This is a genomic window from Paracoccus nototheniae, from assembly GCF_004335005.1.
Taxonomy (GTDB): domain Bacteria; phylum Pseudomonadota; class Alphaproteobacteria; order Rhodobacterales; family Rhodobacteraceae; genus Paracoccus; species Paracoccus nototheniae.
The window spans coordinates 113,365-169,307 of record NZ_RQRT01000002.1; the positions used below are offsets into that span (position 1 = coordinate 113,365).

55 protein-coding genes (2 of these 55 only partly in view) are annotated in these 55,943 nt (G+C 67.2%); 31 read left to right on the top strand and 24 right to left on the bottom strand.

The window, feature by feature from the left end; genetic code table 11:
- The 9 genes from EG885_RS01515 to EG885_RS01555 all read left to right on the top strand — a co-directional run.
- Window positions 1-210, top strand: partial view of a LysR family transcriptional regulator gene (locus EG885_RS01515; protein ID WP_131572699.1) — the final stretch only. 639 nt of this gene lie to the left of the window's left edge; only the last 210 of its 849 coding nucleotides appear in the window; its start codon lies beyond the left edge, outside the window; its stop codon occupies window positions 208-210.
- Between the two features lie 195 nt (window positions 211-405).
- Complete coding sequence (locus tag EG885_RS01520) at window positions 406-1,254, top strand: transporter substrate-binding domain-containing protein (protein WP_131572700.1); 849 nt, start codon at window positions 406-408, stop codon at window positions 1,252-1,254.
- Window positions 1,255-1,296: 42 nt separating this feature from the next.
- Complete coding sequence (locus EG885_RS01525; RefSeq protein ID WP_131572787.1) at window positions 1,297-2,025, top strand: amino acid ABC transporter ATP-binding protein; 729 nt, start codon at window positions 1,297-1,299, stop codon at window positions 2,023-2,025.
- 1 nt (window position 2,026) lies between these two features.
- Entirely contained in the window at window positions 2,027-2,698 is a 672-nt protein-coding gene (locus EG885_RS01530; protein WP_131572701.1) for an amino acid ABC transporter permease, read from the top strand.
- A 3-nt stretch (window positions 2,699-2,701) separates the two neighbouring features.
- Window positions 2,702-3,367: an amino acid ABC transporter permease gene (locus tag EG885_RS01535; protein ID WP_131572702.1), complete on the top strand. Its 666-nt coding sequence runs from the start codon at window positions 2,702-2,704 to the stop codon at window positions 3,365-3,367.
- 17 nt (window positions 3,368-3,384) lie between these two features.
- On the top strand, window positions 3,385-4,311 hold the full coding sequence (locus EG885_RS01540) for an N-carbamoyl-D-amino-acid hydrolase (protein WP_131572703.1): 927 nt from the start codon (window positions 3,385-3,387) through the stop codon (window positions 4,309-4,311).
- A 4-nt stretch (window positions 4,312-4,315) separates the two neighbouring features.
- Window positions 4,316-5,770 carry a dihydropyrimidinase gene (hydA, locus tag EG885_RS01545; protein WP_131572704.1) on the top strand — a complete coding sequence of 485 codons (1,455 nt, stop codon included), beginning with the start codon at window positions 4,316-4,318 and terminating at the stop codon, window positions 5,768-5,770.
- Window positions 5,767-6,420: an aspartate/glutamate racemase family protein gene (locus EG885_RS01550; protein WP_131572705.1), complete on the top strand. Its 654-nt coding sequence runs from the start codon at window positions 5,767-5,769 to the stop codon at window positions 6,418-6,420. Before hydA ends, EG885_RS01550 begins: the two co-directional genes overlap by 4 nt.
- A gap of 5 nt (window positions 6,421-6,425) precedes the next feature.
- Entirely contained in the window at window positions 6,426-7,373 is a 948-nt protein-coding gene (locus tag EG885_RS01555) for a LysR substrate-binding domain-containing protein (RefSeq protein ID WP_131572706.1), read from the top strand.
- 24 nt (window positions 7,374-7,397) lie between these two features.
- On the opposite strand, the gene EG885_RS01560 is transcribed toward EG885_RS01555, so the two are convergent.
- Together EG885_RS01560 and EG885_RS01565 are read right to left on the bottom strand one after the other, a co-directional pair.
- The gene (locus tag EG885_RS01560; protein WP_131572707.1) at window positions 7,398-8,507 is read right to left on the bottom strand and encodes a zinc-binding dehydrogenase; all 1,110 of its coding nucleotides are present in this window, start codon (window positions 8,505-8,507) and stop codon (window positions 7,398-7,400) included.
- 118 nt (window positions 8,508-8,625) lie between these two features.
- Window positions 8,626-9,315 carry a calcium-binding protein gene (locus EG885_RS01565; protein WP_131572708.1) on the bottom strand — a complete coding sequence of 230 codons (690 nt, stop codon included), beginning with the start codon at window positions 9,313-9,315 and terminating at the stop codon, window positions 8,626-8,628.
- Between the two features lie 135 nt (window positions 9,316-9,450).
- Between EG885_RS01565 and EG885_RS01570 the strand changes: the two genes are divergently transcribed.
- The 3 genes from EG885_RS01570 to EG885_RS01580 are packed head-to-tail and all read left to right on the top strand — an operon-like array spanning window position 9,451 to window position 11,791.
- Window positions 9,451-9,762, top strand: coding sequence for a PepSY domain-containing protein (locus EG885_RS01570; protein ID WP_131572709.1), 312 nt, complete (start codon window positions 9,451-9,453; stop codon window positions 9,760-9,762).
- A complete protein-coding gene (locus tag EG885_RS01575) occupies window positions 9,762-10,424 on the top strand; it encodes a response regulator transcription factor (RefSeq protein WP_131572710.1) in 663 nt (220 codons plus the stop codon). Before EG885_RS01570 ends, EG885_RS01575 begins: the two co-directional genes overlap by 1 nt.
- Entirely contained in the window at window positions 10,421-11,791 is a 1,371-nt protein-coding gene (locus EG885_RS01580; RefSeq protein ID WP_131572711.1) for a sensor histidine kinase, read from the top strand. Before EG885_RS01575 ends, EG885_RS01580 begins: the two co-directional genes overlap by 4 nt.
- Here the strand turns inward: EG885_RS01580 and EG885_RS01585 are convergent.
- The 3 genes from EG885_RS01585 to EG885_RS01595 form a co-directional block, all read right to left on the bottom strand.
- Window positions 11,774-13,045: a PqqD family peptide modification chaperone gene (locus EG885_RS01585; protein ID WP_131572712.1), complete on the bottom strand. Its 1,272-nt coding sequence runs from the start codon at window positions 13,043-13,045 to the stop codon at window positions 11,774-11,776. The genes EG885_RS01580 and EG885_RS01585 overlap by 18 nt on opposite strands.
- Before the next feature lie 5 nt (window positions 13,046-13,050).
- Window positions 13,051-13,476, bottom strand: coding sequence for a hypothetical protein (locus EG885_RS01590; protein ID WP_207392172.1), 426 nt, complete (start codon window positions 13,474-13,476; stop codon window positions 13,051-13,053).
- Between the two features lie 70 nt (window positions 13,477-13,546).
- Window positions 13,547-14,866, bottom strand: a complete 1,320-nt coding sequence (locus tag EG885_RS01595) for a S8 family serine peptidase (protein WP_131572713.1) — start codon at window positions 14,864-14,866, stop codon at window positions 13,547-13,549.
- 195 nt (window positions 14,867-15,061) lie between these two features.
- Here EG885_RS01595 and EG885_RS01600 point away from each other — a divergent pair, with 195 nt between their 5' ends.
- Together EG885_RS01600 and EG885_RS01605 are read left to right on the top strand one after the other, a co-directional pair.
- Window positions 15,062-15,583 carry an RNA polymerase sigma factor gene (locus EG885_RS01600; protein ID WP_131572714.1) on the top strand — a complete coding sequence of 174 codons (522 nt, stop codon included), beginning with the start codon at window positions 15,062-15,064 and terminating at the stop codon, window positions 15,581-15,583.
- 23 nt (window positions 15,584-15,606) lie between these two features.
- On the top strand, window positions 15,607-16,293 hold the full coding sequence (locus tag EG885_RS01605) for an anti-sigma factor family protein (protein WP_131572715.1): 687 nt from the start codon (window positions 15,607-15,609) through the stop codon (window positions 16,291-16,293).
- 21 nt (window positions 16,294-16,314) lie between these two features.
- Here EG885_RS01605 and EG885_RS01610 read toward each other — a convergent pair whose 3' ends face one another.
- Window positions 16,315-17,691: a M20 family metallopeptidase gene (locus tag EG885_RS01610; RefSeq protein WP_131572716.1), complete on the bottom strand. Its 1,377-nt coding sequence runs from the start codon at window positions 17,689-17,691 to the stop codon at window positions 16,315-16,317.
- The gene (locus EG885_RS01615; protein WP_131572717.1) at window positions 17,688-18,107 is read right to left on the bottom strand and encodes a winged helix-turn-helix transcriptional regulator; all 420 of its coding nucleotides are present in this window, start codon (window positions 18,105-18,107) and stop codon (window positions 17,688-17,690) included. Before EG885_RS01615 ends, EG885_RS01610 begins: the two co-directional genes overlap by 4 nt.
- Window positions 18,108-18,219: 112 nt before the next feature.
- On the opposite strand from EG885_RS01615, the gene EG885_RS01620 reads away from it, so the two are divergent.
- On the top strand, window positions 18,220-19,281 hold the full coding sequence (locus tag EG885_RS01620) for an SDR family oxidoreductase (RefSeq protein ID WP_131572718.1): 1,062 nt from the start codon (window positions 18,220-18,222) through the stop codon (window positions 19,279-19,281).
- A gap of 29 nt (window positions 19,282-19,310) precedes the next feature.
- Here the strand turns inward: EG885_RS01620 and EG885_RS01625 are convergent, their stop codons facing one another.
- Together EG885_RS01625 and EG885_RS01630 are read right to left on the bottom strand one after the other, a co-directional pair.
- Window positions 19,311-21,140 (bottom strand): methyl-accepting chemotaxis protein, encoded by a 1,830-nt coding sequence (locus EG885_RS01625; protein WP_131572719.1) that lies wholly within the window; start codon window positions 21,138-21,140, stop codon window positions 19,311-19,313.
- A gap of 102 nt (window positions 21,141-21,242) precedes the next feature.
- Window positions 21,243-21,572: an ArsR/SmtB family transcription factor gene (locus EG885_RS01630; RefSeq protein ID WP_131572720.1), complete on the bottom strand. Its 330-nt coding sequence runs from the start codon at window positions 21,570-21,572 to the stop codon at window positions 21,243-21,245.
- Window positions 21,573-21,727: 155 nt separating this feature from the next.
- Here EG885_RS01630 and EG885_RS01635 point away from each other — a divergent pair, with 155 nt between their 5' ends.
- From EG885_RS01635 to EG885_RS01655, 5 genes are all read left to right on the top strand, one after another.
- Window positions 21,728-23,326 (top strand): ABC transporter substrate-binding protein, encoded by a 1,599-nt coding sequence (locus EG885_RS01635; RefSeq protein ID WP_131572721.1) that lies wholly within the window; start codon window positions 21,728-21,730, stop codon window positions 23,324-23,326.
- Window positions 23,327-23,437: 111 nt separating this feature from the next.
- Window positions 23,438-24,430, top strand: a complete 993-nt coding sequence (locus EG885_RS01640) for an ABC transporter permease (RefSeq protein WP_131572788.1) — start codon at window positions 23,438-23,440, stop codon at window positions 24,428-24,430.
- Window positions 24,427-25,353 (top strand): ABC transporter permease, encoded by a 927-nt coding sequence (locus EG885_RS01645; RefSeq protein ID WP_131572722.1) that lies wholly within the window; start codon window positions 24,427-24,429, stop codon window positions 25,351-25,353. Before EG885_RS01640 ends, EG885_RS01645 begins: the two co-directional genes overlap by 4 nt.
- Complete coding sequence (locus EG885_RS01650; protein ID WP_131572723.1) at window positions 25,350-26,267, top strand: ABC transporter ATP-binding protein; 918 nt, start codon at window positions 25,350-25,352, stop codon at window positions 26,265-26,267. The genes EG885_RS01645 and EG885_RS01650 overlap by 4 nt, the downstream gene beginning before the upstream one ends.
- 75 nt (window positions 26,268-26,342) lie before the next feature.
- Window positions 26,343-27,131: an ABC transporter ATP-binding protein gene (locus EG885_RS01655; protein ID WP_131572724.1), complete on the top strand. Its 789-nt coding sequence runs from the start codon at window positions 26,343-26,345 to the stop codon at window positions 27,129-27,131.
- A gap of 8 nt (window positions 27,132-27,139) precedes the next feature.
- Here EG885_RS01655 and EG885_RS01660 read toward each other — a convergent pair whose 3' ends face one another.
- The 8 genes from EG885_RS01660 to EG885_RS01695 form a co-directional block, all read right to left on the bottom strand.
- Window positions 27,140-28,264, bottom strand: coding sequence for a glycosyltransferase (locus EG885_RS01660; RefSeq protein ID WP_242679458.1), 1,125 nt, complete (start codon window positions 28,262-28,264; stop codon window positions 27,140-27,142).
- A gap of 51 nt (window positions 28,265-28,315) precedes the next feature.
- Window positions 28,316-29,308 (bottom strand): glycosyltransferase family 2 protein, encoded by a 993-nt coding sequence (locus EG885_RS01665; RefSeq protein ID WP_131572725.1) that lies wholly within the window; start codon window positions 29,306-29,308, stop codon window positions 28,316-28,318.
- Window positions 29,305-30,459, bottom strand: a complete 1,155-nt coding sequence (locus EG885_RS01670; protein WP_131572726.1) for a glycosyltransferase — start codon at window positions 30,457-30,459, stop codon at window positions 29,305-29,307. The genes EG885_RS01665 and EG885_RS01670 overlap by 4 nt, the downstream gene beginning before the upstream one ends.
- Window positions 30,452-32,530 (bottom strand): HAD family hydrolase, encoded by a 2,079-nt coding sequence (locus EG885_RS01675; RefSeq protein WP_165570997.1) that lies wholly within the window; start codon window positions 32,528-32,530, stop codon window positions 30,452-30,454. Before EG885_RS01675 ends, EG885_RS01670 begins: the two co-directional genes overlap by 8 nt.
- A gap of 104 nt (window positions 32,531-32,634) precedes the next feature.
- Window positions 32,635-33,462, bottom strand: a complete 828-nt coding sequence (locus EG885_RS01680) for an ABC transporter ATP-binding protein (RefSeq protein WP_131572727.1) — start codon at window positions 33,460-33,462, stop codon at window positions 32,635-32,637.
- A complete protein-coding gene (locus tag EG885_RS01685; protein ID WP_207392178.1) occupies window positions 33,462-34,499 on the bottom strand; it encodes a FecCD family ABC transporter permease in 1,038 nt (345 codons plus the stop codon). The genes EG885_RS01680 and EG885_RS01685 overlap by 1 nt, the downstream gene beginning before the upstream one ends.
- Before the next feature lie 2 nt (window positions 34,500-34,501).
- Complete coding sequence (locus tag EG885_RS01690; protein WP_131572728.1) at window positions 34,502-35,530, bottom strand: FecCD family ABC transporter permease; 1,029 nt, start codon at window positions 35,528-35,530, stop codon at window positions 34,502-34,504.
- Window positions 35,527-36,501, bottom strand: a complete 975-nt coding sequence (locus EG885_RS01695) for an iron-siderophore ABC transporter substrate-binding protein (RefSeq protein WP_131572729.1) — start codon at window positions 36,499-36,501, stop codon at window positions 35,527-35,529. Before EG885_RS01695 ends, EG885_RS01690 begins: the two co-directional genes overlap by 4 nt.
- Before the next feature lie 252 nt (window positions 36,502-36,753).
- On the opposite strand from EG885_RS01695, the gene EG885_RS01700 reads away from it, so the two are divergent.
- Complete coding sequence (locus EG885_RS01700; protein ID WP_131572730.1) at window positions 36,754-38,871, top strand: TonB-dependent siderophore receptor; 2,118 nt, start codon at window positions 36,754-36,756, stop codon at window positions 38,869-38,871.
- A 28-nt stretch (window positions 38,872-38,899) separates the two neighbouring features.
- Here the strand turns inward: EG885_RS01700 and EG885_RS01705 are convergent, their stop codons facing one another.
- Together EG885_RS01705 and EG885_RS01710 are read right to left on the bottom strand one after the other, a co-directional pair.
- Window positions 38,900-39,814 (bottom strand): helix-turn-helix domain-containing protein, encoded by a 915-nt coding sequence (locus EG885_RS01705; RefSeq protein WP_131572731.1) that lies wholly within the window; start codon window positions 39,812-39,814, stop codon window positions 38,900-38,902.
- Between the two features lie 155 nt (window positions 39,815-39,969).
- Entirely contained in the window at window positions 39,970-40,665 is a 696-nt protein-coding gene (locus EG885_RS01710) for a GntR family transcriptional regulator (RefSeq protein ID WP_131572732.1), read from the bottom strand.
- A gap of 54 nt (window positions 40,666-40,719) precedes the next feature.
- On the opposite strand from EG885_RS01710, the gene uxaC reads away from it, so the two are divergent.
- From uxaC to EG885_RS01750, 8 genes are read left to right on the top strand one after another with little or no spacing between them, the layout of a single operon-like run.
- Entirely contained in the window at window positions 40,720-42,153 is a 1,434-nt protein-coding gene (gene uxaC, locus EG885_RS01715) for a glucuronate isomerase (RefSeq protein WP_379107286.1), read from the top strand.
- Window positions 42,154-42,176: 23 nt separating this feature from the next.
- Window positions 42,177-43,148 (top strand): TRAP transporter substrate-binding protein, encoded by a 972-nt coding sequence (locus tag EG885_RS01720; protein WP_131572734.1) that lies wholly within the window; start codon window positions 42,177-42,179, stop codon window positions 43,146-43,148.
- 56 nt (window positions 43,149-43,204) lie between these two features.
- Window positions 43,205-43,813: a TRAP transporter small permease gene (locus EG885_RS01725; RefSeq protein ID WP_131572735.1), complete on the top strand. Its 609-nt coding sequence runs from the start codon at window positions 43,205-43,207 to the stop codon at window positions 43,811-43,813.
- 4 nt (window positions 43,814-43,817) lie between these two features.
- Window positions 43,818-45,098, top strand: coding sequence for a TRAP transporter large permease (locus EG885_RS01730; RefSeq protein ID WP_131572736.1), 1,281 nt, complete (start codon window positions 43,818-43,820; stop codon window positions 45,096-45,098).
- Window positions 45,099-45,131: 33 nt separating this feature from the next.
- Window positions 45,132-45,413 carry a cupin domain-containing protein gene (locus tag EG885_RS01735; protein ID WP_131572737.1) on the top strand — a complete coding sequence of 94 codons (282 nt, stop codon included), beginning with the start codon at window positions 45,132-45,134 and terminating at the stop codon, window positions 45,411-45,413.
- Between the two features lie 13 nt (window positions 45,414-45,426).
- Window positions 45,427-46,251, top strand: coding sequence for a 5-dehydro-4-deoxy-D-glucuronate isomerase (gene kduI, locus EG885_RS01740; RefSeq protein ID WP_131572738.1), 825 nt, complete (start codon window positions 45,427-45,429; stop codon window positions 46,249-46,251).
- Window positions 46,248-46,988: a 2-dehydro-3-deoxy-D-gluconate 5-dehydrogenase KduD gene (kduD, locus tag EG885_RS01745; protein ID WP_131572739.1), complete on the top strand. Its 741-nt coding sequence runs from the start codon at window positions 46,248-46,250 to the stop codon at window positions 46,986-46,988. Before kduI ends, kduD begins: the two co-directional genes overlap by 4 nt.
- Complete coding sequence (locus tag EG885_RS01750; protein ID WP_207392179.1) at window positions 46,966-48,396, top strand: mannitol dehydrogenase family protein; 1,431 nt, start codon at window positions 46,966-46,968, stop codon at window positions 48,394-48,396. The genes kduD and EG885_RS01750 overlap by 23 nt, the downstream gene beginning before the upstream one ends.
- A gap of 81 nt (window positions 48,397-48,477) precedes the next feature.
- On the opposite strand, the gene EG885_RS01755 is transcribed toward EG885_RS01750, so the two are convergent.
- The 3 genes from EG885_RS01755 to EG885_RS23635 form a co-directional block, all read right to left on the bottom strand.
- A complete protein-coding gene (locus EG885_RS01755) occupies window positions 48,478-49,425 on the bottom strand; it encodes a sugar kinase (RefSeq protein ID WP_131572741.1) in 948 nt (315 codons plus the stop codon).
- A gap of 7 nt (window positions 49,426-49,432) precedes the next feature.
- Window positions 49,433-50,095, bottom strand: a complete 663-nt coding sequence (locus EG885_RS01760; protein WP_131572742.1) for a GntR family transcriptional regulator — start codon at window positions 50,093-50,095, stop codon at window positions 49,433-49,435.
- A 249-nt stretch (window positions 50,096-50,344) separates the two neighbouring features.
- The gene (locus EG885_RS23635) at window positions 50,345-50,458 is read right to left on the bottom strand and encodes a small membrane protein YohP (RefSeq protein WP_455430431.1); all 114 of its coding nucleotides are present in this window, start codon (window positions 50,456-50,458) and stop codon (window positions 50,345-50,347) included.
- Window positions 50,459-51,269: 811 nt separating this feature from the next.
- On the opposite strand from EG885_RS23635, the gene EG885_RS01770 reads away from it, so the two are divergent.
- Entirely contained in the window at window positions 51,270-52,334 is a 1,065-nt protein-coding gene (locus EG885_RS01770) for a Hint domain-containing protein (RefSeq protein WP_242679459.1), read from the top strand.
- Between the two features lie 70 nt (window positions 52,335-52,404).
- On the opposite strand, the gene EG885_RS01775 is transcribed toward EG885_RS01770, so the two are convergent.
- Together EG885_RS01775 and EG885_RS01780 are read right to left on the bottom strand one after the other, a co-directional pair.
- A complete protein-coding gene (locus tag EG885_RS01775) occupies window positions 52,405-53,532 on the bottom strand; it encodes a Hint domain-containing protein (protein WP_131572743.1) in 1,128 nt (375 codons plus the stop codon).
- An 85-nt stretch (window positions 53,533-53,617) separates the two neighbouring features.
- Window positions 53,618-54,601 carry a GlxA family transcriptional regulator gene (locus EG885_RS01780; RefSeq protein ID WP_131572744.1) on the bottom strand — a complete coding sequence of 328 codons (984 nt, stop codon included), beginning with the start codon at window positions 54,599-54,601 and terminating at the stop codon, window positions 53,618-53,620.
- Window positions 54,602-54,759: 158 nt separating this feature from the next.
- Here EG885_RS01780 and EG885_RS01785 point away from each other — a divergent pair, with 158 nt between their 5' ends.
- Window positions 54,760-55,943 carry the 5' portion of a class II 3-deoxy-7-phosphoheptulonate synthase gene (locus EG885_RS01785; protein WP_131572745.1) on the top strand. Its footprint extends 226 nt past the window's final position, so only the first 1,184 of its 1,410 coding nucleotides appear in the window; its start codon is at window positions 54,760-54,762; its stop codon lies off the right edge, out of view.

Sequence of the window (55,943 nt, forward strand, 5' to 3'; positions counted from 1 at the left end):
GAGTTGGACAGTCTGGAAACCATCGTCGATCTGGTGGCCAGCGGCATCGGCTGGTCGCTGGTCCCGCATTGGCCCGGCCTGACCGGGGGCCAGCCGCTGCACGACGGGCATCTGTATCAGCGCCGGATCGTACTGCTGACGCCTGCCGCGCCTACCCGCCCGGCGCTGCAACGCGCCCTTCTGGATGCGATGGGGCAGGTGGTGGGCTGAGTGCGACAAGGCGTGCCGCGCCCAAAGTCAGGGCAGCGGCAGCCATTGATGCGCAACGGGCGGGCAGGCGGGCTTCATATAATCTTTGGTTATAATACGACTATAGAAATAATCCTGTTTTATATTGCCAGCCCCCGTTCCGCTCCGCGCATGATGGGACAAGTCCCGCCCCCATCACCCCGACAGGAGATCACGATGCGCGCCCCATCCACCCTTTTGACCCTTGGAACCGCTGCCCTGCTGGCCACATCGGTGCAGGCCCAGACCCCCGACGCCTTTCGCGTCGCGCTGGACGGCACTTTTGCCCCCCATGCCATGCCGACGCTGGATGGCGGGGTCGAGGGGTTCAACGTCGATCTGGCCAATCTGATCGGCGAGACCCTGGGCGCCGAGATGACCGTGGATTCGGCGCAGTTTTCGGGCCTGATCCCGGCGCTGCAGGCGGGCACCTATGATTTTCTGGTGGCGCCCGTGACTGTGAACGAGGAACGCGCCGCGAACCTGCTGTTCACCGAAGGCTTCATGGACACCAATTTCGCCTTTGTCGTGCCCGCCGGGTCGCCCGAATACACGTCATTGGAGGATTTCCGCGGCAAGACCATCGCGGTCAACCGCGGCTCGGCCTATGACAGCTATCTGACCGAAAACGCTGCCGAATACGGGTGGGAGGTGGTCAGCTTTGGCACCAATACCGACGCGGTCGAGGCGGTGACGACGGGCCGCGCGGATGCCAACCTTGCGGGCAATACCGTCGCCGCATGGTCGGCCAAGCAGAACCCGCGCGTCGATCTGTCCTTCGAGATCGAGACCGGGCTGGTCTGGGCGCTGTCCTTTCGTCAGGACGACACCGAAACCCGCAATCTGGTCGACCGGGCACTGGAATGTCTGAAATCGGAAGGCGCGCTGGCAGACCTGTCCGAGAAATGGTTCGGCGTCACCCCGGCCGAGGGCAGCACCATTGTTACCCCCACGCCCGGCTATGGCGTGCCGGACATGCCCGGTTATGAGGACAGCGATCACGCGGTCTCCTGCGATTTCGGCTGACGCACTCCGCAACAAGGAAAACGCCCGATGACCCCCCGTCCGATGCTGGAAATCGCCGCGCTGGAGAAACGCTTTGGCGACACGCAGGTGCTGCGCAACATCAACCTGCGCGTCGCGCCGGGGGAACTGGTCTTTGTCATCGGGCCGTCGGGATCGGGCAAGTCCACCATGCTGCGTTGCTGCAACCGGCTGGAGGAACCGACCTCGGGCGCGATCATGCTGGACGGGCAGAACATCACCGGCTGCGGCGCGCAGGCCCTGAACCGGATGCGGCTGCAACTGGGCATGGTCTTTCAGGGCTTTCATCTTTACCCGCATATGAACGTCTTGAAAAACGTCATGCTGGCGCAGGAAAAGGCCCTGAAACGCCCCCGCCCCGAAGCGCAGGCCCGCGCGATGGCGATGCTGGAACAGGTCGGGCTGGCGCATAAGGCCGATGCCATGCCCTCGGATCTGTCGGGTGGTCAGCAACAGCGCGTGGCGATCGCCCGGGCGCTGGCGCTGGACCCCAAGGTGATGCTGTTCGACGAGCCGACCTCGGCGCTGGACCCCGAACTGGTCGGATCGGTCCTGAAGGTGATGAAGGATCTGCGCCAAGCCGGCATGACCATGCTGGTCGTCAGCCACGAGATGGGCTTTGCCCGCGAGGCCGCCGACCGGGTCATCTTCATGGACGCGGGCGTCGTGGTCGAAGAGGGCACCCCCGACCAGATCTTTGGCGCGCCGAAAATGGCGCGGACGCAGGAATTCCTGTCGCGCGTGTCGGGCTGAGATGGAGCGGTTTCTGCAAACCTTCTTCGACGGCGCGGTCATGGCGCGATACCTGCCGGATTTTCCGGCCGGGATCTGGGTCACGCTGTATCTGGGCGCGGCCATCGTGGTTGCGGGCATCGCCGTGGGTCTTGGGCTGGCCTGCCTGCGCGCGATGGGCCATCGCTGGCTGAACGCGCTGATCATCGTCTATGCCGATATCGGGCGGGCGCTGCCGCCGCTGGTCGTGATCCTGATCTTTTACTTCGGCCTGCCGGGTCTGGGCATCCGGCTGTCCGGGCCGATGGTGCTGTTTCTGGTGCTGGGCGGCGTACTGGCCGCCTTTGCCGAAGAGATTTTCTGGGCCGGGCTGACATCCGTCCCCAAGGGCCAATGGGAGGCCGGTCGCGCCACCGGCCTGACATTCGCCCAGACCTTGATCCAGATCGCCCTGCCACAGGCCATCCGCCTTGGCATTCCGCCGCTGGTCAACCGGGTGCTGGCGATCACCAAGATGACCGCGCTTGGGTCCGTGATCGGCGTGTCCGAGATTCTGTCGGTCGCCTCCGAGGCGCAAAGTTTCTCCGGCTCGGCCACGCCCTTGACGATGGGCGCGCTGGTCTATGTGGCGATCTTTCTGCCGCTGGTCATCGCGACGCGGCTGCTGGAACGCCGCTATGCGTGGAGGGCCTGAGGGATGGATAACTTCGTCGATCTGTTTCTGAACATCGAGGTGATGCGCCAGACCCTGCCGCTGCTGCTGCGCGGGCTGTGGATGACGCTGAAGCTGTGTGCAGCGGTGATCGGGCTGGGCTTGCTGGGCGGGCTGATCCTGTCGCTGGCCTCGCTGGCGCGGTCGCGTTGGATCCGCTGGCCCGCCATCGCGCTGATCGACCTGTTGCGGGCAATGCCGCCGCTGGTTCTGCTGATCTTCATCTATTCCGGCCTGCCTTTCGCGGGGCTGGAGATCGCGCCCTTTGCCGCCGTGGTGGTGGCGTTCTTTCTGAACAATTCATCCTATTACGCCGAGGTCTATCGCGCCGGCATCCAATCCGTGCCGCGCGGCCAGACCGAGGCGGCGCGGGCCAGCGGCCTTTCCGCCCCACAGACGCTGGCCTATGTCGTGCTGCCGCAGGCGGTGCGAAACGTGCTGCCCGACCTGTTGTCGAACACGGTCGAGGTGGTGAAACTGACCTCGCTCGCCTCGGTCGTGTCTCTGGGCGAGATGCTCTATTCGGCCAATATGGCCCGATCCCTGACCTATAATTCGTCGCCGCTGGTGCTGGCGGGGCTGATCTATCTGGCGCTTTTGTGGCCGCTGGTCCGCCTTGTCAGCCGCTATCAGCGCCGGCTTGCTGTCTGAACAAAGGAAATGACCCGATGACGACAATGATCCTTGGCGGCGCCCAGATGGGGCCGATCCAGCAGGCCGACAGCCGCGCCGCGGTGGTGGCGCGGATGGTCGACCTGCTGCGCGCGGCCCATGCAAAGGGCGTGACCATGCTGGTCTATCCCGAACTGGCGCTGACCACGTTCTTTCCGCGCTGGTATGCCGAGGACCGGGCCGAGATGGACCACTGGTTCGAAACCGAGATGCCCAACGGCGCCACCGCGCCCCTGTTCGATCTGGCCCGCGATCTGGGCGTGGCGATCACCTTCGGCTATGCGGAACTGACGCCCGAGGGGCGGCATTTCAACACCTCGATCCTGACCAATCGTCAGGGCGAGATCGTGGGAAAATACCGCAAGGTGCATCTGCCCGGCCATGTCGAACTGGACCCGGACCGCACCCATCAGCATCTGGAAAAACGCTATTTCGAACCCGGCGATCTGGGCTTCAATGTCTGGCGGAACGGAGGCGTGGTGATGGGCATGGCGATCTGCAACGACCGCCGCTGGCCCGAAACCTATCGCGAGCTGGGGCTGCAGGGGGTGGAACTGGTGACCATCGGCTATAACACCCCCTCCGTGAACAGCCAGCTGGGCGACGAAGGTTTGGCGCAGCGTCTGTTTCATTCCGATCTGGTGATGCAGGCGGGCGCCTATCAGAACGCCACCTTCGTCGCGGGCATCGCCAAGGCGGGGCTTGAGGATGGCCATCACCTGATGGGCGGGTCCATCATCGTCGATCCCAATGGCATGGTCATCGCCCGCGCCGACACCGAGGATGACGAGCTGATCGTGGCGGATTGCGACTTTGCGCTGTGTGCCTTCGGTAAGGCCACCGTCTTCGACTTTGCCCGCCACCGCCGGATCGAGCATTATACCCGCACCGGCACCCAGACCGCCGCCATCGTCCCGAGGTAACCCCATGTTCGACACAGTCATCCACGGCGGCACGCTGGTCACCGCCAGCGACACGTTCCGCGCCGATATCGGCATCACCGGCGGCCGCATCGCGGCGCTTGGCGCGGGGCTGGACGGTCACCGCCGGATTGACGCCACCGACCGGCTGGTGATGCCCGGCGGGATCGAGGGGCATTGCCACATCGCGCAGGAAAGCAGCGCCGGGCTGATGTCGGCGGATGATTATTATTCGGGCTCTGTCTCGGCGGCCTTCGGGGGCAATTCCTGCTTTATCCCCTTTGCGGCCCAGCAGCGCGGTCAGTCGGTCGATGATGTTCTGGCGACCTATGACGCCCGCGCCGCGCCGCATTCGGTGCTGGATTATTCCTATCACCTGATCATCTCGGACCCGCGCCCCGAGGTGCTGGCCGATCAGCTGCCGCGCGCTTTTGCCCGGGGGATCACCTCGTTCAAGGTCTTCATGACCTATGACTTGATGAATCTCGGTGATGCGGGGATGCTGGATATCCTGACCGTCGCCAAGGCGCATGGCGCGATCACCATGGTCCATGCCGAAAACAACGACATGGTGAAATGGATGAACCGCCGTCTGGCCGATGCCGGGCTGACCGCGCCGAAATACCACGCCATCAGCCGCCCCGAGCTGGCCGAGGAAGAGGCGATCAACCGCGCGATTTCCCTGGCGAAACTGGTCGGGGCGCCGCTGTTCATCGTCCATGTCTCGACCGCCGGGGGGGCTGCGATCGTCCAGCGCGAACGGTTGGCGGGGGGGCAGGTCTTTGCCGAGACATGCCCCCAATATCTGGCCCTGACCCGCGACGATCTGGACCGACCGGGGATGGAGGGGGCCAAATACATCTGCTCGCCCCCCCTGCGCGACGCCGCCACGCAGGAGGCGCTGTGGTCCCATATCCGGCAGGGCACGTTCGACAGCGTCTCATCGGATCACGCGCCCTATCGGTACGACGCGACCGGCAAGCTGCTGCACGGTGCGGATGCGCCCTATCCCAAAATCGCCAACGGGATGCCGGGGATCGCGATGCGGCTGCCCTATCTGTTCTCGGAAGGGGTGGGCAGGGGGCGCATCACCCTGCAGCAATTCGTGGCTTTGTCATCCACCAATGCCGCGCGCATGTTCGGGCTGACGCAAAAGGGCAGCCTGATGCCCGGCATGGATGCCGATATCGCCATCTGGAACCCGCACGAGGTCCGCACCGTGACCGCCGCCGATCAGCATGACAAGATGGATTACACCCCGTTCGAGGGGATGCAGATCACCGGCTGGCCCGAAACGGTCCTGTCGCGGGGCGCGGTCATCGTTCAGGACGGCACCCTGCATGCGCAGCCAGGGCAGGGCCGCTTTGTCGCCCGCGCGCCGGTCGATCTGACCGCGCGGCCCGGCATCGCTGTCAAGGAACTGACGCCCGCCCATAATTTCGGCGCAAGGATCGCACCATGACCCATGGCCCCATTCTGGTGATTAACCCCAATTCCTCGCGCCGGGTGACGGACGGGCTGGCGCAGGCGCTGCGGCCCTATGCGCTGCCGGGCGGGCCGGTTTTCGAATGTCTGGACATCCCCGAAAGCCCCGCCACCATCGCATCGGAAGATGACGTGGCGCGCTGCGGGTTGCGGCTGGCGGAACTGGCGCAGGGGCGGACCGATGCCTCTGCCGTGGTGATCGCCTGTTTCTCGGATCCGGGTCTGGATCTGGCGCGGGATCTTTTGTCCATCGCGGTGATCGGCATCCAGCAGGCGGGCATCCTGACCGCCATGGCCCGGGCCGACCGGTTCGGCATCATCGCCCTGTCGCCGGCTTCGGTCGCGCGGCATATGCGGCGGATGCGGGGCATGGGCGTGCTGGACCGGCTGGCGGGGGAAGAGGCCCTGCCCGGCGTCAGTGCCGAGGATGCGGGCCATTCCGATGCCGTCTATGCCCAGACCCTGACCGCCGGGCAGCGGCTGGTGGCGCAGGGCGCGGGGGCGATCGTTCTGGGTTGCGCGGGCTTTGCGCCCCGCCGGGCGGCGCTGGAGGCGGCGCTTGGCGTGCCGGTCATTGACCCGGTTCAGGCCGCCGCCGTCATCGCCCTTGGCGCCGTGCTGGCCTGACGGGCATGGTCGCGCCCGATATTTCCCTGCGCCTGCTGGAGATTTTTTCGGCGATGATGCGGGCCGAAACGACGGTCGAGGCCGCCGAGGCGCTTGGCGTGTCGCAGCCCGCCGTCTCGGCCGGGCTGCGCCAGCTGGAGGTTCAGCTGGGCATCACCCTGTTCGAACGCACCCATCGCCGCCTCGTCCCCACCGCCGAGGCGCGCCTGCTGTATGAGGAGATCAAGCCCGTCTTCGGCCTGATGCGCAGCTTTGCGGGCCGCGCGCGCGACATCCGGCAGGGGAAATCGGGGCGGCTGCGGGTCATCGCGACGCCGCCTTTGGGCCACACGCTGGCGCCCCGCGCGCTGCGCCATTTCCTGCAGGGTCGGCCCGATGTGTCGGTCGCCTATGATGTGCGGCGGCTGGAACATGTGCTGGAGGCCGTGCAGACAGGCGCCGCCGATCTGGGGCTGGCTTTGTCGATGGACCGCGACCCCTCGGTCAATACCGAGGTTCTGCATCAGGGCCATATGGTCGCGCTGGTCCCGGCTTGCGGCGATCTGGCGGGCCGGGCGGCGATCACGCCGCAGGATCTGGGGCCGGATCTGGGGCAGGAACCGGGCGGCAGCGGGTTCGGTCTGATCGGGCTGGCCGAGGAATCCATTCTGGGACTGCTGGTCAAGACCGCCTTCGATCAGGCGGGCGTGGCCTATGCCCCACGGGTCGAGGTCCGCTATGCCTCGACCGCCGCCGTGCTGGCAAATGAGACGGGCGGCGCGACGGTGATCGACCCCTATACGGCGGCCTTTCATGGCACGCCGCAGATGGCGATCCGGCCCTTTTCGCCGCCCTGCGGGGTGTCGGCCATCCTGATCACAAGGAAAGGCGTGCCGCGCCCGCATCTGGTCCACAGCTTCATCGCGGAACTGCGACCGCTGTTTTCGGACCTGATCAGCCCGGCCCGGTCGTGACCGGGCAAGGGCGGTGCCGCAGGGTCACGGCACGATCAGGTATTTCTGACCCGTGGCCTTTTTCGTGCAGGCGCGCGCTATGTCTGTCGTCAGCAGGTCGGGCAGGCTGACCGTCGCCGTGTAATGGCTGGCAAATGTCGTCGTCATGCCGTCCGCGACCCGCGCGCGCATTCGCTTTTGCGTGTCCGCATCGATGCTGCGCAGGAAATTGAACAGCAGCCAGCCGCCGATCGACCAGGTGAACCCGAAACCGCGCCGCAGGATCGACGGCCTCGTGTCCAGCGCGCCATAGATATAGGCCTGCTTCAGCGTGGCCGAGCCATAGCGGTCATAGCCCTCCATCTTGCGGGCGGCCACGGCCTCCATCGCGTTCAGGATCTGGCTGGTCATCTCGCCTCCGCCGATGGCATCGAAGGCCAGCGTCGCGCCGGTCGCCTCGATCGCCTGTTCCAGATCGGCGGTAAAGCTGTCGGCGCTGCTGTCGACGATATGAGTGGCGCCGATGCCGCGCAGCAGATCGGTCTGTGCGGTGCTGCGCACGATATTGACCAGCGGGATGCCGTCTTCCTGACAAATCCGGACCAGCATCTGCCCCAGATTCGAGGCGGCGGGCGCATGCACGATGGCGCTGTGACCCTCGGCTCGCATCGTTTCGACAAATCCAAGCGCGGTCAGCGGATTGACGAACAGCGAGGCGCCGTCAGCCGCCTTGGCGCCTTCGGGCAGCACGATGCAGGCATCGATCCCGATCAGGCGGAATTCGGCATACATCGCGCCCCCGATCATCGCGACGCGCCGCCCGATCAGATGCGCCTGATCCGGCCCCGCCGCAACGACGGTGCCCGCAGCCTCGTTGCCCACCGGCAAAGATTGCCCGATCCGGGCGCGCACGGCGGCAAGCCCTGCATCCGACACGCGGGCGCTCAGCCCGGACCCACCGTCGTCCAGGGTCAGCGTGTCCATGTCCGCAGGCCCGAACAGCAGCCCCAGATCGGATGGATTGACCGGCGCGGCCTCAATCCGCACCAGCAGCTGGCCCGGCCCGGGATCGGACAGTTCGACCTGTTCCAGATGCAGGCGCAGCATCCCGTCCGCGGTGATGGTCGATCGCAATTCCTGGCTGGTCTGTGTCATGCGGTCCTCGCAAAGATGTCCAATGGCGGAACAACGCGTCAGATCGCTCTCGCGCACCATCGGTGCAGCGATTTTTCAGCGAAAAGGGGGGCGCGATCCGGGCCGCGCCCCGCCGTCATCAGAAGGTGAAGTCGTTGATGTCCAGATTGGCGCGGGCGAAATCCTCCAGCACGATCACCGTGTTCTGGTTGATCTGCAGCACCGTGTCGCTGCCCTGCTGGGTGGCGCCGCTGATCGCGCGCTGGACCTGACCGCGATCCAGATCGTCGATCTCGATCCGGTCGAGACCGTTCTGAAAATCGGTGATGCGGTCGCGGCCATCGCCCAGATCGAATTCGAACCGGTCCGCGCCGATCCCGCCGGTCAGCACGTCATTGCCGCGCCCGCCATCCAGCGTGTCATTGCCATATCCGCCATGCAGCAGGTCGGCACCATCCTCGCCCTCCAGCTCGTCGCGACCCAGATTGCCGAACAGCCGGTCATTGCCGATGCCGCCTTCCAGATCGTCGTCGCCATTCCCGCCATGCAGCACGTCATTGCCGCGCTGCCCTTCCAGATCGTCATTGCCGTCGCCGCCGAACAGCGTGTCGGCGCCATAGCCACCCCACAGGTCGTCATCGCCCGCATCGCCCCACAGGACGTCATTGCCCAGATTGCCATAGATCGTATCGTTGCCGATGCCGCCCGCAGCCCGGTCGTCGCCGCCATTGCCAAGGATCGTATCCGCGCCGCCGCGCCCAAAGATCAGATCCGCGACCGCGCTGCCGTTGATGCGGTCCCCAGCCTGTGTGCCAAGATATGTTGCCATGACAATCGTCCTTTTTCCGATGGTGACCGCTTTCGGGGCGGCCCTTGTGCGAATCGGTTTAGCACGCTGCGTCTGACAGCCCGCTGACGCCGGTTGTCAGCCCGCTGTCAGGTCCGCTCTGCTAGACCCGGGTTCATGAACAGACATTTCAGCACCCTTCTTCTGACCCTGTCGCTGGCGCCCGCCTCGCTTGATGCACAATCCGCGACCCCCGATTACGAAACCGCCCGCCGCGCCGTGCTGCGCGGCGAGATGCTGCCGCTGGAACGCATCCTGACGCTGGTCGAGGCTGATCACCCCGGCCAGATCGTCGAGGTGGAGCTGGAAAACGAAGATGGGATATGGCTGTATGAGGTCGAAGTTCTGACCCCTGCCGGGCATCTGATCGAAATCGATCTGGACGCGCGCACCGGCGAAATTCTGGGCTATGAGGAAGAAGACGACTGATGCGTGCCCTTGTGGTCGAGGATGATGCCAGGATCGCCGCCGATCTGGGCCGGGCGCTGAGCGCCTCGGGGTTTCGGGTCGAGACGCTGTCCTCGGGGCGCGAGGCGTGGTTCCGGGGCGGGACCGAAAATTATGATCTGATCGTGCTGGATCTGGGCCTGCCCGATCTGGACGGGCTGACGGTGCTGAAACGCTGGCGGGCCGAGGGATGCGATACGCCCGTCCTGATCCTGACCGCGCGCGGCGCCTGGACCGAACGGGTCGAGGGGATCGAGGCCGGGGCCGATGATTATCTGCCCAAACCCTTCCGGATGGAGGAACTGGTCGCCCGCGCCCGCGCGCTGGTCCGCCGCGCCGGCGGGCGGGCCGAACCGCGCATCGATCTGGGCCTGCTTGGCATCGATCTGAACCGGATGACCGTGACGGTCGGCGGCGTGCCCGTCGCGGTGACTCCGCTGGAATTTCGCCTGATCGCCTTTCTGGCGCTGCATCGCGACCGCGTGGTTTCGCCCACCGAATTGCTGGAACATCTTTACGGCGACGATGACGCACGCGAGGCGAATGCGCTGGAGGCGGTGATCGCCCGCCTGCGTCGCAAGCTGGGGCCGGGCATCATCGCGACGCGGCGGGGCTTCGGGTATCATCTGGACATGCCGGAATGAAACCTCTGTCGCTGCGCTGGCGGCTGGTGCTGATCGGCGGGGCGGCGATCGGGCTGGTCATGGCGCTGTCGGTGACCATGCTGGCGGTGCTGTTCGACCGCCATGTCCAGCGCGTGGGCGTCGAGGATCTGCGCGACCGGGCGCTGACGCTGCTGTCGGGGATCGAACCCGGCGCGCAGCCCGGCCAGCCGCCGCGCCTGCGCGACCAGCCCCGCAACCCGGCATGGCAGCGACCCTTTTCGGGGCATTACTGGCAAGTCTGGCTGGGCGATCAGGTGCTGCGGTCCCGGTCCCTGTGGGACGAAGTCTTGCCGGTCGATCCGACCCCGCCGCCGCCGGGCGCGGGGCGGGTGCTGACCCTGCCCGGTCCCGCCGGACAGACCCTGCTGGTTCTGGATCAGCAGGTGCTGATCGGGCGCGGCGATCTGGCCGTCCCGGTGCGTCTGCTGGTGGCCGAGGATCAGGACGATGCCGCCGCCGCCCGCGCCGCCTTTCTGCGCGATCTGATGCCATGGCTGGGCGGGCTGATGGTGGCGCTGATGCTGGGATCGTTTCTGCAGGTGACGCTTGGCCTGCGCCCTTTGGCGCAGGTCGGCGCGCATCTGGACGGGCTGGCGCAGGGCCGCCGCGCCAGACTGGGGCAGGATCTGCCCGCCGAGGTGGCCCCGCTGGCCGACCGTCTGGACCGGCTGCTGGATGACCGAGACCGCGAACTGGATCGGGCGCGCCACCGGGCGGGCGATCTGGCGCATGGGTTCAAGACGCCGTTGCAGGCGCTGATGGGCGATGCGCAAAACCTGCGTGATCTGGGCCAGCCGCAGATCGCCGCCAGCATCGAACAGGTCGCCACCGTCATGCGCCGCCATGTGGACCGCGAACTGGCCCGCGCCCGCATCCGGACCGACGCCGCCCATGCCCGGGCGGAAATCGCCCCCGCCGTCGAGCGTGTGATCGGCGTGCTGTCGCGCACGCCTGCCGGGGCGGGCATGGGCTGGCGGATCGACGTGCCACCCGGTCCTTCGGCCCGCATCGACCCCGACGATCTGACCGAGGCATTGGGCGCGCTGTTGGAAAATGCGCTGCGCCACGCGCGGTCGCAGGTCGGCGTCGCGCTGCGGGTTCAGGGCGCGCATCTGGACCTTGCGATCCGCGATGACGGCCCCGGCGTGCCGCCCGCCGCGCTGGAGCGTCTGGTGCAGCGCGGCGTCCGGCTGGATGAAAGCGGCGACGGGCAGGGCATCGGTCTGGCCATCGCGACCGAGATCGCCGAGGCCGCAGGCGGCGGTCTGACGCTGGCCAATGCCGATCCGGGCCTGCTGGTCCGGCTGCGCCTGCCGCTGCATCTGTCGTCAGGCGTCCCGGCCTGACAGGGTCGTGACAAAGCCTTCGGCCTGCAGGTCGCCCAGAAGGGCGGCGATATCGGCGGTCAGCTGCGTCTCGGGGATGGCGGGGAAGACCTCGGACAGGGTCTGGGCCAGATCGCGGGCGCTGCCCGGCAGCTCCAGCAGCGCCCAGACCGCATGGCCGATCGGGTTCAGATGCCACAGGCGGGGGGCGCCGGGGCTCCATAAAAAAGCGCCGTCGCCCATGCGGCGCAGCTTGAGGCCCGCGCTCTGCGCCGCGACCAGATCGGGGGGCAGGGGTGTCGGGCTGCGGGTCGGCGCGGACGGGCTGCCGGGCAGGGGCGGAGCCAGCGGCAGACGCCCGCAGGCAGGCGCATCGCCTGCAAAGGCGCGGCGCAGCAGGGCGGTGGCCTCTTCCAGATCGGCATAGACCAGCCGCAGGCAGGCCAGCTGCCCGACCAGATGGCGGCCAAGCGCAAAGGCCCGTTCCGCATCGCCCAGATCGCCCATGTTCTGCGCCAGCAGGTGATGCATCGCCTGATCGGGGTCCATCCGGTGCAGCTGTGCCGCGCCGCTGCCCCTCCGGTCCAGCACGATCAGCGTGCCGGGCCGGGCGGTCTGGCCATGCGGGGCCAGATTGGGCGTGGCCAGATAGGCATAGCGCGCATCGCGCGGCCCCGCGGCGCACGCGACATGGCGGCGAAACGCCTCCGTCGCATCCTGTGGCAGCGGCAGGCGCAGCCGGGGTGCGATGCCCAGGGCGATGGCGTCAAAATCCGGGGTCAGGGGCAGCACGTCGTCGCAAAAGATGCTCACATCCGGCTCGGCTGTCAGCCGCGCGATCAGGGTGCTTTTTCCGGCCCGCATCGGCCCGGTCAGCAGGATCAGCGGCCCGTCAAAGCGAAAGGCCCCGCAATGCAGGGCCAGACAGCCGGGACGTCCGGCCAGATAGCCTTCGGACAGATCGGCGATCAGCGCGCAGGCGGCACCGGCGGTGTCCAGCCCGGTCAGATCGCCCTCGTAAAAGGGCGAGCGGGCGGTAAAGCCCGCCCGCCCGCCTGTGGTGCCGCCCGTCAGCGCCGCGCAAAGATCGCCGGGCCGGGGGGCGGGCAGGATCTGTGGCGCCCATCCCTTGATCGCGCCCGCCAGCGCCTCGCGCACCGGTTGCGCCCCCGTCATGCGGATCGACAGGCCCGAACCGGGAAAATGCAGGTGCTGGACCGGACCGCGCGGCGGGCGCGCGGATTTGGCGTGGCGGGGGCGGGGACGGGCGGTCATGGGCCTTAGCCGCGCGACGGCTTGGACCAGTCGCGCCGGGCCGAGGGCCGTGACGGACGGCTGCGATTGCCCCGGGCCGAGGGCCGCGAGGCGCGGCTGGCCTGGCCAAAACCGCGCCCGCTGCCGCGACCATTGTTGCCGCGCCCGCTGCCGCGACCATTGTTGCCGCGACCGCTGCCGCGCCCGTTGTTGCCGCGACCACTGCCGCGACCGCTGTTGCCACGACCACTGCCGCCGCGGCCCCCACCGCCGCTGCCGCCGCGCCCGCTGCCGCCGCCTCTGCCACTGTTGCCGCTGTTGCCGCTGGCATGGGCGGTGTCGAACCCGGCCAAAGCGGGGGCGACATAGACGGCTCCGGCGGCGCCGACGGCCAGACCCAGCTTGGCCAGCAGCCCGCGACGCGAAAGACGGATATCGGATGTGTCGGACATGGCGATCTCTCCTGATGTTGCGCTGGCCGGTCAGATCCGGCCTGGGGGTGCAACGGGGCGGCGCGGCGCTTTATTCCCCGCTGACCGAGAAAACCTGCGGGGCTGCGCCCGTGCACTCGCCCGCCCCGGTCAGCAGACCGTGCCCGAAGACCGGATCGCGGCCCTCTGCCCCCAGATCGCGGGCGCAGCGGGCCAGCTGGCCGCGCGCCTCGGCGGCGCTGAGGCCCCCGCGCGTCATGCCAAGCGCCAGCGCCGCCGTGACGAAGGGCGCCGCATAGGACGTGCCCGAGCGCAGCCGCCCGCCCTCGATCGAGGCGGCGGTCCACAGATTGACGCCGGGGGCCGCCAGCGCGACATGATCGCCCCGCGCGCCCTGCCGATAGGGTTGGTTGTCGGCATCGACGGCGGTCACCGCGATCACCTCGGGCCATGCTGCGGGAAAGGCGGGCGCTGCCCCGGGCCCGCCATTGCCCGCCGCCGCGACCAGCCCGATCCCGGCCTCGTGCGCGCGGATCACGATCTGGCGCAGGACCGGGTTGGGCGGCCCGGAAAAGGACATGTTGATGACCTGAACCTGCGCCGCGATCAGCACGTCCAGCGCCGCCAGCAGCGAAAACGCATCCGCCGCCGCCCCGTCCGCGCGGCTGTGAAACGCCTCGACCGCGATCAGCCGGGCGCGGGGCAGCAGGCCCGGCGCGCGGCCCTGAACATTGCCGATCAGCAGCGCGGCCACGGCAGTGCCATGCTGGCGCCCGGCTGCGTCGCGCCCGGACAGCGCCACCTGTTCCACCCGCAGGGACTGGCCCCGCAGCGACGGATGGTCAGGATTGACGCCGGTATCGATCATGCCGATGCGGGGGGTCGCGCTTTGATCGGCAGGGGTCCAGCCGATCATACGATGGGCCTGGCAATCGTCGCCTTCGCAGGTCAGCGCATCGGGACGATAGAGCGTGTTGAGGCTGGCCAGCGACCCCGGCAACAGACGCGTGATTTCGGCCCGCGCTTCGGCGGGGCTGCGACCGGGGGGCAGGCGCAGCCGGGCCGCACGGCGCGACAGGGTGATGTTCTGCGTCTCGGCCAGCACAGCATAGCCCGCCGCCTGCAGCGCTGCGGTGCCCGTCCCGGGCGGCAGCAGGACGACCATCTCGGGCCGCGCGGCGGGCGCGGCACGGCGCGGTGCCGGGCCGCTGACCGAGGCGCGGCTGAAAGACGGCGCGCTGAAGGATGGCCCGCTGCCATCCGAGGCCCGCGCGACCCCCATCCCCGCCAACAGCGGCGCGGCATAGGCCAGCCCTGCGGCCAGCCCAAGCCGCGCCAGCATTGCACGGCGCGTGCTGCGCGGATCGCGGGGGGCTTGGGTGGCGTCGGGCGGGCGGCGGTCGTGGTCCATGCGGGTCGGTCCTTGTCCGGGAGGGGTAGCGGTGCGGCGGGCGGGTCCGGGGAATCGACCGGGCGCTGCGGGAACGTCGGTCGGGACAGGTTTATTCCCTTGCCGCCCATCCTGCACTTTTGTTTTGCGGCGGTGGGATTAAAATCGCCGCTGCTGCGTTCTGACGGTGAACGACCACCGGAGGGGGACCAAGCCTTGACCCAAGACCTGCGCGCCCAGATGATCGCGCTGTTGCCCCGCCTGCGGTCCTTTGCGCGCGGCCTGTCCGGCCAGCACGCGCTGGCCGATGATCTGGTGCAGATCACGGTGGAAAAGGCGCTGCGCCATCTGGACAGCTTCGACCCCGGATCGCGGCTGGACAGCTGGCTGTTCCGCATCCTGCGCAACAGCTTTATCGACCATGTCCGCGCGCGCCGCGAGACGACCAGTCTGGACGCCGACGACGCCCTGCCGCTGATCGGCACCGATGGGCGCGAGGTGACCGAGACGCGCCTGCATCTGGCCGATGTCCGCCGCGCGATGGACCGCCTGCCCGAGGATCAGCGCATCGTCCTGATGCTGGTCTGTGTCGAGGGGCTGCGCTATCGCGAGGTGGCCGAGGCGCTGGATTTGCCGCAGGGCACGGTGATGAGCCGCCTCAGCCGCGCCCGGCTGGCCTTGGCGCAGCTGTTGCAGGACGTGGACAGCCCCGCCTCTTCCTCGGCCGGAACGGCCTGAATGACCCGCAAAGGCAGATCCCGATGACCCCGATCACCCCCGATGAGGACCTTGACGCGATGCTGATGGCGCTGGCCGATGGCGAACTGGACGACCCCACCGCCGCGCGGCTGAGGGCGCGCATCGCCGCCGATCCGGCGCTGGCCGCGCGCTTTGCGGTCTTTACGGACACGCGCGACAGCTTGCGGGCGGCCTTCCCGCCGCAATCCGCCCCCGATCCGCTGATCGCCACGATCATGGCCGGGGCGCAGCCGGCCACGGTGCTGCCCTTCCGCCGCAGACCGGCGCTGCGCCCGGTGGCGGGATGGGCGCTGGCGGCGTCTGTGGTTCTGGCGGTGGGGCTGGGGGGGTATCTTGCCGGGCGCGCCACGCCTCCGGGTCTGGCGCCCCTGCAACAGGCGGCGGTTGCGCTGGCCGCAACCCCGACAGGGGGCGAGGCGCCCTTGCCGGGCGGCACCACCGCCCGCGCGCTGGCCAGCTTTGACACCGATCTGGGCCTTTGCCGTCTGATCGAGGCGGGGGGGACACGCGGGCTGATGTGCCGCGACGGGTCGGGCTGGGCGCAGGCGCTGGCGGTGCCGGGCGCAGGGGATGACGCCTATCAGCCGGCCTCGGATCTGGGGACCGGACTGATCGACGCGGCGCTGGATCAGATCGGCGCCGGTCCGGCGCTGGAACCGGAGGAGGAGGCGGCGCTGTTGGCGCCCTGATCCCTCAAGGCCCGTCAGCCGTCATGGCTGCGCGCCGATGTCCCACCACAGCCCCGCCATCACCTGCAGCGCATCCCGGCACAGCGGCATCAGCACATGTTCGTTCGGCGCATGCTGCGAACAGCCGCGATAGGAATGCGGCACCCAGATCGTCGGCAGGCCCAGAAGATCGGCAAAGACGTCATTGGGCAGCGATCCCGCCAGATTGGGCAGCACATGCGGTGCCCGGCCCCCGGTCCGGGTCAGCGAGGCCGCGACAAAGCGCACCCAATCATGATCGGGGTCCAGCCGCGTGGCGTGGAAAAACCCCCGGTCCTGCGGCACGATCCGCACCGCCCCGAAACCCTGCGCGTCCAGATGGCGGCGCAGCGCGGGCAGGATGTCATCGGGATCGGTCCCCACCACATAGCGCAGCTGGCAGGTCGCCCGCGCCCGGGCCGCGATCGCATTGACCGGCGCATCCGGGACGCCCGCCGTCATCGCCAGCACCGCAAAGCTGTTCCAGCCATAGGCGCGTTCGGCGGGCGTCAGATCAGCCTCGCCCCAGTCCGTGTCGATGGAGGGGCCGCTGTCATCCTCGATCGGCAGGCCGTCCAGCGCGGCGCGGATCTGCGGGGTCAGGCTGTCGGGGCGCCATTCGGGGATCAGGATCTGCCCGCGCCGGTCGCTGATCGAGGCCAGGGCATGGGCCAGGATCATCGCCGGATCGGCCAGAAGCCCGCCCCAATTGCCGGAATGATGCGCGCCGTCGCGCAGTTCCAGCACCAGATCGAAACTGACCGCGCCCCGCGATCCCATGAACATCGTCGCCACATCCGGATGCAGCCGCGGCCCGTCCGAGGCGATCAGCACATCCGCCCTGAGGTCCGCCCGATGCGCGCGGCAGAAATCGGCCAGACCGGACGATCCGGTCTCTTCCGACATCTCGATCAGCATCGTGACGTTGAACCCCAGATGCCCGCGCGCCGCGATCACCGCTTCCAGCGCGGCGATGTTGATCAGATGCTGCGCCTTGTTGTCCGCGCTGCCGCGGCCGTAAAGCCGCGCGCCCTCGGCGGTCAGGTTGAAGGGGTGCAGACCTTCGCGCCACTGTTCGGTCTGGGCGCGGATCACATCGCCATGACCATAGCTGAGAACCGTCGTCCGCGCCGGATCCTCGATCCGCCGGGCCAGCAGCAGGGGCCCGCCTGCGGGGTCGGGATTGTCATGAACGGTGCAGTCGAACCCCAAAGCCTGCAGGCGCGGCCCGATCGCCTGTTCCAGATAGCGGGGCAGTTCGGCCCGCGCCTCCGGGTTCTGGCTTTCGGTCGGATGGGCGACCAGGGCGGCCAGATCGGCCTGAAAGCGGCCGCTATCGGCATAATGGCGGGCGTGGTCGAGGGCTGCGTCGCGGGTCATGTCCGGCTTTCTGACAGGGGAGGGGCGCCGTCAGCGGTGCGGCGGCGCGAGGTCGCGCGGTCCTGCAACAGGTCCAGCGCATCGGCATTCATCCGGCCCCAGTCATAGACCAGATCGACCAGCCCGACAAAGCGCCCGCCCAGGGGCGTCAGGCGGTATTCGACCGCAGGCGGGACGGTGCTTTCGACATGGCGGGTGATCAGGCCGCTGGCCTCCATCTCGCGCAGGGTCTGGACCAGCATCTTTTTGGAAATGCCCGGCAGGCTGCGATGCAGAACCCCGGTGCGCGCCGCGCCGTCATGGCGGACCTGCAGCACATGCAGGATCATGCTGGTCCATTTGGTGGAAAACAGCTCCATCACCCGACGCGGGGCGCAATCCTCGCGCCATTCGTCCTCGCGGCTGTCAGTCGTCATCTTGGGGGGCTCATGGTGGTGACCTTTGGGTGCCTATGTCCCTTTATGGTGCCGTCTGGCAGCCGGGCCTGCAAGCCCCTACCTGAGGCTGACAGCAATCCGAGGAACCATCATGGCCCCCACCGCACTTGTCGTCGGCGCAACCGGCATTCAGGGCAGCGCGATCGCCGCGCAGCTGGTCGATCTGGGCTGGACCGTCCACGGTCTCAGCCGCAATCCGCAGCCGCAGCCGGGCGTGATCCCGCTGGCCGCCGATCTTCTGGACCCGCCCGCGCTGGCCCAGGCCCTTGACGGGCTGCGCCCCAGCCATGTCTTTCTGACCACATGGCTGCGCATGCCGACCGAGGCTGAAAACATCCGCGTCAATGCAGCGATGATCCGCAACCTGTTCGACGCGCTGCGTCCGGCGGGCAGTGTGCAGCACGCCGCGCTTGTCACCGGGCTCAAGCATTATCTGGGCCCGTTCGAGGCCTATGGCAAAGGCCGGCTGCCGCAGACCCCCTTCCGCGAGGAACAGGGCCGGTTGGACGTCGCCAATTTCTATTACGCGCAAGAGGACGAGCTGTTTGCCGCCGCCGCCCGCGACGGGTTCGGCTACAGCATCCACCGCCCGCATACGGTCATCGGCAAGGCGGTCGGCAATGCGATGAACATGGGCACGACGCTGGCCGTCTATGCGACCCTGTGCCAGAAAACCGGGCGTCCGTTCCGCTTTCCGGGATCGGCGGCGCAATGGAACGGGCTGACCGACATGACCGATGCGCGCCAACTGGCCGCGCAGGTCATCTGGGCCGCCCAGACCCCCGCCGCGCGCGATCAGGATTTCAACATCGTCAATGGCGACATCTTCCGGTGGAGCTGGATGTGGCCGCGCCTTGCCGAATGGTTCGGCATTCCCGCCGCGCCCTTCGACGGCATCCCGGCGCCGCTGGAACAGCAGATGGCCGATGATGCGCCCCTCTGGGCGCAGATCGCGGCGGATCACGGGCTGGTCGAGGCCGATCTGGGCCGGCTTGCCTCTCCCTGGCATACCGATGCCGATCTGGGCCGCCCGATCGAGGTGGTGACCGATATGTCGAAAAGCCGGATGATGGGCTTTACCGGCTATCAGGCCACCGATCTGGCCTTTTTCGACCTGTTCGCGCAGCTGCGGCAGGACCGGTTGATCCCCTGACCCTTGCCGGTTGCAAGCGGACGCGATGCTCATCCGGCAAAACCCGCCTCGGCGGGGCCCGATAGCATCGCCGTTCCGCCCTGCGCCACCGGGTCGCGCCGGGTGGTGGTGAATTGCAGGGCCGCGGCGGCCAGCTGTTCGGTCTGCTGTTCCAGCGCATGGGTCGCGGCGGTGGTCTGTTCGACCATGGCCGCGTTCTGCTGGGTGGCGCGGTCCATCTGGTCGGCCGTCGCCGTCAGCGCATTCAGGCTGTGCGCCTGATCGCGGGCGGTTTCGGCGATGGTGGTGATGACCCTGCGCACGGTCGATACCTCGTCGACGATGGTCATCAGCGACTGGCCCGAGGCCCGCACCAGATCGGCGCCTTCGGTCACATAGCCGGTCGAGGCGGTGATCAGATCCTTGATCTGATGCGCGGCATCGGCCGAGCGGCGGGCCAGCCCGCGGACCTCTTGCGCGACGACGGCAAAGCCGGCGCCCGCATCGCCCGCCCGCGCGGCCTCGATCCCGGCATTCAGCGCCAGCAGGTTGGTCTGAAAGGCGATCTCGTCGATGACGCCGATGATGGCGCCGATCTGGCGGGACGATCCTTCGATCTGGCCGACCGCGACTACCGCCTGTTGCACGATCTGGCCGCCGCCTTCGGCATTCTTCTGGGCCGTCTCGGCGCTGACGCGGGCCTGTGCCACCCCGGTCGCGGCCTGATCGACACCGCGCGACACCTCGGTCAGGGCGGCGACGGTTTCTTCCAGACTGGCGGCCTGCTGTTCGGTGCGATGCGCCAGATCGCTGGCGGCGCTGCTGATCTCGGCCAGACCGGCGCGCATCATGGTCACCCCTTCGATCACCGTGCCCAAAGCATCGTCCAGCTGGTCCAGCGATTCGTTGAACTGGTGGCGGATGGCTGCGAATTCGGGGGCCACATCCTCGGTGATGCGCACAGTCAGATCGCCGCTGCTGAGCCGGTCGAAGCCCGCGCCGATCACCGTCACGAAACGATCCAGCTGCGCGGCGCGTGCCTGTGTGGCCCGGGCCTCGGCCTCTTGCAGGGTCCGGGCGGCACCGGCCTCGGCGGTCAGAAGGTCGCGCTGGATGGTGGCGCTGCGGAAGGTTTCCACCGCGCGGGCCATGGCGCCGACCTCGTCGCCGCGATCGCGGCCCGGGGCGGGCAGGTCGGTGCGCCCTGCGGCCAACTGGCCCATCATCGCGGTCAGCGCCCCGATGGGCCGACTGATGCTGCGCGACAGGGGCACGGCGCAGGCGATCAGCGCGGCCAGCAACAGCGCCGACCACAGCCCGCTGCGCCGGATCTCGGCCCGGAAATCGGCGGCGATGTCGTTGACATAAAGGCCCGCGCCGACGGTCCAGTCCCATGGCGTGAATTGCTGGGAATAGGACAGCTTTCGCAGCGGATCGCCGCCCGACAGCCGGGTCACGTGATATTGGGTGAAACCGCCACCGATGCGGGCGGCGGCGATTAGGTCGCGGATGTGGAACTTGCCCGTCGCATCGGTCGCGTCCCAGGCATTGCTGCCTTCGCGGGACAGATCGGGATGCATGACCCGCAGGCCTTGGGGGTTGAAGATGAAGATGTAATCGTCATCTCCATAGCGGATGGCGCGGGCGGCCTCTTTCGCGCGGTCCTGCGCCTCGGACAGGGGCAGGGTGCCCGCCTCGGCCTGCGCGGCGAAATGGGACAGGATGGCCATCGTGCTGTCGACCTGCGTCCGGATCAGATCCTTGCGGTCGTTCCACATCAGCGACCTCAGCGACATCAGCTGCAGCGACATCGCCGCGATGCTGAGGGTCGCCGCCACCGCGATCAACAAGGCCAGTTTCCGAGAGATGCCGAATGTCATAAGTCCGCCCGCCTGAATGCTGCTGCATCAGGGCAATATCAGACGACAATGAAGAACAGGTTGACGCCCGCCCGACCCAACCCCCTTCAGGGCCAAACCCCCTCAGGCGCAGGCGATCTGGTCCAGCACCGGCGCGCACAGATCGGGACGGCCCCCGCAGCAATCGCGCATCAGAAAGCCCAGCAGATCGCGCATCGTCTCCATCCGCGCGAAATAGCGGATCGACCGCCCCTCGCGCAGGGACCGCACCAACCCGGCGCCGGACAGGATCGTTAGATGGTTGGACAGGGTGTTGGGGCGGATCTGCAGGCGGCGCGCAATCTCTCCGGCGGCCATGCCTTCGGGTCCGGCCTGCACCAGCTGGCGGAACACGTCCAGCCGCGCCCCGAGGGCCAGCGCCGACAGGACCGGGATCGCATCGTCATTTTCCATTCCCGATATATGGTCGATGGAGCGGGCGCCTGCAATCCCGGCATCTGCGTGGCCCCAAAGCCGACGCCCCTTGCAAGGCGGGCAGGCTTGGGTCACGCTGCACGTCGCGCAACTCTGCAGCAATCAGAGCCCGCTTACCAACAGGGATCACCGACATGACATTCCACCTGACCTCGCGCGCCGTCCTGCTGGCGTCGGCGCTGGCATTCGCCCCCGCAGCCTGGGCCGAGACGCCTGCCGACACGCTGGTCGTCGCCCATACGATCGACGACATCATCAGTCTGGACCCGGCCCAAAGCTTTGAATTCGCGGGCAATGACGTCAACAACAACACCTATGACCGGCTGGTCGATTTCGACCCTCTGGACCCCGATGCGGGCTTTCAGCCCAGTCTGGCGACCGCGTGGGAGGTGTCCGAGGACGGGCTGTCCATCACCTTTACCCTGCGCGACGATGTGACCTTTCATTCCGGCAATCCCCTGCGGGCCGAGGATGCGGCATGGTCGCTGCAACGCGCGGTCAAGCTGGACAAGACCCCGGCCTTTATCCTGACGCAGTTCGGCTTTACCGCCGAGAATGTCGATCAGATGATCACCGCCGAGGGCAACACCCTGACGCTGACGATGGACAAGCCCTACGCGCCGACCTTCGTGCTGAACTGCCTGACCGCGAATATCGCCAGCGTCGTGGACCGCGAAACCGTGATGGCCAACGAGGTCGACGGCGATCTGGGCAACGCCTGGCTGAACACCAACGAGGCGGGCTCGGGCGCCTATGTTCTGGCCGCATGGCGCCCGAACGAACAGGTACAGCTGACCGCATCCGAGGATTACTGGCAGGGCGCGCCCACGATGAAGCGCGTGATCGTGCGCAACGTCGCCGAATCCAGCGCGCAACGCCTGCTGCTGGAACAGGGCGATATCGACGTGGCCCGCAACCTGACCCCGACGGATGTGGAATCGATCGCTGCGGTCGAGGGCGTGACCATTCAGGACGAGCCGCGCGGCCGCATCCTTTATATGGGTCTGAACCAGAAAGACGAATTGCTGTCGAACCCCGCCGTGGTCGAGGCGATGAAATATCTTGTCGATTACGAGGGCATCACCGGCAGCTTCCTGAAAGGCCAGTTCGTAACGCATCAAAGCTTTCTGCCGCTTGGCTATCTGGGCGTGCTGGAAGATCAGCCCTGGACCTATGACATCGAAAAGGCCCGTCAGATCCTGACCGATGCCGGGATCGAGGGCGGCACGATCACCACCCGCGTGCGCGATCTGCGCGAATATATCGACGTGGCGCAGACCCTGCAGGGCAGCATGGCGCAGGTCGGCCTGACGCTGGAGATCGAGCAGATGACCGGCGCGCAGGTGCTGGACGCCTATCGCGCCCGCGAAGTACCGATTTTCCTGGGCGAATGGGGACCGGATTATTCCGATCCGAACACCAATGCCGCGACTTTCGCCTATAACCCCGACAACAGCGACGAAGCCGCCGCCGTGGGCCTTCTGGCATGGCGCAACGCCTATGAGGTGCCCGCCGAGATGAACGAGGCCACCGTCGCCGCCACGCTGGAACAGGATGCCGATACCCGCGCCGCGATGTATCAGGACATCCAGCGCCAGTATCAGGCCGAGGCCCCCATCGTGCCCCTGTTCCAGCGCATCGAGCAGGTCGGCCTGCGCGACGGCGTCCAGAACTGGTGGAGCGGCGGGGCAATCAGCTCGGTCATGTATCGCCAGGTCACGAAGGGCGAATAACCCGTGGCCCTGACCGACCAGACCGGTGCCGGGGGGTCATCCCCCGGCGCGAACCGCCCGAAACCCGATGCCGCAGGCCGCAGCGCCCTGCGCCGCCGCCGCGCCCGCAGCATCGCGGGCACGCTTCTGTCGCTGGCGCTGACCCTGCTGGGTCTGTTGCTGGTGACCTTCATCATCGGGCGGGTCATGCCCATCGACCCGGTGCTGAAGGTCGTGGGCGACCGCGCGTCCCAGGCCCAATATGACGCCGCCTATATCGCGATGGGGCTGGACCGCCCGCTGATCGTGCAGTTCCTGACCTATATCGGCGATGTGCTGCAGGGCGATTTCGGCCGCTCGATCTCGACCGGACAGCCGGTCAGCGCCGACATTGCCCGCGTCTTTCCCGCCACGCTGGAACTGGCGACCCTCGGCACGCTGATCGGCGTGGTCATCGGCGTGCCTTTGGGCGTGATCGCCGCCGCGCGCCGGGGCGGGATCATCGATCAGATCGCCCGCGTGGTGGCGCTGGTCGGCTATTCGATGCCGATCTTCTGGCTGGGGCTGATGGGCCTTTTGATCTTTTACGGCATTCTGGGATGGGTCGGCGGACCGGGGCGACAGGGCATTCTGTATGACGGAATGGTGCCCTCGGTCACCGGCATGGTTCTGGTCGACAGCCTGATCGCCGGGGATTGGGGCGCCTTCCGCGATGCGTTTTCCCATATCATCCTGCCCGCCAGCCTGCTGGGCTATTACAGCCTGGCCTATATCAGCCGGATGACCCGCAGCTTCATGCTGGAACAGCTGTCGGCGGAATACATCACCACCGCCCGCGTCAAGGGCCTGTCCGAACGCGGCGTGATCTGGGGCCATGCGCTGCGCAACATCGCCATCCCGCTGACCACCGTCATCGCGCTGTCCTTCGGCTCGCTGCTGGAAGGATCTGTCCTGACCGAGATCATCTTCAGCTGGCCGGGCTTGGGCAGCTATATCACCCGCGGGCTGCTGTCGGGCGACATGAACGCGGTGCTGGGCGGCACGGTCGTGGTGGGCGTCTGCTTCGTGGTCCTGAACCTCTTCAGCGACATCCTCTATCGCTTTCTGGATCCGAGGTCGAAATGAGCCTGTCGCACACGAACCCCACCCCATCGCGCCGCGACTGGCTGTTGTCCGATGCGCCCCAGACCCGCCGTCAGGCGCGGCTTGGCGCGCTTTATCAGGGTTGGCTGACCTTCCGCGCCAACAAGCTGGCGATGCTGGGGCTGATCGTGCTGATCCTTCTGATCGGCATGGCGGTCCTGGCGCCGTGGATCGCGCCGCAAAGCCCCTATGCGCAGACGCTGGCCGACCGCCTGCAACCGCCTTCGGCGGCGCATTGGCTGGGCACGGATGCGCTTGGCCGCGATATCCTGTCCCGGCTGATCCACGGGTCGCGGATCACCCTGTTCATCGTCGGCACCGTGGCGCTGATAGCGCCGATCATCGGTCTGTTCATCGGCACGGTCGCGGGCTTTGCCGGCGGATGGGTCGATCAGGGGCTGATGCGCATCACCGACATCTTTCTGGCCTTCCCCAAGCTGATCCTGGCGCTGGCCTTCGTGGCGGCGCTTGGGCCCAGCATCGGCAATGCGGTGCTGGCGCTGGCCCTGACCGCATGGCCCCCCTATGCCCGGCTGGCACGGGCCGAGACGCTGACCATCCGTCACGCCGATTTCATCGCCGCCGCCCGGCTGCAGGGGGCAGGGCGCCTGCGCCTGCTGATCGGCCATATCTGGCCCCTGTGCATCAGCTCGCTGATCGTGCGGGTGGCGCTGGACATGGCGGGGATCATCCTGTCGGCGGCAGGTCTGGGCTTTCTGGGCCTCGGCGCGCAGCCGCCCCTGCCGGAATGGGGGGCGATGATCTCGGACGGTCGGGCCTATATCCTCGATTTCTGGTGGGTGGCGGCGATGCCGGGGCTGGCGATCTTCACCGTCTCGATGGCCTTCAACCTGCTGGGCGACGGGTTGCGCGACGTGCTGGACCCCAAGGGAGACAAGTCATGACCCCCGCCATGATCCCGGACGACGAGGCGCCCCTCCTGTCGGTCCGCGACCTCAGCGTGACCTTTCCGACCCGTCAGGGCAGCTTTCAGGCGGTGCGCGGGGTCAGCTTCGATCTGGGCCGCGAACGGCTTGGCGTGGTGGGCGAAAGCGGTTCGGGCAAATCCATGACCGGCCGCGCGATCCTGTCGCTGATCCGCCCGCCCGGCCGGATCGAGGCCACGTCGATGACCCTGCAGGGCCAGTCGATCCTGAACCTGCCCGAACGTCAGATGCGCCAGATCCGCGGCGGGCGCATCAGCATGGTCATGCAGGATCCGAAATTCAGCCTGAACCCGGTGATGACCGTCGGCCAGCAGATCATCGAGGCCTATCGCCTGCATGCCCGCGCGGGCCGGGGCGATGCCCGGCAAAAGGCGCTGGACATGCTGCGCGCCGTGCAGATCCGCGACCCCGAACGAGTCATGACCGCCTATCCGCACGAGGTGTCAGGCGGCATGGGCCAGCGCATCATGATCGCGATGATGCTGGCCCCCGATCCGCAGATCCTGATCGCGGACGAACCGACCAGCGCCTTGGACGTGTCCGTCCGGACCGAGGTTCTCCACATCATGGACCGCCTCGTCCGCGACCGGGGGATGGGACTGATCTTCATCAGCCACGACCTCAATCTGGTGGCGCAATTCTGCGACCGGGTGCTGATCATGTATGCGGGCCGCATCGTCGAAACCCTGCCCGCCCGCGATCTGCATCAGGCCCGCCACCCCTATACCCAAGGCTTGCTGAACAGCCTGCCGCGTCTTGATGCGCCCGTCGCCCGCCTGCCGGTCCTGACCCGTCAGGACAGCTGGCGCGACGCCGACACCCTCATCGATCCTGCCCTGATCGACCCCGCCCAGCACCCCGGAGGCCTCTGACATGCCCTTTCATCTTGGCCGAAATATCCTGCGGGGGTGCGGGGGTGCAAAACCCCCGCTCCGGCGGTGCCGCCCATGCTGAACGTCGCCGATCTCAATGTGTGGTTCGGCCAGCCCCCCGACCGCGTCGATGCCGTGCGCGGCGTGGGCTTTCAGGTGGGCCTTGGTGAAAGCTTCGGTCTGGTGGGCGAATCCGGGTCGGGCAAATCCACCGTGCTGCGCGCCATTGCCGGGCTGATCCCGTCGTGGTCGGGACAGATCACGGTGGCGGGTCAGCAGGTCTCGACCGACCGCCGCGACCGGGCCTTCTTCAAGACCGTGCAGATGGTCTTTCAGGATCCCTATGCCAGCCTGCATCCGCGCCATTCCATCGATGCGGTTCTGGCCGAGACGCTGCATCTGCAGGGCATGGACCGGATCGACCAGCGGGTGGTGCAGCTTCTGGACGATGTGGGCCTGGGGCGCGGGTTCCGCTTCCGCTATCCGCATCAGCTGTCGGGCGGCCAACGCCAGCGCGTGGCCATCGCCCGCGCCCTGGCCGCCGAGCCGCGCCTGTTGCTGCTGGACGAACCCACCAGCGCGCTGGATGTCAGCGTGCAGGCCGAGATCCTGAACCTGCTGGCCGATCTGCGCGCTGAACATGGGCTGACCTATCTGATGGTCAGCCATGATCTGTCGGTGATCGGGCATATGTGCGACCGGCTGGCGGTCATGCAGCAGGGTCGCATCGTCGAGATCATGCCGGTCGACCGCCTGCGCTCCGGCAAGGCCGAGGCCGCCTATACCGCCCAGCTGATCAAGGCCTCGGCCGGCTATCTCAGCCCCGATGCCGGCCCCGCAGCGGCCAGGCCGCCCAACGCCTGAGCAACGGATCAGGGCAGGGCCGCAACCGGCCCGGCCCCGGACAGATGCCGGGGCAGCTCGATCGGCGGGAACAGCACCGCGGGGGCCGGGGCTTTGCGGCCCGCGATGGCGGAGTGGTACAACCCTTCGTAAGCCGCGATCATCCGGTCTTGGGAAAAGTACCGCTCGACACGCTGGCGGGGTTGGACGCGGGGGATCTGCATGGCGCGCGCCAGCGCCAGATGCAGATCCGATCCGTCAGGGCGCGCATAGCAGCCCGCATCGCCCACCACCTCGCGCACGGCGCCCATCGCGATGGCCGCGACCGGGGTGCCACAGGCCATCGCCTCGATCGCGGTCAGGCCGAACGGCTCGTCCCATTGCGGCGTGAACAACAGGACCGAGGCGCGGCCATATTCCCGCGCCAGATCGGCCCCCGGCAGATGCCCGCCATGCCGGATATCCGCGCCCAGCAAGGGCCTGACCTGCGCCTCGTAATAGCCCCGATCCTCGATGGTGCCGAACAGGGTCAGCGCGATTCCCGCCCGGCGCGCGGCGGCGATGGCCAGATGCGTGCCCTTGTTGGGCGTGATGCGCCCGGCCCAGACCGCCTCGCCATTGCCGGTGGCGCCAAAGGGCCAGTCCGCCAGATCGATGCCATTGGGGACCACATGCGCATCATCCGGCGCCCCGCCCGGCCAATAGGCGGCCAGATGCCGCCCAGAACATCCCGTCACCGGATGCCACGGCGCCACGCTGTCCCGCACAGCCCGGGCCAGCGCGTCAAAGGGCGGCACATGCAGGGATGTGACCATCGGCAGACGCGCCACCCGCGACAGGCGCGGCGGGTATCGGTGCAGCGTGTTGTTGTGGATCACGTCGAAATCCATGTCGCGCAGCCGGGCAAGGGCCAACGCATGGCTGTCATCCAGATGATCGTTCAGCACCTTGGTGCCGTGGAAGTCATGCCACGGATAGGCGCTGTTATAGTGGCGGTCCATCAGCGGGATGACCGGCACGCCGGGGCGGCTGTCGCCCGCCGCGACCAGTGCCACGTCATGCCCCCGCGCCTGCAACGCCCGGACCAGCTGATGGGCATGCGCCTCCATCCCGCCCATGAAGGGGGGCGCGATGGGATGGCGGCAATGCGCCATCACGGCGATCCTCAGCGGGGCAGACGCAGGGCGCGCGGGGGCCGCCACGGCCTATTCCGCCGCCGGCATCAGCAGGCTGTTCTGGGCGGCGCGCAGATCTGCCGCGCTGTCTGCTGCAGGCGCGGGCTCTGGGGTCGCGCGACGTTCAGCCTCGATCTGGTGCAGATGGTCGATCACCCGGCGCGAATTGGCATACGGCATATGCGTCTGCTGTTCGCACAGGGCCAGATCGGCGGGGCCGGGTTCGCGCAGCAATTCCAACCCCGCGGGCGTGTTGCGGATCAGCCCCATCAGCTGAAAGGCGTAAAGCCAATGTTCCATCGTCCGGTGGCCCCATTTGCTGGCAAAGATCTCGGTGTTGCGCAGCACGGAATGCAGGTGATGGACGGGCGGCATGCAATGGGGGTGATATTGGTGATAGACGCGGCCCCCCCTGATCCACCAGATCGGGATGCCCTGTTCGGACAGGGCGCGGCCGAAATCGGTATCCTCGCCGCCATAGCCGGTAAATTGTTCGTCAAAGCCCGGCCCCGCCTGCCAGTCGGCGCGGTGCATCGCGAAATTCAGCGACCAGAAGCAGCGATAATCCGGGCAGCGCTCGATCCGCTCGGGCGGGCCCTGCCGGTCGGAATGGCGCACGCCGATCGCGGCAAAGCGGTCGAAATCAAGACCCGCCCCGGTGGCGCCATCGGGCAGATACAGAACCTCGCCCATGAACAGCCCGCGTTCGCCCCCCATCCGCGCCAGATAGCTGGCGATGAAGCCGGGATCGGGCAGGCAATCGACATCGACAAAGACCAGCACCTCGCCCTGCGCGGCATCGGCCACCGCGTTACGCGCCGCCGACAAAGGCAGTTCGTCTTCGGTCACGCGGATCTGGCGGATCGGGAAATCGGTGGCGGGCAGATCGGTATAGTCGCTGTCCTGCATGACGCCGATGATCAGCTCGATGGGCGGATGGGTCTGGGCCTGAAAGCCCCTTATGATGTTTTTCAGATGCGCCTCGCGGCCGCAGGCGATGGTCAGGGCCGAAACAGTCGTCATGCATGTGCTCCTAGCGGGGAATGAAGGGGGATGGGCGCCGCGCCCCACAGGTCGTCGGACAGCGCCTCCAGCCAGCGGGCGGTGCCTGCGGCGGGATCGCTGCCGGTCAGCCGGGCCTGCCGGGCGGGGTCATGATCCGCGACCGCCGCCGCGACCGCCGCCCGCCAGCTTTCGGCGCTGGAGGGCAGATGCGGCAGATGCAGGGCCGCGCCCGCGCGCTGCAACGCCTCGGCCTTCAGGCGCTGTTCGTCGAAATATCGCCATTCCGGCACCACGATCCACGGTCGCCCCGCCGTCATGACCTGCGCACAGGTTGTGTTGCCGGTGGACGAGACGACCAGATCGGCGGCGGCGATATGGGTCTCGGGGTCGTCGACCCAGCCTTTGCAGATCAGGTTGCGCCCCTCGGTCGCGTGCCACTCCTGTTGCAGCGTGCCGATGGTCAGCCATGTCCAGCCGGGAAAAGCCCGCGCCGCGACGCCAAGCGGCGCTTGGGAAAACCCGGTGCCGCCCGCCCCCGACAGGACCAGCGCCACGGGGCGGTCGGGATCCAGCCCCAACGCAACCCGCGCCGCGCGGCGGTCGGGCAGGACGCCTGCGGTGACGCCAAGGCCCGGCGCGAAATGGATCTTGGGCAGCAGGTCCTGCCAGTCTGGCTGGGCCAGTTCGGCGGCAAAGGGCGCCAGCAGTCCGACCGCCCCCGCATAGGCGGCACGGTGGCCCGCATCACCCCGCGCGCCATGTTGCAGGATCTTGACATGCGGGACCGAACAGATGCGGGCCAGCTGCGCGATCTCGGCGCTGACATCGCAGATCATCAGCGCGGGATCGGCGGCTGCGAACCACGCGGCGATGGTGCCCATCGCCTGACGAATGCCGGGCCAGCCGAGGGGCGCGCAATGCAGCGTCTCGGGCGTGTCGATCTGGTCCATGTCCCGTTCCGCGCCCCCGCGTTCGAACAGCGACGGGATGCGGATGATGCGGACATGACCGGGCAGGGCCCCAAAGATGTCGTCGCGGGCCGAAAAGATGGTCACCGGCCGATCAGGCGGCAAGGCGTTCACGATTGCGGCGCAGCGTTCGGCATGGCCGCGCCCCTGATGATGGACGAAATAGCCGAAGGGCTGGCGCAAGGCGGGCAGGTCACGCATGGGCGGGCCTGTTGGTGCGCCCTGCTGCGGGTCGGGGTTGCTGCGGGGCGGGGCGCCCGGCCAGTCCAAGCCGGGTCAACCCGTCGATCACCCCCGCCGCGTGGGCGAACGGGCTGCGATAGAGGCCGCGCCCGCGCAGATGGTCCAACTCGGCATAAGCATTGGCGGGCAGGATTGCGGCGCCGCTGTCCATCAGCATGTCGGCATCATTGCCGCTGTCGCCTGCGGTGATGCACTGCGCCGGGTCCAGCCCCCGCCGGGCGGCCTCGAACCGCAAGGCGGCGGCCTTGCCGGCAAGGGGCGGCAGGATGTCGATGAATTGTCCATGCGAGGCGATGACGCGCGCGCCCAGACCCGATGCGGCCAGATCGTCGCGCAGGACCGCTGCCTGTGCGGCGTCGCCCAGCAGGGACAGCTTCCAGCGGCGCTGTTCATACCCGGCCTGCCAGCGTGGGTCGTGGCGGCTCAGCGCGCCCAGCACGCCCGCGCGGTCCCAACCCGCATCCAGATGCCGCGCATAATCGGCGCAAAGCGTCAGGCCGCCGCCCGGCGACCAGCGCCAGATCTCGCTGCCGACCGAGGTGATGAACAGGTCCGGGCGCGGCAATTGCCACGCCTGCAGGACGCGCCGCGCCTCGGACAGGGACCGGCCCGTGGCCACCGCGAACATCAGCGTCTCGGGCCGGGCGGCGTGCCAGTCGCCGAACTGACGCGCGGCGCTGCGGCTGCCGGTCAGCGTGCCGTCGATATCGCTGGCCAGAATGCGGCGGACCACGCGCCGGGGCCGCAGGGGGGGCTGACGCAAGCCGTCGATCACCGCAAGGGACCGCTGCGCCCAGGCCTGCCAGTCGAACAGCGCCAGCGCGCGGCGCTGCGCGGCGGCGACACCCCCGGCGCGGTCAGGGTCGATCATCAGCCTCAGGCAGGCATCGGCGATCTGGGCGCCATCCAGCGGATCGACCAGCGCGCCATGGCCCAGCTGATCCAGAATATCGACCGGCCCGCCATGGCGGGTGGCGACCACCGGCACACCGGCCTGCGCGGCCTCGACCAGCGTCAGGCCGAAGGGCTCGTGAAAGGCCGGGTTGACGAAGACCCCGCCCATCGCCGCGCGGGCGTAAAGGCCGCGCAGCTGCACCGCATCATGGCGCGGCGGCAGGGCGACCTTGCCCCATAACCCGTGCCGGTCGATGCGGTCGAACAGCCCGCGCAGCACCTGATCCTGTTCGGTGGGGCCGCGTTCGATGCCGTCGCGCAAGCCGGCAAGGATCACCAGATTGGCGCGGGCCTGCAGCGCGGGCGAGGCCGCATAGGCATCGACCAGACCGGCCAGGTTCTTCTTGTGGACCGGGCGCGCCACGGCCAGCAGGATCGGCAGCGCGGGATCGCGCAGGAACGGCGCCAGCAGCGCCTCGGCGATCGCAGGGTCGGGCTGGCGGGCCAGCACCACGCCCGGCGCGATGCAATGGCTGCGCCCCTCGGCATCGGCGCCATAGGGGCGCAACTGCCGTTCGGCCTCGTCGCGCGAGGACAGGATGATCGCGCCCGCATCGGCGATGGCTGTGCGTTCATCGGCAATGCGACGCTGCAGGGCGGGCAGGCGGGCGGCATCGGGGTTCTTCTGCAGGGCCAGCGAATGCGGGGTATAGATCCACGGAATGCCGAATTCCTGCTGTGCCATGCGGGCCAGACGGGCGGCATCGGCAAAATGGGCATGGATCACGTCGGGACGCCGCGCCATGCCGCGCAGCAGGTCGATGAAGGCCGCGCCAAGGGCCGGGATCTCGGCCTCCAGTGCCTCTTTGCTGAGATATCCGTTGTTGGCTGTGCGCAGGCGCAGGATGCGGCAGCCGGGCGCGACGGGCTCGGTCATGCGGTCATGCGCGGCATCCAGCCCCGGTCCCTGAAAGGCGCGGGTGACGATATCGACCGCAGCGACCGGTGCCAGACGGGCCTGCGCCATTGCGGCGCCCAGAAGATAGGCGATGTGACCGCCGGTGTCTTCGGTGATGCCATAGCTGACCGGCGGCGCCCGAAGGCACCCGCCAAGCGCGACGTGGAGGATGTACATGGATGGCCTTTCGGCGGGGAAAAATGCGCGGCGTGCAAGACGCAGCGCAGCCCAACGCCGCGACCCTATCACAGTTCAGAGAGAGGGTGCGAACTTAGGAAAGATCAATTGCCGCACGGGGCAGCTGCGCGCTCTGCCTTGCTGTGATGCCGCCCCAGAGGCAGCATCAGCGGGCGCCCCGAGACCGGGTCGGCAATGATTCGGCTGTCCAGCCCAAAGACCGTAGCGACCATCGCCTGCGTCAGGACCGCGCGGGGCGGGCCTGCGGCATGGATGCGGCCCTGGGTCATGGCGATCAGGTGATCGGCATAGCGCGCCGCAAGATTAAGATCGTGCAGCACCATCACCACGGTCGTGCCGCGCGTCCGGTTCAGATCGGTCAGCAGATCCAGAACCTCAATCTGGTGGCTGATGTCCAGAAAGGTCGTCGGCTCGTCCAACAGCAACAGTTGGGTCTGTTGGGCCAGCGCCATGGCGATCCAGACGCGCTGGCGCTGGCCACCCGACAGTTCGTCCACCGCGCGTTCGGCCAGATCGGTGGTCTGGGTGGCCTGCAGCGCGTCGGCGATGGCGCGGTCGTCGGCGGTGCTCCAGCGTGACAGAAGGCCGTGATGGGGATGGCGGCCCCGGCTGACCAGATCGGCGACGGTGATGCCTTCGGGGGCGATGGGCGATTGCGGCAGCAGGCCCATGATCTGTGCCAGCTTGCGCGGCGCCATGGCATGGATGGATTTGCCGTCCAGCAGCACCTGCCCTGACCGGGGCGGCAGCAGCCGGGTCAGCGTGCGCAGCAGGGTCGATTTCCCGCAGGCATTCGCGCCGACGATGGCGGTGATCCGGCCCGGCGGCAGGTCCAGATCCAGATCCTGCAGGATCCGGGTCTGGCCGTATCCGGCGGTGATGGTCTGGGCTGACAGGATGGGTTGGGACATCAGGTGGCTCCGGTCCGGTTGGCGCGGATGATCAGAACGATCAGATAGGGCGCCCCAAGCGCGCCGGTGACGACGCCCACCGGATAGCGCGCGGGCAACAGGAACTGCCCCGCATAATCGCCCAGCAGCACCAGCACCGCGCCGGTCAGCGCGGCCGGCAGCAGCGCCGATCCGCGATGCCCGGTCAGCCGCACCGCGATCGGGCCCGACAGAAAGGCCACGAAGGCGATCGGCCCCGTCACCGCCGTCGCGACCGAGATCAGCCCGACCGCCGCCACGATGATCGTCGTCCGCGCGCGGGCGACATGCGTGCCAAGGGCTGCGGCCATATCCTCGCCCAAGCGCAGGGTCTCCAGATCGCGGGCACGCGACAGGATCAGGCCGCCGCAGACCGCCAGCGCGCCTGTCAGGGGCAGGGCCTGATCCAGCCGCGCGCCGTTCACGCTGCCGGTCAGCCAGCGCATCGCCTCCAGCAGATCCCAGGCAGGGGCGCGGCCAAGGACAAAGGCGATGACGCTGTCCAGCATGGCCGACACGCCGATGCCCACAAGGATCAGCCGCGTGCCCGCGATGCCGTTGCGAAAGGACAGCCCATAGATCAGCACCGCGACCCCCAGCCCCGCCGCCACCGCCAGCACCGACACCGACGCGCCGCCCATGCCCAGGACCACGATGGCAAAGACCGCCGCCGCGCTGGCGCCCGCGCTGATGCCGATGATGTCGGGGCTGGCCAGCGGGTTGCGAAGCAGGATCTGGAACGCCGCCCCGCCCAGGCCAAAGCTGGCCCCCGCCAGCACCGACAGGGTGGCGCGCGGCAGGCGCAACTGCCCCACGGTGAAACTGGCGCCGGGCACCTCATGCCCGCGCAGCACCGCCCAGACCTGACCGGGCGGGGTCAGGCTTTGTCCCATCATCAGCGTCAGCGCGAACAGACCCGCCACAAGGACCGTCAGCACGCCTACCACCCGCCACCAGCCGTGCTGGCGGGCGCGGCGCAGGGCGGCGATGCGGTGGGCGGTGGGGACGGGGGGCGACAGGCTCACAGCTCTCGGATCCTCTGGCGGCGGACGATCCAGATGAAGACCGGCCCGCCCATGAGGGCGGTGACGATGCCCACGTCCAGCTCGGCCGGGCGGGCCAGGATGCGGCCCGCGATATCGGCTCCCAGCAGCAGGCAGGCCCCCGCCAGCGCCGAAAACGGCAGCAGCCAGCGGTGATCGGTGCCCGCCAGCAGGCGGCAGACATGCGGCACGACCAGCCCCACAAAACCGATCGGCCCGCAGATCGCCGTGGTCGCGCCCGCCAGCAGCACCGCGCCCGCTGCCGCCGTCGCGCGGGCGCGGGCGACGCGTTCGCCGAACCCCGCCGCCAGTTCATCCCCCAGGGCCAGCGCGTTCAGCCTGCGCGCCGAGATCATCGCCAGTGCAAAGCCCACCGCCAGAAACGGCGCCACATGGCCGATCCCGGCAAAGGTTGCACCGCCGACGCCGCCGATCTGCCAGGACCGGATGCTGCCTGCGAGATCCGCGCGCGGCAGGACCACGGCGATCACCAGCGACGAGAACGCGACCGAGGTTGCCGCCCCCGCCAGCGCCAGCTTCAGCGGCGTGGCGCCGCCCCGGCCAAGCGAGCCGATGGCATAGACAAAGACCGCCGCCAGCCCGGCGCCCAGGATCGCCGTCCAGACATAATCCTGCAGCGCGGTGATGCCGAACCAGACGATCCCCACCACCACCGCCAGCGAGGCGCCCATATTCACCCCCAGAATGCCAGGATCGGCCAGCGGGTTGCGCGTCACGCCCTGCATGACAGCGCCCGACAGCCCCAAGGCCGCGCCCGCCAGCATGGCCAGCGCGGTGCGGGGCAGGCGGGTGGCCACGGCGGCGGTGGCGATGCTGTCCACCCGGCCCCCCAAAGCCGCCCAGATATCCGACCAGCCCACCGCCCTTGTGCCGATCGCGACCGAGGCCAGCGCCAGCGCCGCCAGCAGCCCCGCCGTCAGCGCCAGCGACAAAGGCTGCCGACCGGTCCTGATGGGGCCGGCAGCAGGGGATGGGGAAGCCGTCATTCCGATTTGCGCGCCGCATTCGCCAGCAGCGCGACATAGTCGGGCAGCAGATAGGCAATCGACAGTGGCGTCGGATTGGCCGCCGTGCCCAGGGGATCGTTCTTCAGCATCACCACCGCATCATTCGCGACCGCAGGCATCCGCGACAGCAGCGGATCGGCGCGCAGGGCGTCCAGCAGATCCTGATTGCCATAGGTCACGATGATGTCCACATCGTCGAACATGTCGATCCGCTCGGCGCTGATCGCGCCCGAGAACTGGCCGGGCAGGGTGGCCTCGATCACGTTTTGGGGCAAGGCCAGCCCCAGATCCTGAAAGAATTTCACCCGGCTGTCATTGCCGGTATAGAAATTCACCACGCTGAGGTTCGTGGTGTCCAGATGGGTGATGAACATCGCGCGCTTGCCCTGCAATTCGGGGCGTTGCGCGACGGCGGCGGCGATCTGACCCTCGATCTTTGCGATCAGGACGTCGCCTTCCGGGGCCATGCCCAGACCGGCGCTGTCCATGCGGATCGTCTGGCGCCAGTCGGTGGACCAGGGCGCCTCGGGATAGGCCACGACCGGCGCGATCATGCCAAGGGTGTCGTAATCGGCGGCGCTGATGCCGGAATAGGCGGCCAGGATCACATCGGGGGCGCTGGCCGCGACCGCCTCGAAGTCGATGCCGTCGCCCTCGTCGTAAAGGGTGGGCAGCGGAGCGCCCAGTTCCTTTAGCCGGGCTTCGACCCATGGCAGCACCCCGTCGCCATCGTCATCGCCGAAATTGGCCCGCGCAAAGCCCACCGGCACGATGCCAAGCGCCAGCGGCACTTCGTGATTGGCCCAAGCGACGCTGGCCACGCGCTGCGGGGCGGTGGCAATGGTTGTGGTGCCGAAGGCATGGGGCACGGTCACCGGAAAGGCGGGATCCTGCGCAAAGGCGGGGGCCACAGCAAGGATCAGCGCGGCGCAAAGGGGCAGGCGTGACATGAAGCGGTCCTTTTCACGGCAGCAGGATGGGGGCGGATTGGCCCCGTGCAGGCGGGCGCGTCAAGCCCGCGACGGGCCTTTCGGACCTTGGTCCGTCCCGATTTGCGGCGTTTCTGACAAAAACCATAGGATTATACAAGACGACCTGGTTCGATCCGTTTAGGTGCCCGGTGCAACCCCGATGGCCGCCGCCTGCCACAGGCGGCGCCCTTGGTGCCCCATCAGACAATCACGCCAGACCGGAACCTGCTCATGTCCCCCAAACGCCTTGCCTTGTCCCGTCCGATGCCCTTGGGATCGATCCTTGCCGCGCTGGCCGGCTGCGCCTCGGTTCTGGCCGTCACGGTCGGGTCGGGCCTTGCGCAGGAGCCCGCTGGCAGCGTCATCGTGCTGGATGACATTACCCTGCAGGCGACCGGCGAGGATGACGATGCGGCATCCATCGTCGCGACACGCGGCGGCATCGCGGGGCGGCTGGCCGCGCCCTTGCTGGACACGCCCGCCTCGGTCTCGGTCGTCACCGCGCGCGAGATCCAGCAGCGCCGCGCCGGAACCATCGAAGAGGTGCTGCAATACACGCCCGGCGTCGTGGCCAATTTCTATGGCAGCGACGACCGGTTCGATTACGTCACGATCCGCGGCTTCAACGCCTATGCCTATCGCGACGGGCTCAGCCTGGGGCGGCCCTTTGGCGGCGTGCGCGAGGATGCCTTTGCCTTTGAACGGATCGAGGTGATCCGGGGCGCCAATTCGGTGGCGGGCGGGCTGTCCGATCCGGGTGGGTCGGTGAATTACGTCACCAAGCTGCCCCGGCGCGACCGCTTTGGCCAGATCTATGCCACCGGCGGTTCGCATAACCGCGCCGAGGTCGGTTTCGATCTGGGCGACAACCTGACCCCCGATGCGACCCTGTCCTGGCGCCTGACCGGGCGGATCCAGGATGCCGATGCCGAATACGATTATTCCCGCAATGACGAAATGCTGCTGATGGGCGGGCTGACATGGCGCCCGTCCGATGCCACCAGCCTTAGCGTCGTGGTGGACCGGCTGGACCGCGACGGCGTGCCGGGCGGCGGCGGCCATCCGATCGGCAGCGATTTCGACCGCAGCCGGTTCTTTGGCGAGCCCGATTTCAACTATCTGGACACCGACCGGACCAGCGTCACCGCGCTGCTGGACCATGATTTCGGCACCGGCCTGACCGCCAGCGCCCGCCTGCGCTATTCCGACACGGACAGCGGCAACGGCTATTTCTATGTCTCTCGCCAAACGGCGCCGGGTTCGACCATCGTCGAACGCTCGATCACGACGGGTCGGTCTTCGATGAGATCTGTGATCGGCACGGCGCAGCTGCAATATGACACCCGCTTTGGCGATATCGGCAGCCGCACCGTCGCGGGGATCGAACTCGCCGATCGCAGGAGCGACTCGGACGGTGCTTTCGTGGAATTTGCGCCCGGCATCGACTGGACCGATCCGGTTTTTATCGGCGCGCCGGGGGATCTGGCACGGACTGCCGACGACCGAAACGATCAGCGGGGCCGGGCGATCTTTGCCGAACAGGAGCTGACCTTGTCCGACCGCTGGATCGCCACGGTCGGGCTGCGGCATGACTGGCTGGACATCGACGAGACCAACAACCTGACCGGCATCCTGACGCAAGGCGAGATCAGCGAGACGACGGGCCGCGCCGCGCTGACATGGAAGGCGACCGATCAGGTCTCGGCCTATACCAGCTATGCCCAATCGGTGTCGCCCGCAGCCATCGGCGTCGAACCCGAAGAGGGCGAGCAGTTCGAGCTGGGCGTGAAATATCAGCCCGCCGGGATGAACGCTTTGTTCAGTGCCGCGATCTATGATCTGACGCGCCAGAACCTCAGCCGCACCAACCCCCAGACCCTGCTGCCCGAAACGATCGGCAAGGTTCAGGCCCGCGGTCTGGATCTGGAGGCCAAGGCCGAATTGCGGGACGGGTTCAGCCTGACCGCCGCCTATTCGCTGATCGATATCGAGATCACCCGCAACGGCACCTTGGGCAATGAGGGCAACCGACCCCAGCTGGTGCCCGAACAGACAGCCTCTGTCTGGCTGACCTATGATCCGCAGGGCTTGGCGGTGCTGGACGACATGCGTTTTTCGGTCGGTGCGCGCTATACCGGGCAGTATTACTACAGCGATGCCAACACCACGGGCACCGGCAGCACGGTGGTGATCGACGCAGGTTACGACTGGCAGATCCGCGAGGACACATCCTTCGGGGTAAATGTCAGCAACCTGTTCGATCGCAAATATGCGGCGAATGCGGGGTTCGGGGCGACCTTCTACAATCCGGGTCGCGCGCTGTCTGCGACGCTGCGCCGGACGTGGTGAACCGGGCCGGATGATATGAATGCCGCGCTCAGCCGAGGCGTTGGGTGCGGCGCCATGCGGCCGGGGTGGTGCCGGTGATCTGGCGAAAGCTGCGCGTCAGATGCGACTGATCGGCAAAGCCCGCCCGGGCCGCGATGTCCGACAGGGGCAGGTCGCTGTCGGTCAGCAGATCGCGCACGGTCGCGATGCGCTGGTTCAGCTGCCACAGCCGGGGCGTGGTGCCGGTCGTGGCCTTGAAGGCACTGGCAAACCAGCTGTCCGACAGGCCCACCGCCGCCGCCATCTGCGCCACGCTCAGCCGCCCGTCGCGGCTTTGCCCCACGCATTGGCGCAACCGGCGCATCTGCGCAGGCGTCAGCCCGCCCGAGGCACGCGGCGGGACCGGGCCCGCATCGGTCTGGGACAGATCCAGCATGCCCGTGGCAATCGCGCCCACGAGGCTTTCGGCAAAGGCACGGTGGCGGGCGGGTCGTGCGATCTCATCGGCCAGCAGCCCGGCCAGCACGCCGATGGTTCCTGCATCCTGCATCTCGACCGGGCGCCGGATCGCGGCCTGTGCGGCCGGGGCGCCGACCCCCGGGGTCAGAAACCCCAGCAGCCGGTCGGCGGGCAGATGCAGATCCAGATGCGCAAAGCCATGCGGTCGGGAAAACCGCGTCCACAGGGGCATCCCCGCCGGAACATAGACCGCCCGCGTCATCGGGCGGGCGTGGCCATCGGGCCCTTCGGGCAGTCGGCGGGCGTTCGACATTGCGATATGATCCGACACGTCCCCCATGAACAAAACGAAGCGCGGATCGGGCGACAGGTAATAGCCGCTGGCCCCGGCCTGCCCCTCGGCCTGCCAGAAGACGCCCATGACCCCGTCCAGACTGCGCCAGCGCACAGGTTGCGTGACGCGGATGCCTGCCGTGTGGCAGGCCATCGAATGGCTATAGCTCATGGCCCTGTCCCTGATGGTCGATCCTGCGGGTGATCTGCCGGCCTGGCGGGCGGCCCATCAGGTGGGACCGTCATGGGCTTGGGGGCGTCATGGACGCACAGATAACGCCGCGGGGGCCGCAACGGCAACCCGGTCTTTGGGACAGGAGGGTGCGATCAGCCGATGACGTCGGGCAGGTCGATGCGCAGCCGGGCCAGGATCTGTTCGATCTTGCTCAGATGATGGCGGATCGCGGCGGCGGCGGCCTCGGGGTCGCGGGCGCGCAGGGCGGCCAGGATCTGACCATGTTCGACATTGGCGGTCGAGCTGCCATAGGACAGCGACAGAAACCGCACCCTGTCCATATGGCCCTTGTTGTCGCGCACCAGGTTCCAGACGAATTCCTTGCCCGCCGCGGCGCAGATGTCGTGGTGGAACTGATCGTCCAGTGCGTGGAATTCGGCGCGGCGGTCGGCGTCGCTGGCGATCTGCTGCAGATCGACCAGCTGCTGCAGCCCGTCCCAATCTGCCGGGCCAAGGCGCAGGGCCGCGACCCGCATCGTCGCCTCTTCCAGTGCGCTGCGCACGAAATAGGCCTGCATCACCGCCTCGGTCGAGATCTGGGTGACGGTCGTCGCGCGCTGCGGGCGGATCTGGATGAAGCCCAGCTGCGACAGCCGGTAGAACGCATCGCGGACCGGCTGACGCGACACGCCCATCTGGGCCGCGACCTCGGCCTCGGACAGTTTCGCGCCGGGCGGCAGGGTCAGGTTCACGACACGGGCATAAAGCGCCTCGAAGATCTGGTCCGTCACGCTGCGCGGACGCAGCTCTTCCAGCGCCGGCAGGGTCGCAAGATCGGGCTGGGACATGGATCGGCTCCGGTTGACGCGTCTCGTAAACTAGCATATTAGACGATCAGCTATATGGCAAGCGAGTCGGAGGAGCGTCGCGTGGCACTGGTGGCAGAAGATCGTCTTTTTCCCGTCGAGGGGCGCAGCCGCGATCTGGCGCGCGCGCTTTATGATGAGGTCCGCGATCTGCCGATCCTCAGCCCGCATGGTCATACCGACCCGCGCTGGTTTGCCGAGGATCAGGCCTTTCCCGATCCGGCCCAGCTGATCGTGACCCCCGACCATTACGTCTTCCGCATGCTGTGTTCGCAAGGCGTGCCCTTGGCCGATCTGGGCGTGCCCCGCGTCGATGGCGGCCCCACGGAAACCGACGGGCGCAAGATCTGGCGGCTGTTCGCACAGAACTATCACCTGCTGCGCGGCACGCCGTCTCGGTTGTGGCTGGATCATTCCTTCCAGCATCTGTTCGGTGTCGACCGGCGGCTGTCGGCCGAGACCTCCGACTGGTATTACGACCATATCGCCGATTGTCTGGCCCAGCCTGCCTTCCGCCCCCGCGCCCTGTTCGAACGCTTCAACATCGAGGCGATCGCCACGACCGAGGCTGCCACCGACGATCTGCGCTGGCACAGGATGATCAGGGATAGCGGCTGGCAGGGTAGGGTGCTGACCGCCTATCGCCCTGATGGGGTGATCGACCCGGAAATGGCGGGTTTTGCAGATAACGTCGCGCTGATGGGTCAGCAGACCGGCTTCGACACGATGACATGGGCGGGCTATCTGGATGCGCATCGGGCGCGGCGGGCGTTCTTCATCGAACACGGCGCCACCTCCAGCGATCACGGCCACCCGAATGCCCGGACCGAGGATCTGCCGCAGGCCGAGGCGGCGGCGCTGTTTGCCAAGGCCCTGCGTGGCGATTGCACGGCGGACGAGGCCGACGCCTTTCGCGGACAGATGCTGACCGAGATGGCGCGGATGAGCCTGGATGACGGGCTGGTCCTGCAGATCCACCCCGGATCGCGGCGCAACCATTCCGATCAGGTGATGGGCATGTTCGGGCGCGACAAGGGTTTCGACATTCCCGGCCGCACCGATTACGTGACCGCCCTGCGCCCGCTGCTGAATGCGGTCGGCATGCGGCCCGATCTGACGGTCGTTCTGTTCACCCTGGACGAGACGTCCTATGCGCGCGAACTGGCCCCGCTGGCGGGCGTCTGGCCCTGCCTGCGCCTTGGCCCGGCATGGTGGTTTCACGACAGCGCCGAAGGCATGCGCCGGTTCCGCGAGATGACCACGGAAACGGCGGGATTTTACAATACCGTGGGGTTCAATGATGACACCCGCGCGTTCTGCTCGATCCCCGCGCGCCATGATGTCGCCCGTCGGGTCGATTGCAGCTATCTGGCCACGCTGGTCGCCACGGGTCGCCTTGCGGAAGACGAGGCACCCGAGGTGGCGCGCGATCTGGCCTATGGGCTGGCCAAGCGGGCCTACAAACTCTGAACGTTCATATCTGGGAGGATAAGATGAAATTTCTCATGACAACCGTGGCGGGCCTGCTGGCATCCGTCAGCTTTGCCACTGCGTGCGAGATCACGCTGCGGTCCTCGGACACCCATCCCGACGGCTATCCGACCGTCGAGGGCGTCAAGGCCATGGCCGCCGAGATTCTGGAAACCTCTGGGGGTCGGATCTGCATCGAGGTGTTCCCGGCATCCCAGTTGGGCGAGGAAAAGGACACGATCGAACAGACCCAGTTCGGCGTGATCGATCTGGTCCGCGCCAGCTTCGGCACGTTCAACGACATCGTGCCGGTGACGCAGACCTTCTCGCTGCCCTATCTGTTCCGCAATGTGGATCACATGCATGCGGTCATGGACGGTCCCATCGGCGAGGAGATCGGCGCGCAGTTCGAGGAACGCGATCTGGTCGTTCTGGCCTATTACGATGGCGGCGCGCGCAGCTTTTACAACTCTCAGCGCCCGATCAACACGATCGAGGATCTGGCGGGCCTTAAGTTCCGGGTCATCCAGAACGACGTGTTCGTGGACATGATGGACGCGCTTGGCGCGGTTGCGACCCCCATGCCCTATGGCGAGGTCTATTCGGCCATCCAGACCGGCGTGATCGACGGGGCGGAAAACAACTATCCCAGCTATGACAGTTCGGGCCATGCCGAAGTCGCCAAGTATTTCACGCTGGATGAACATCTGATGGTGCCCGAACTGGTCGCCATGTCCAAGACCAGCTGGGATGCGCTGACCCCCGAGGATCAGACCCTGCTGCGCGACGCCGCGCGCAATTCGTCCACGACGCAGCGCCAGCTGTGGGCCGAGGCCGAGGCCGCGTCCGAAGAGGCCGTGATCGAGGCGGGCGCCGAGATCGTGCGCGACATCGACAAGCAGCCCTTCATCGATGCGATGGCGCCGGTCTATGAAAAATACGCCACCTCGCCCGAGGCGCAGGATCTGGTCGAGCGGATCCGCGCGACCGAATAAGGCCTTCCGCCGCCCGCAATCCTTGCGGGCGGCTTTTTCTTATGGAGGGACGCGCAATGCGCGAGGGTCTTGTTAAGTTTGCCGCCGTGACCGGCGCCATCGCGCAGGCCGCATTGTGGCTGGCGGGGATCGGGCTGGTCCTGATGACCGTCTTTGTCTTTGCGCAGGTCTTCTCCCGCTATGTCATGGGCTCCAGCTTGTTCTGGGCGGAACCCGCGGCGGTGATGCTGATGGGCTGGTTCATCTTTCTGGGTGCCGCCGTGGGCGTCAAGGAGGGCTATCATCTGTCCTTCGATGTCGGCCTGATGATCGTGCCGGAAAGCTGGCGCCCGTGGTTTCATGCCCTGTCCGATGTGGTCGTGACGGGCTTCGGCATCGGCATGGCATGGTTCGGCTGGCAGCTGGCGGCCCGCGCCTCGACCGGGGTCGTGCCGGGGCTGGGCATTTCCCGGTTGTGGGATTTCATGCCGCTGATCGGGGGTGGCGTCCTTCTGGTCCTGTTTTCGGTCGAACGCATCGCCCGCCGCGCGGCGGGTCTGAAGACGCTGCGCTTTGGCGACAATGACGATGCCGCCGATGGCGAGGTCGACGGGTTGGCCACGGCCGTCCCGGCCGAGGCCATCATTTTGCAGGGCGAGGCGCCGCGCGCCCGCAACAAGGACTGACGTCATGGAATTGTGGATCCTGTTTGGCAGCTTTGTCGCGCTGCTGCTGATCGGCACGCCGGTCGCCTTCTGTCTGGGCGTCGCCAGCTTTCTGACCGTTCTGTACATGGGCCTGCCGCCTGTCGTGGTGTTCCAGCGCCTGAACAGCGGCATCTCGGTCTTTGCGCTGATGGCCATTCCGTTCTTCATCTTCGCGGGCGACCTGATGGTGCGCGGCGACATCGCGCGGCGGCTGGTCGCGCTGGCGGGCGCCATGGTCGGCCATATCCGCGGCGGTCTGGGGCAGGTCAACATCATGGCCAGCCTGATGTTCGGCGGCGTGTCGGGCTCGGCTGCCGCCGATGCCAGCGCGGTCGGCGGTCTGATGGTGCCGCAGATGAAGGCGCGCGGCTATGACGTGGATTACGCCGTCAACATCACCGTCGTCAGTTCCATCATCGCGCTGATGGTGCCGCCCAGCCACAATATGATCATCTATTCCATCGCGGCCGGGGGCCGCCTGTCGATCGCCGATCTGTTCACCGCAGGCATCATTCCCGGCCTGCTGCTGGCCTTCCTGCTGATGGTCGCGGCCTGGTGGGTGGCCCGCAAGAAGGGATACCCGACCGAGCCTTTTCCCGGCCTGCGGATGATGGGCACGCTGCTGGTGGCCGCCCTGCCGGGGCTGATCCTGATCGCGATCATTTTCGGCGGCGTCCGCTCGGGCCTGTTCACGGCGTCGGAATCGTCGAATGTGGCGGTGGTCTATGCGCTGCTGGTCACGACGCTGGTCTATCGCAGCCTGCCCTGGTCGGAATTCGTCGAGGCGACCAAGGGTGCGGTGCGCACCACCGCGATGGTGCTGCTGGTGATCGGCTGCGCGGCCTGTTTCGGCTGGCTGCTGGCCTATCTGCGCGTGCCCACGCAACTGGTCGAGATCCTGCAGAACGTCTCCAGCAACCCCATCGTGATCCTGCTGCTGATGAACATCATCTTGCTGATCCTGGGCACGTTCATGGACATGTCGCCGCTGATCGTCATCACCACGCCGATCTTTCTGCCCGTGGCCACCGCCTTTGGCGTCGATCCGGTGCATTTCGGGGTCATCCTGATCCTGAACCTTGGCATCGGCCTGTGCACGCCGCCCGTCGGCGCGGTGCTGTTCGTGGGCTGCGCGGTGGGGCGCATCAGCATCTGGCAGGCGATGCGCACGATCTGGCCCTTCTATGGTGCCGCCTTCGCGACGCTGATGCTGGTCACCTATGTGCCCGCGCTGTCGCTGTGGCTGCCCTCGCTGTTCCGCTGATCCACCCTTGCCTTGCCGAAAAGGACCGAACCCATGCCCGATCCCGTCCGCAGCGTTCTGGCGCATGCCCCTGACCTGATGGTCGTCCGCTTTGCCTTTGCGACCGGTGACAGCGGCGCCTTGCACAGCCATCCGCATGTCCAATCGACCTATGTCCAGTCGGGCCGCTACCGCTTTACCATCGATGAACGCGCCTTCGAGGTCGGCCCCGGCGACGCGTTCATCATTCCCTCGGGCGCCACCCATGGCTGCCTGTGTCTTGAGGGGGGCGATCTGATCGATACCTTCACCCCCCGCCGCGACGATTTTCTCTGAAAAGGACCACCCCATGACCCATGTCGACACCCGCCACGCGATCCATCCCGACCACGCCAAGGGCATGGACACCGCCATCCTGCGCCAGCATTTTCTGGCCGAGGGGCTGTTTGCCGAAGGGGCCGTCCGGCTGGTCTATACCCATTACGACCGCTTTGTCGTCGGCGGCGCCGTGCCTGCCGGGGCCAGCCTGGTGCTGGACAAGATCGAGGAAACCAAGACCCCCAGCTTTCTGGACCGCCGCGAGATGGGCATCGTGAACATCGGCGAGGCCGGCCGGGTCGAGGCTGCGGGGCAGAGCTGGGACATGGCGACCGGCGACGTGCTGTATCTGGGCATGGGCGCGGGGGCGGTGACGTTTTCGGGGCAAGGGCGGTTCTATATCACCTCGGCGCCTGCGCATCGCGCGCTGCCGCATCGTCTGGTGACGGTGGACGAGGCCAAGAAGGTCGAGATGGGCGCGGTCGAGACCTCGAACAAGCGGGTCATCAAGCAGTTCATCCATCCGCTGGTCATGGAAAGCTGCCAGCTGGTGCTGGGTTATACTTCGTTGCAGGAAGGCTCGGTCTGGAACACCATCCCCAGCCATGTCCATGATCGCCGGATGGAGGCGTACCTCTATCACGGCATGGCCCCGGAATCGCGGGTGCTGCACCTGATGGGCGAGCCGACCGAGACGCGCCACCTGTTCGTCGCCAATGAACAGGCCGTCCTGTCGCCGCCCTGGTCGATCCATTCGGGTGCGGGTATCGGCGAATACACATTCATCTGGGCGATGGCCGGGGACAATGTCGATTACACCGACATGGACTTTATCCAGCCGAAAGACATGCTGTGAGCGCGTTTTCCCTTGAAGGCCGCACCGCGCTGGTGACCGGTGCCAATACCGGCATCGGTCAGGCCATCGCGGTCGCCATGGCGGAAGCCGGGGCAGATGTCATCGCCTCGGGACGTCGCGATTGCGACGAGACCCTGGCGATGATCGGCAAGGTCTCGGGCAGGGCGGGGCGCAGCCTGACGCTGGATTTCGCCGATCCGATGGCCGCGCGCGATGTCTTTGCCGATCAGCCCATCGACATTCTGGTCAACAATGCGGGCATCATCCGCCGCGACGATGCGGTCGATTTTTCCGAGGCCGATTGGGACGCGGTGATGGACGTGAACCTCAAGGCGCTGTTCTTCACCTGTCAGGCCTTTGCGCGCGCCGCCCTGCCGCGGGGGCATGGCAAGATCGTCAACATCGCGTCCCTGCTGTCTTTTCAGGGCGGCATCCGCGTGCCGTCCTATACCGCGTCCAAGCATGGCGTGGCGGGGCTGACCAAGCTGATGGCCAATGAATGGGCGGCCAGGGGGCTGACCGTCAACGCCATCGCGCCCGGCTATATCGAAACGAACAACACCGAGGCCTTGCGCGCCGATCCCGACCGGTCCCGCGCGATCCTTGACCGCATCCCCGCAGGCCGGTGGGGCCGCCCCGAGGATATCGCGCAGACTGCAGTGTTTCTGGCAGCGCCCGCATCCGATTACATCAACGGCGCGGTCCTGAATGTCGATGGAGGCTGGCTTGCCAGATAGATTGCATCACGCGCCCTCGGGCAAACCCGCCGGGATCGTGCATCTGGGCCTTGGCGCGTTCTTTCGCGCCCATGGTGCGGTCTATGTGGCCGAAGCCATGGAGGCGTCCGGAGGCGATTGGGGCATCATCGGCGTATCCCTGCAATCGCCCGGCACGCGGGACCGGCTGAAGCCGCAGGGCTGGGCCTATACGGCGGTCGAGATGGGCCCGGCGGGCGAAAGCCCCCGGGTCATGACCATCCTGCGCGACGTGCTGGTCGCGCCGGAAGACCCGCAGGCCGTGCTGGACGCGATGGCCTTGCCCGACATTCGGATCGTCAGCCTGACCGTCACCGAAAAGGGCTATTGTCTGGAGCCGTCGACGGGGCGGCTGAACGCGGCGCATCCCGATATCGTCCATGATCTGGCCAACCCGCTGCCAAAATCGGCACCGGGCTTTCTGGTGCGGGCCTTGCAGGCGCGGCGCGATGCGGGCGTGGCGCCCTTTACTGTGCTGTGTTGCGACAACCTGCCGGAAAACGGTCGTGTGCTGCGCGGCGTGGTGCTGGATCTGGCGCGGCTGATCGATCCGGCGCTGGCCGATTGGATTGCCGCCGAAGGGGCGTTTCCCTGCACCATGGTCGACCGCATCGTGCCCGCCACCACGCCCGCCGATCTGGACCGGCTGGCGGCTGCCACGGGCCTGCGCGACGCGGCGCCGGTTCTGCACGAGCCGTTCCGCCAATGGGTGGTCGAGGATGATTTCGTCGGCGGCGCGCGTCCCGATCTGGGCGCGGTCGGCGTGCAGCTGGTCGGCGACGTGACCCCGTTCGAGCATATGAAGCTGCGGATGCTGAACGGAACGCATTCGGCGCTGGCTTATCTGGGCAATCTGGCCGGGCACGAGACGATCGCCGATGTCGCCGCCGATCCGGTCTTTGCAGCCTATGCCGAGCGGTTGTGGCAGAGCGAGATCATCCCCGCCCTGACCCCGCCGCCGGGCGTCGATCTGGGGGACTATGCCGGGGCGCTGGCGGCGCGCTATGCCAATCCGGCGATCCGCCACCGGACCTGGCAGATCGCCATGGATGGCAGCCAGAAGCTGCCGCAGCGCATTCTGGCGACGATCGCTGAAAGCCGGGCGGCGGGCCGCGATGTGCCGGGGCTGACGCTGGCCGTCGCGGGATGGATGCGCTTTGCCTCGGGTCGCGACGAAGACGGTGCGGCGATCGAGGTCAAGGATCCGTTGGCGCCGCAGCTGGCGGCGCTGTGGCAACAGGATGCCGGGGCGACCGTCGCCGGTTTTCTGGCGCTGACGCAGGTTTTCCCCGAGGCGCTGCGCCGCGATGCGGGCTTTGCCGGGGATCTGACGGCGGCCTTGAGCGGGCTTGTGGCGCGCGGTGCGCGGGCCATGGCGGCCGCGGTCTGAGCGGAGCGGGGGGAAGGGGGGCGCTGCCCCCCATCGCCTGACGGCGATCCCCCCCCGGGATATTTCCGCCAAGATGAAAGATCAGCGCGGGGTGCGGGCATCCTCGACCGCCTGAGGGACCAGGGCGCCGTGATGGCGGATGACCTGACGGCTGAGGGCATGGCCCGCGCGGATCGCCGAGGCGCAATCCCGACCCGAGAGCTGGGCGGCCAGATAGCCGGCGTTGAAGCTGTCACCGGCGGCAGTGGTGTCGACGGGGGTGTCACGGGTCAGATCGTCGATCGCGCCGGTCCCCTGTGTGCCGCCAAAGACGATCGGGCCGCCGCCATTCTTGACGACGACATGGCCCGCCCCGCAGGCCAGATAGCGGGCGCGGGTGGCTGCGGGATCGGCATCGCCGAAATGCGTGGCCTCGTCATCATGGCTGGGCAGGACCAGATCGGCGCGGGCGGCGGCGTTTTCGGTCACCTTGCGCATCGTGTCAGGGTCCGACCACAGGCGCGGGCGCAGGTTGGTGTCGAAGACGACCGTCGTGCCCTGCGCGCGGGCATCGTCCAGCGCGGCCAGCAGAGTGTCGCGTCCGGCGGGGGGCAGGATCGCCAGCGTGATCCCCGACAGATAGGCCATCCGGCTGCCGTCCAGCGCCGCTGCCAGCACCTGCGGCTGATCGGCCAGGCGCCGCGCGGCAGAGGTGTCGCGCCAATAGGCGAAGCTGCGTTCGCCGCCCTGCAGGCTGATGGCGTAGAGGCCGATCTCGCGATCCGTCTCGGCCCGGATATGGGTGGCGTCGATGCCGGACTGGCCCAAGAACGCCAGCATGCGGGTCGAGAATTCGCCGGTGCCGATGCGGGTCAGAAAGCCGACCTGGGTTTCCGCGTCCAGAAGGCGGCGCAGATACCAAGCGGTGTTCAGCGTGTCGCCCGCAAAGCCCATGCGCCACAAGCCGGGCTGATCGGCCTGCGAGAGTTCGACCATCGCCTCGCCGATGGAGAGGATGCGGGTGGCGGTCTGTTTGGGGGCAGGGGTCATCGCAGGCCTATTCGGTGAAGTAATCGGGATGGGCGTCCATCATATGCGGCACCTCGGTCAGCATCTGGCGCAGATGGGTGCGGATCGCGGCCTCGGCGGCATCGGGATCGCCCGCCTGCAGCGCAGTCAGGACGGCGCGGTGCTGGGCGATGGTCTGGTTGCGGTCGAACACGCGCATCGACAGGTGGCGCAAACGGTTCATTTGCGCCTTGAGGCGGTCCAGATCCTGCCAGACGGCGGGATGGCCCGCCGCCTCGGCCATGGCCTGATGGAAGCGGTCGTCGGCCTCGACAAAGGCCGGGACGTTGCTTTCGGCATCGGCCCGGGCCTGCAGGTCCAGTTCGCGTTCCATTGCGCCAAGATCGGGCCGGGTCCGGGCCACGATGCGGGCCAGATCGCTTTCCACCGCCTCGCGGATCATGCGCGCAGACAGCACCGCGCGGACCGAGATGCGGCTGATATAGGTGCCGCGCTGCGGGCGGATCTCGGCCAGACCGTCGCTGGCGAGGCGGATGAAAGCCTCTCGAACCGGCTGGCGGGACAGGCCGACCTGTTCGGCGATCTCGGTTTCCGACAGCCGCATGCCGGGCAGCAGATCGCCGCGCAGGACGCAGCCGTAAAGCCAGTCATGGACCTGCTGGGCGGTCGAGGCGGATCGGATCGGGATCATGGCTGTCGGAGTCCTGTGGGGGTGATGGATGTTTATACCATACTTCCATACGAGTAAAGGAGATCGCGCCACAGGATCTTGTGCTCGCGGATCATCCCCCGATCCGATGGGATTTTGCAACCCGCGGTGACCAGCGCGGGGCGTCCGGTCCGATAAAGAAAGGCCCCCGCAGACATCGCTGCAGGGGCCTTTTCACGCAGGTCCGGTGATCACATGGCCCATGGGGCCCCGTTCATCGGCGCTGTGCGATCAGAAGATCAGCGACAGGATGCCGATGACGACCAGAAGTCCGATGATGAAGATGATACCGACGGCGCCGCCGAGGAACTTAAGCATGATATTCTCCTGTGTTGTCCGGGACAACCGCTGCGGTCGGGACTGGTTCCGTCGGATGATGCGGCATCGGGCCGGGGCCATCGGGACGGGGCCCGCGATGGCGCAGGCAACCATTCCGAGGCGGGGATGGTGACTTTGGCAGAGCGGCGGGCCGCTGCGGAACGGGGCGGGACGCAGGGTGCCGGTCGATTGTCGGTCGTCGCATCGACCGAGGTGGATCGGGGGTGGATGGGTGGAATTGTGACAGGCTGCCCGTCCGGTGCCTTGAGGCAAATGGTCGTCCCGGCATCTTGAGCATGGCTGAAGCGACAGGGCGGAAGCGTAGGGGGTATAGGGGTTGCCGGTCGGGACCGAGGGCGGAATGCGACATCAGCAATGATCGTCATTTTGAATATTGTAAATGGATATGAATAAGACTCGATCATGGTCCTTGATGCAGTTTCTGAAACGCATGTATGCACCTGAAAATTGTAATTCCCTTTCTGCGAAGATCTTTTTGTTAGTGATTCAAAACAGTTACTTGGTGGGGTATTGATTCGAAAGAACCCCATTTTTGTGAACAGAACGCCGAAATTATGTCAACCAAAAGTTGTGTAAACTTTATCAATCGCGTCGCTAAACGAATGTGTTTTGTCTGTTTTGCACGGGGTGGTAATTACAGGGTGCGGCCTGTCGCCGCATGTCGCTTTTGACCCTCGATCTTGCGCTCTGTTTCGGGCGCGTCTGCCGGGATGGACATCTTAGGCCATCAATCCCGCATCGAAAAAACGATCATGTCCCGGGTCAGACCCCGGTGCCTGGTGATCTTGGAAAGTTCACCTCATGGAGTATGTGCAAAATGGCTATCAATGAAACTGGAGTTGCATTCGCCACGCCCGCGACCGTTCTGACCGTCGGTGTCGCGGATCTTAACATCAGCGTTGGCAATCTTGGTCTCCTCTCGGGCGTCGAGGCGGGCCCAAGTCTGGTGCCGCTTGGCTCGTGGGCAACCTCGCTGACGCGTGAGGAAGATGGAAATGTCCTGAATGTGGGCGAGGAATTCGTGCTGTCGCGCACGTTCAGTCCTGCACTTGGTGAGCCGAACACGACCACTGAAACGCTGACGATGGAAGGAACCGGCACTGTCACAGGCATTTTCGGCACGCGGACCTTTATCATCGCATCGACCGAAGGTGGCGTTCAGCGCATTATCTTCCCTGATGGCGACCTGCCGCCCGTTACGGATGTGCTGCTGACCCTTGATACCGATACCTTCTTGGCTGGTTACGACTTCGACGCTGACGACATCGTCTGCTTTGCCAGGGGCACGCTTGTGGACACCCCCGAGGGACCGCGCGCGATCGAGGATCTTCAGGCAGGCGACATGATCCTGACCAAGGATAACGGTCCGCAGCCGCTGCGCTGGATCGGGCGGACGGTTGTCTCGGCCAGCACGCTGGCGCGCAAGGATAATCTGCGTCCGATCCGCATCCGGGCCGGGGCGCTTGGGGCGGGGGCGCCGTCCTCGGATCTGATCGTCTCGCCGCAGCACCGCATGCTGGTGCGGTCCAACATCGCGCAGAAGATGTTCGGAACGATGGAGGTTCTGGTCGCCGCCAAGCAGCTGCTGCAGATCGAGGGCGTCGATATCGCCCGTGATCTGGAAAGCGTCGAGTATTTCCACATGCTGTTCGACCGGCATGAGGTGGTCTTTGCCAACGGTGCCGAAAGTGAATCCCTCTATACCGGACCGCAGGCGCTGAAAGGCGTCGGTCTGGCCGCGCTGGACGAAATCTTCGCGCTGTTCCCGCAGCTGCAGGAGGCCGACTACGAGGCCGAGGGCGCGCGCTACCTTGTCTCGGGGCGTCATGGGCGCAAGCTGGCGATCCGGCACAAACAGAACCACCGCGCGCTGGTCCGCTAAAGACCACGCAGGCGACAGGTCCGGACAGCTCCGCCCCTTTTGGGGGCGGGGCTTTTCGGTGTTCATCCGCCTAGGCGCGCACCAAAGGCCGTGCGTTGCGCAGATGGCGCAGCGACAGCTGGCGGGCCTGACGACCGGTCGGGACGGGGCGCGCGAAGGGCGGCGGGCCATTCTGCGCCAGATCGGGCAGCAGCGCATGGATCTGCGCGACCTGTGCCGGGCTGAAGGCCCGCAGCGCGACGGGACCGGGATAAAGGCTTTCTGTCCATGCGCCCTCGGCCTCGATCACCTCGTGGCGGTCCATCAGGATATGCCAATAGGTCACGGGCCGGTCGTCGGTCTGCACGCTGATGCCCGGCTGACCGATCAGATGGCGCGCGGCCACCAATGTCTCCTCCGAGCCCAGCATCCGCGCGGCAATGGCCGAGCGCAGCAGGACGCGGTGCTGGGGCGAGACACGCAGATCGCGCGCAGGCCGGCCGGGACCAAGCGCCCCCGCCGCCAGCCGGATCGGCCGGTCCTGCGGGCGCAGGTCCAGATGCGCGGCATCGGCGCGGCGGTGGCCGATCCACAGGATCGGACGCGGCCCGTGATCCAGCGTCTCCAGCAGATCGCCGGGCCGCAGCGTCTGGACCGGGCGCGGCCCCTGCGCGGTGCGGATCAGGCTGCCCTCGACAAAGCAGGGCATGGCATAGGGAACATGATCCCCCGCCTGACCGATGCCGCGCACGCCGGTATAGACATAGGTCTTGGACGGGTCGAAGACCGGATAGGTCGTGCCCCCGTCGGCTGTCGTTTGGGCCAGTGGAATGATCAGGACCGAATGGCGTCCGCCCAGCTCATCGCCTAGATCTTCGGGCACGAAGCTGCGTGGAAACAACGCGACGAACTGCCCGCCATCCGGACCCCGCAGGTTCGATGCCAGGAAATTCGACAGCGCCGTGCCCGCAGGCACCGTCACCTGAGAGGCGCCAAATCCGAAACTGGCATCCTCGGCCAGCGTCTGGTCGGTTTCGCCGGGGGTATAGAAGCCGCTTTGAAACAGCGGATCGTCATCGGCGATCGTGATCGTGGACAGGACCGGGTCGGGAAAGGTGATGGGACTTCCGTCGGACCACGGGACAAAGCGCGGGTTACCGCTTTGGGTCCATGAGGGGATCGGTTCGCTGACCGTCAGAACGGTTATATGATAGGCCATAAGAATCTCCGGTTCGGATGCAGCCCTCCTGCCGCAGGACAGGCTTGACCTTACGAAGACCTGGTTAACAAAAGATTAACGTCCCTCAGGCGGGAACGATCGAGGACGATGTTCCCCGTTCGCGATAGGGCGTGCTGCCATATTGCGCACGATAGCATTTGGAAAAATGCGACGGGCTGGAAAACCCCGATGCCAGCGCGATCTCGATGATCGACATCTCGGTCTGCATCAGCAGGTTGCGGGCGCGGGCCAGACGGGTTTCCATGTAATAGCGTTTCGGGCTGCGGTTCAGATAGCGGCGGAACAGCCGTTCCAGCTGGCGCGTCGACATGCCCGCATCCAGCGCCAGCTGGGCGGGGCTGATCGGGTCTTCCAGATTGCCCTCCATCCGGGCGATCACCGCAGCCAGCCGGGGGTGGCGCACGCCGATGCGGGTGGGGATGGACAGGCGCTGGCGGTCCTGATCGGTCCGGATCGCGGTGTGCAGCATCTGGTCGGCCACGTCGGCGGCCAGCGCGTCGCCATGCGCCTCGGCGATCAGATGCAGCATCAGATCGATGGAACTGGTCCCCCCCGCCGCCGTCAGCCGGTTGCCGTCATGGACAAAGACCGACCGGAACAGATCGACCTGCGGAAAGGCCTCGGCGAAACCGTCGTGGTTTTCCCAATGGATCGTGGCCTTGCGCCCCTCCAGCAGGCCCGCCTCGGCCAGCACCCATGCGCCGGTGCACACCGCGCCCATCGCGCCGCCGCCGCGGGCCTGACGGCGCAGCCAGGCCAGCACCGGGCGCGTCGTCTCTCGTGCGATTTCGGTGCCGCCGCAGATGATGACCACGTCGTCGCGGGCGGGGGCCGGGCCCTCGGCCTCCAGCCCGCCGTCCAGCAGCACCCGCGCGCCGTTCGAACAGGTGGCCATGTCGCCGCGCGGCCCCACCAGCCGCCAGTCGAACAGCGCCCGGCCCGCCGCGCGGTTGGCCAGACGCAACGGTTCGATCGCCGCCGTGAAGGGCAGCATGGTGAAACGGTCCAGCAACAGGAAGGTGAAACGGCGCGGTCTGTCGGATGGCATGAGGCTGTCTTTGCAAACGGGTCCGTCCGGCACCCAAACAGGCTTTCATCGCCGCGGCAAGGGGGCGCGACATGCCCTGCCCATCGCGGCGGCAGGGCCTTTTCCTGACGGTTGATCGCGTCTATACCAACGCCACCGTTTGACAGGAGCCCAAGGCCATGACGCAGGATATCCGCAAGACCGCCGCCACCCCCGCATGGGACAAGGCCGGCTGGCGCGCCTATCCGCGCGTCCAGATGCCCGACTATACCGACGCCGCCGCCCTGACGGCGGTCGAGGATCAGCTGCGGCGCTATCCGCCTTTGGTCTTCGCAGGCGAGGCGCGGCGCATGAAGGCGCAGCTGGCCGAGGTCGCAGCCGGACGCGGCTTTCTGCTGCAGGGCGGCGATTGCGCCGAAAGCTTCAGCGAGTTCAGTGCCGACAATCTGCGCGACACGTTCAAGGTGTTACTGCAAATGGCGGTCGTGCTGACCTGGGGCGCGCAGATGCCGGTCCTCAAGGTCGGTCGCATGGCCGGCCAGTTCGCCAAGCCGCGCAGCGCGCCGACCGAGGTGATCGACGGGGTCGAACTGCCCAGCTATCGCGGTGATATCATCAACGGGTTCGATTTCACCCCCGAATCCCGCATTCCCGATCCGGCGCGGATGCTGGCGGCCTATACGCAGGCGGCGGCGTCGCTGAACCTGCTGCGGGCCTTTTCGACCGGCGGTTTCGCCGACATGCAGCGCGTCCAAAGCTGGATCGCCGATTTCGTCGGCGGCCCCGAGGCGGCGCGCTATCGCGACATCGCGAACCGCATCGGCGATGCGATGGCCTTCATGCAGGCGGCAGGCGTCAATTCCGACACCGCCCATCAGCTGTCCAAGGTCGATTTCTATACCAGCCACGAGGCCCTGCTGCTGGAATACGAAGAGGCTTTGGCCCGCATCGATTCGACCACCGGCCTGCCCGTCGCAGGATCGGGCCACATGATCTGGATCGGCGACCGAACGCGCCAGCCCGATGGCGCGCATGTCGAATTCTGCCGCGGCGTGCAGAACCCGATCGGCCTGAAATGCGGCCCCACCACCACGGCGGACGATCTCAAGGTGCTGATGGCCAGGCTGAACCCGGAAAACGAGGCCGGTCGCCTGACCCTGATCGCGCGCTTTGGCGCGGGCAAGGTCGGCGATCACCTGCCGCGTCTGGTTCAGGCCGTCAAGGACGAGGGGGCGAACGTCGTCTGGTCCTGTGATCCGATGCACGGCAACGTCATCAAATCCTCGACCGGGTACAAGACGCGGGCCTTCGATTCGATCCTGCGCGAGGTTCGGGAATTCTTTGCTGTCCACAAGGCCGAAGG

What these genes read in the sequence shown, in the direction of transcription:
- EG885_RS01750 (WP_207392179.1), top strand. Translation starts at nt 46,966, where the DNA reads ATGGAGGCTGGCTTGCCAGATAGATTGCATCACGCGCCCTCGGGCAAA.
- EG885_RS01770 (WP_242679459.1), top strand. Translation starts at nt 51,270, where the DNA reads ATGGCTATCAATGAAACTGGAGTTGCATTCGCCACGCCCGCGACCGTT.
- EG885_RS01645 (WP_131572722.1), top strand. Translation starts at nt 24,427, where the DNA reads ATGAGCCTGTCGCACACGAACCCCACCCCATCGCGCCGCGACTGGCTG.
- EG885_RS01595 (WP_131572713.1), bottom strand. Translation starts at nt 14,866, where the DNA reads ATGGACCACGACCGCCGCCCGCCCGACGCCACCCAAGCCCCCCGCGAT.
- EG885_RS01720 (WP_131572734.1), top strand. Translation starts at nt 42,177, where the DNA reads ATGAAATTTCTCATGACAACCGTGGCGGGCCTGCTGGCATCCGTCAGC.
- EG885_RS01695 (WP_131572729.1), bottom strand. Translation starts at nt 36,501, where the DNA reads ATGTCACGCCTGCCCCTTTGCGCCGCGCTGATCCTTGCTGTGGCCCCC.
- EG885_RS01555 (WP_131572706.1), top strand. Translation starts at nt 6,426, where the DNA reads ATGGTCGCGCCCGATATTTCCCTGCGCCTGCTGGAGATTTTTTCGGCG.
- EG885_RS01705 (WP_131572731.1), bottom strand. Translation starts at nt 39,814, where the DNA reads ATGAGCTATAGCCATTCGATGGCCTGCCACACGGCAGGCATCCGCGTC.
- EG885_RS01570 (WP_131572709.1), top strand. Translation starts at nt 9,451, where the DNA reads ATGAACAGACATTTCAGCACCCTTCTTCTGACCCTGTCGCTGGCGCCC.
- EG885_RS01620 (WP_131572718.1), top strand. Translation starts at nt 18,220, where the DNA reads ATGGCCCCCACCGCACTTGTCGTCGGCGCAACCGGCATTCAGGGCAGC.
- EG885_RS01760 (WP_131572742.1), bottom strand. Translation starts at nt 50,095, where the DNA reads ATGATCCCGATCCGATCCGCCTCGACCGCCCAGCAGGTCCATGACTGG.
- EG885_RS01625 (WP_131572719.1), bottom strand. Translation starts at nt 21,140, where the DNA reads ATGACATTCGGCATCTCTCGGAAACTGGCCTTGTTGATCGCGGTGGCG.
- EG885_RS01690 (WP_131572728.1), bottom strand. Translation starts at nt 35,530, where the DNA reads ATGACGGCTTCCCCATCCCCTGCTGCCGGCCCCATCAGGACCGGTCGG.
- EG885_RS01675 (WP_165570997.1), bottom strand. Translation starts at nt 32,530, where the DNA reads ATGTACATCCTCCACGTCGCGCTTGGCGGGTGCCTTCGGGCGCCGCCG.
- EG885_RS01590 (WP_207392172.1), bottom strand. Translation starts at nt 13,476, where the DNA reads ATGTCCGACACATCCGATATCCGTCTTTCGCGTCGCGGGCTGCTGGCC.
- EG885_RS01700 (WP_131572730.1), top strand. Translation starts at nt 36,754, where the DNA reads ATGTCCCCCAAACGCCTTGCCTTGTCCCGTCCGATGCCCTTGGGATCG.
- EG885_RS01630 (WP_131572720.1), bottom strand. Translation starts at nt 21,572, where the DNA reads ATGGAAAATGACGATGCGATCCCGGTCCTGTCGGCGCTGGCCCTCGGG.
- EG885_RS01530 (WP_131572701.1), top strand. Translation starts at nt 2,027, where the DNA reads ATGGAGCGGTTTCTGCAAACCTTCTTCGACGGCGCGGTCATGGCGCGA.
- EG885_RS01550 (WP_131572705.1), top strand. Translation starts at nt 5,767, where the DNA reads ATGACCCATGGCCCCATTCTGGTGATTAACCCCAATTCCTCGCGCCGG.
- EG885_RS01535 (WP_131572702.1), top strand. Translation starts at nt 2,702, where the DNA reads ATGGATAACTTCGTCGATCTGTTTCTGAACATCGAGGTGATGCGCCAG.
- EG885_RS01605 (WP_131572715.1), top strand. Translation starts at nt 15,607, where the DNA reads ATGACCCCGATCACCCCCGATGAGGACCTTGACGCGATGCTGATGGCG.
- uxaC (WP_379107286.1), top strand. Translation starts at nt 40,720, where the DNA reads ATGGCAAGCGAGTCGGAGGAGCGTCGCGTGGCACTGGTGGCAGAAGAT.
- EG885_RS01680 (WP_131572727.1), bottom strand. Translation starts at nt 33,462, where the DNA reads ATGTCCCAACCCATCCTGTCAGCCCAGACCATCACCGCCGGATACGGC.
- EG885_RS01660 (WP_242679458.1), bottom strand. Translation starts at nt 28,264, where the DNA reads ATGGCGCATTGCCGCCATCCCATCGCGCCCCCCTTCATGGGCGGGATG.
- kduI (WP_131572738.1), top strand. Translation starts at nt 45,427, where the DNA reads ATGACCCATGTCGACACCCGCCACGCGATCCATCCCGACCACGCCAAG.
- EG885_RS01710 (WP_131572732.1), bottom strand. Translation starts at nt 40,665, where the DNA reads ATGTCCCAGCCCGATCTTGCGACCCTGCCGGCGCTGGAAGAGCTGCGT.
- EG885_RS01520 (WP_131572700.1), top strand. Translation starts at nt 406, where the DNA reads ATGCGCGCCCCATCCACCCTTTTGACCCTTGGAACCGCTGCCCTGCTG.
- hydA (WP_131572704.1), top strand. Translation starts at nt 4,316, where the DNA reads ATGTTCGACACAGTCATCCACGGCGGCACGCTGGTCACCGCCAGCGAC.
- EG885_RS01730 (WP_131572736.1), top strand. Translation starts at nt 43,818, where the DNA reads ATGGAATTGTGGATCCTGTTTGGCAGCTTTGTCGCGCTGCTGCTGATC.
- EG885_RS01580 (WP_131572711.1), top strand. Translation starts at nt 10,421, where the DNA reads ATGAAACCTCTGTCGCTGCGCTGGCGGCTGGTGCTGATCGGCGGGGCG.
- EG885_RS01565 (WP_131572708.1), bottom strand. Translation starts at nt 9,315, where the DNA reads ATGGCAACATATCTTGGCACACAGGCTGGGGACCGCATCAACGGCAGC.
- EG885_RS01540 (WP_131572703.1), top strand. Translation starts at nt 3,385, where the DNA reads ATGACGACAATGATCCTTGGCGGCGCCCAGATGGGGCCGATCCAGCAG.
- EG885_RS01575 (WP_131572710.1), top strand. Translation starts at nt 9,762, where the DNA reads ATGCGTGCCCTTGTGGTCGAGGATGATGCCAGGATCGCCGCCGATCTG.
- EG885_RS01670 (WP_131572726.1), bottom strand. Translation starts at nt 30,459, where the DNA reads ATGCGTGACCTGCCCGCCTTGCGCCAGCCCTTCGGCTATTTCGTCCAT.
- EG885_RS01635 (WP_131572721.1), top strand. Translation starts at nt 21,728, where the DNA reads ATGACATTCCACCTGACCTCGCGCGCCGTCCTGCTGGCGTCGGCGCTG.
- EG885_RS01615 (WP_131572717.1), bottom strand. Translation starts at nt 18,107, where the DNA reads ATGACGACTGACAGCCGCGAGGACGAATGGCGCGAGGATTGCGCCCCG.
- EG885_RS01755 (WP_131572741.1), bottom strand. Translation starts at nt 49,425, where the DNA reads ATGACCCCTGCCCCCAAACAGACCGCCACCCGCATCCTCTCCATCGGC.
- EG885_RS01610 (WP_131572716.1), bottom strand. Translation starts at nt 17,691, where the DNA reads ATGACCCGCGACGCAGCCCTCGACCACGCCCGCCATTATGCCGATAGC.
- EG885_RS01655 (WP_131572724.1), top strand. Translation starts at nt 26,343, where the DNA reads ATGCTGAACGTCGCCGATCTCAATGTGTGGTTCGGCCAGCCCCCCGAC.
- EG885_RS01560 (WP_131572707.1), bottom strand. Translation starts at nt 8,507, where the DNA reads ATGACACAGACCAGCCAGGAATTGCGATCGACCATCACCGCGGACGGG.
- EG885_RS01585 (WP_131572712.1), bottom strand. Translation starts at nt 13,045, where the DNA reads ATGACCGCCCGTCCCCGCCCCCGCCACGCCAAATCCGCGCGCCCGCCG.
- EG885_RS01650 (WP_131572723.1), top strand. Translation starts at nt 25,350, where the DNA reads ATGACCCCCGCCATGATCCCGGACGACGAGGCGCCCCTCCTGTCGGTC.
- EG885_RS01735 (WP_131572737.1), top strand. Translation starts at nt 45,132, where the DNA reads ATGCCCGATCCCGTCCGCAGCGTTCTGGCGCATGCCCCTGACCTGATG.
- EG885_RS01525 (WP_131572787.1), top strand. Translation starts at nt 1,297, where the DNA reads ATGCTGGAAATCGCCGCGCTGGAGAAACGCTTTGGCGACACGCAGGTG.
- EG885_RS01665 (WP_131572725.1), bottom strand. Translation starts at nt 29,308, where the DNA reads ATGACGACTGTTTCGGCCCTGACCATCGCCTGCGGCCGCGAGGCGCAT.
- EG885_RS01775 (WP_131572743.1), bottom strand. Translation starts at nt 53,532, where the DNA reads ATGGCCTATCATATAACCGTTCTGACGGTCAGCGAACCGATCCCCTCA.
- EG885_RS01725 (WP_131572735.1), top strand. Translation starts at nt 43,205, where the DNA reads ATGCGCGAGGGTCTTGTTAAGTTTGCCGCCGTGACCGGCGCCATCGCG.
- EG885_RS01780 (WP_131572744.1), bottom strand. Translation starts at nt 54,601, where the DNA reads ATGCCATCCGACAGACCGCGCCGTTTCACCTTCCTGTTGCTGGACCGT.